This window comes from Celeribacter sp. PS-C1, assembly GCF_019429625.1.
In the GTDB taxonomy this organism is placed as follows: Bacteria; Pseudomonadota; Alphaproteobacteria; order Rhodobacterales; family Rhodobacteraceae; genus Celeribacter.
In genome coordinates this window covers 1-55972 of the sequence record NZ_JAHXRW010000002.1, presented here as the reverse complement: position 1 = coordinate 55972, position 55972 = coordinate 1, and the positions used below count along the sequence as shown (strand labels likewise).

Genomic DNA, 55972 nt, shown 5'->3' with positions numbered 1-55972 from the left:
TGGCATTGCTCCCGGTGGGGCTTGCCGTGCCGCTTCTGTTGCCAGTCGCGCGGTGGGCTCTTACCCCACCGTTTCACCATGACCTCCGTATAGAAGGCCGTCTCTTCTCTGTGGCGCTATCCCTGGGGTTGCCCCCGCCGGGCGTTACCCGGCACCGTTGCTCAAGGGAGTCCGGACTTTCCTCCCCTCCCCCCAAAGCGAACCTCGAGAGAAGCGGCGGTTATCCGGCCATCCGCGTCGGAGTGCGACTTAGGCGGTCAGCTTGCCGCGGTCAATGGGAAAGCGGCTGGAGAGATCGCGTGCCAGTGCCATATCCCGCCCATCGAGCGGCCCATGATGATGTGGGTGAAAACGGCTTCGGAAGGCGGGCAAAAGCGCCTCAAGCGGCACCTCAGGATAGCCAAAGGCCTGTAGGTCTTGCACAAATCGAACCTCATCGGGCTCGATGTCATCCAATTCTTTCGGAAATACGGACAAACCCTGCAAAGCCAGTCTTTTCCAGTCAAACCGGGGGCCGGGGTCGATTTTGCGCAACGGCGCCATGTCGGAATGCCCGATCACGCGTTCAGGCGGGAGAGCGTAGCGGGAGCGAATATCTGCGAGAAGACTTTCGAGAGCGTCCATCTGTGCAGCGGCAAAAGGCGCGGTGCCGGGATTAGCCAATTCGATGCCGATAGAGCGCGAATTCACATCCGTCACCTCGCCCCACTGCCCCGCACCGGCGTGCCAAGCGCGCATTTCTTCGTCCACGAGGCGAAACACCTGCCCCTGCTCACAGATCAGGTAATGCGCGGACACCTCATACTCAGTTGAACAAAGCCGCTCCAACGCCGCCTCAGCACTCGCCATAGCCGTATAGTGGATCACCACCAAGTCAGGCCGCGCGCCGTCGCGCCGTTCGCCGAAATTCGGCGACGGGTGCTCTTGGATCACAAGATCAGAGGGCATCTTAGCGTCTGGCAGCCAGACGGAAGGGCGCCGGGTCCCAGCTACAAGCGAAACCATCGCCATCGGGATCAAGGCCCTGCGGGTTCTTTTCAGGCCCGCCGTTTTTCAAGAAGTATTCCTGCGCAAGATCGGGAGACGGATATTTTGCACAATTGCGTGCTGCGCGCGATTCGGCGCCGGGGATCAAACGAGAATAAAGCGCCTGACCAACGGTGTTCGTCGTCGAGAGCGCGAATTCCACGATAGTGCCCGCATCAGAGGTCGGACGCGACGGCAGGGCCGTCGGCTGGATCGTCACATAGGCCTCTTTGTTTGCCGCGACGAGGGCGGCGTCCTCTTCGATCGAGCGTTCCGAGGACACGGCGGAAAAGTCATTTTCCGCAGAGATGCCGACCGCATTGCTGACCGCCGCAGGCGCCGGACCCGAAGCAGTGGTGCTAGGGGCAGCAGCAGCGTTCTCGGCGGCATTGATGGCAGCAGTGGCCTCGGCGGAGATCGCCTGGGTGTCGAGGCCGGAGGTTGCCCCCCCTGCCCCACGGCCTTCGCCGCTGGCAATCAGCTGTGCCTCGCGCTCCGCCTGATACTCGGCATAGGAGCCGAAACCGACCCCAGCGCCGCTATTGGGCACAGGGGTTTCACAAGCAGCGAGCGCGGCCAAAGAAATCAGGGCAACAGAGAGGCGCATGGGGGCAAAAGCTCCAAAAGAGGCGAATTTACGCGCCTCTTACCACCATTTTTCCGGCTTGGAAACAAAGCCTGCGGCACCCTCAAGCGAATGCGCGATATTCAGCAGATCGCCCTCTTCCCAAGGTTTGCCGATGAGCTGAAGCCCGAGCGGCAGCCCCGTGGCCGACACACCGGTCGGCACGGAAATGCCCGGCAGACCCGCGAGGTTCACGGTCACAGTGAAGACGTCGTTCAGATACATCTGAATCGGATCGCTATCGGACACTTCGCCCAGACCAAAGGCCGGAGACGGCGTCGCGGGCGTCAGGATCGCGTCGACACCAGCGGCGAAAGCATCCTCGAAGTCCTTCTTGATCAGCGTACGGACCTTGCGCGCCTTGTTGTAATAGGCGTCGTAGAAGCCAGCCGAGAGCACATAGGTGCCGACCATGACGCGACGCTGAACCTCTTTGCCGAAGCCTTCGGCGCGGGTTTTCTCGTACATGTCGTTGATGCCCTCGCCCGCCGCAAGCGTCGCACGGTGGCCATAGCGCACCCCGTCATAACGAGCGAGGTTCGAAGAGGCCTCAGCCGGCGCGATGACGTAATAGGTCGGCAGCGCGTATTTGGTGTGCGGCAGCGAAATATCGACGATCTCGGCACCGGCGTCCTTGAGCATCGCGGCGCCATCGTCCCAAAGTTTGACGATCTCGTCCGGCGTGCCGTCGAGGCGGTATTCTTTCGGGATACCGATTTTCTTGCCGCGAATATCGCCGGTCAAAAGCGCCTCGAAATTCGGCACCGGCAGATCGGCGGAGGTCGAGTCCTTCATGTCGTGACCACACATGGCCTCCAACATGATCGCCGCGTCTCGCACGGATTTGGTCATCGGGCCAGCTTGGTCCAGCGAGGAGGCAAAGGCCACCACACCCCAGCGCGAGCAGCGCCCGTAGGTCGGCTTGATGCCCACGATGCCGGTGAAGGCGGCAGGCTGGCGGATCGAGCCGCCTGTGTCGGTGCCGGTCGCAGCCAAGCAAAGATCGGCGGAAACGGCCGCAGAGGAGCCACCCGAGGAGCCGCCCGGCGTCAGCGGGGTCTCTTCATTGCCTCGGCGCCACGGGTTGACCGCGTTGCCATAGGTCGATGTTTCGTTCGAGGAGCCCATGGCAAACTCGTCCATGTTGAGCTTGCCCAGCATGACCGCGCCAGCGTCAAACAGCTTCGAGGTGATGGTCGACTCGTATTCGGGTTTAAACCCTTCGAGGATCGCGGAGGCCGCTTGGGTCGGCACGCCTTTGGTCGCAAACAGATCCTTGATCCCGATCGGCAGACCGCACATCGCGGGCGCATCGCCTGCGGCCAGACGCGCGTCGGCGGCTTTGGCCTGTTCGCGGGCGATCTCGGGCGTGTTGTGCACGAAAGCATTGAGCGCACCCGCGCCTTCGATCTCGGTGAGGCAAGCCTCTGTCAGATCGGCGGAGGTAAATTCTTTTGCGCGCAGACCGTCACGGGCGGCGGAAAGCGTGAGTTTATTGAGATCAGACATTATTCCACCACCTTCGGCACTGCAAAGAAGCCCTCGCGCGCGTCGGGCGCATTCTTCAGGATTTTCTCCTGCATATTGCCATCCGTCACACCGTCCTTGCGGCGTTTGAGACGCTGCGGCGTCACCGAGGTCATCGGCTCGACGCCCTCGACATCCACTTCGGAGAGTTGCTCGATAAAGCCGAGCACAGCGTTGAATTCCGAGGCCAGCGCAGGAAGCGCGTCTTCCTCGACGCGGATGCGGGCGAGCTTGGCCACCCGGCGGGCGGTATCAATGTCGATGGACATGGGGCAATGCTCCGTAATCTTGGTCACATGAGGCTTTAGCGCCCCTGCGCGCGGCCTTCAAGCATATGCGTGAGATAAACATGGATCATCCAGCCCAACATCATCGCGTTGAGGATGTGCCAGAGGAAATGCGTGCCCAAGGGGAGGCCAGCGCAGATCGGCTCATCGAGCCAGCGCATCGCAATGGAAAGGCAAAGGATCAGCGCGCCAACTGCGAGACCGCGTGCGGTCAGGGGCGCGCGGCGCCTCAGGAGGATGGCATAGATGAAAATGAGCATTGGCACAGGCGCATAGGCCGCGGAACTGCCGAGACCCAAATTCGAGAAAAGCGGCACGGTGGCGGCGGCGTAGGGGAAGAACAGCATGGTCACGAGCACGGATTTCCAAGTCTCAAGCCCGAAATAATCCCGTGTCGCCGCGAAGATATAGAGCAAGATGAACAGGAGGATCGGCAAAGTGTCCACCATCGCACCCCAGCGTGTCGCCGTGGTGTGAAAGGCGAAGGAGCCAAGGCCGATCACGAAAAGCACGACGACCAAAGCCCGCGCCATGGGATAGGCCCTCGCCCGCGGCCAGATCACCAGCGCGGCGATCAAAAACGCCGCATTTGTCAGTGCATTGACCGGCTCCGACCAAAAGGTGAAATCCGTGCGTTCGCAATAGGCATCAATTTGCGCATTCCAAGTCTCTGGCCACATCGCCCTGTCACCCTAGTATATTGATCTTAGGCTACAACATAGCGCTGAGAGTCGTTTTCTGAACCAGGGAGTTTGTACAAATGAAAATCACATGGCTGGGCCACTCCGGTTTTCGCATCGAAATTGCAGATCAGGTTCTCCTGATCGACCCGTGGCTGGCGGGCAATCCGGCCTTCCCCGAGGGCCGCGAGGCGGAGGCGACCGAGGGCGCGACGGCGATTTTCCTCACCCATGGTCATGGCGACCATGCCTCGACCACCCTGCCCGTCGCGCAAGAGACCGACGCGATGATCTATTGCATCCATGAGCTGTCGATCATCCTCGGCAGAGAGGGCGCGCAGGTCACGGGATTTGGCAAAGGCGGCACGATCACTTTGGGCGAAGGCGACGATGCGGTCACCGTCACCATGGTAAACGCCGTGCATAGCTCATCCATCGACTTCAAAGACGGCGCGCCACAATATGCGGGCGATCCGGCGGGCTTTATGATCTCTGGCGAGGGCCACACGATCTATGTCTCCGGCGACACCGACATCATGGCCGATATGGAATGGTTTGCAGATCTACACCAACCCGACATCGGGCTATTGTGCGCGGGCGGGCATTACACGATGGACATGAAACGCGCCGCCTACGTCTGTCAAAAGTTCTTTGATTTCAAAACGGTGATCCCGTGTCACTGGGGCACCTTCCCGCTTCTGGCGCAGAGCTGCGATGAGTTGGTCTATGCGCTGGAGGACGGCGTGGTGAAGGTGCCCGAGGTGCTGGTGCCGCTTGAGATCTAAACTTTAGCCTTCGGACGCGCGCGCCTCGAGAACTTCGAGTACGAGGCCTTGCGCCTCGCTTACAGCCTCGTCCAGCGCGCGTCGGAACTCCTCCATCGCCGTCTCCGTCGCCGCCTTGTCAAACGGCGTAGTGGTTCCGGTGTCGACCACGGCGCGACGGGCGTCGATCACAGCGCGCACCTTCGGCGACAGGCTATTCTGATTGTCCTGAAAATGCGCGCGAAGGTCTCGGCGGACATCGGCGGGGAAAGCGGGCGGTGGCCCGGCCTCGTCCCCCATCAAGGTGACTCGCACCTGCTGGAACCGCCAGGTAGCGCCCAAAGCGATAGCATTGCCCAAAAGCGAGAGCGCCAGAACGCCGATCAAAACGATGCGACCTTTTGAAACGCGATGCGGTCGTTGTGCTGCAGACATCAGAAGCCCCCCATCAAGGTCAAAAGGTCACCGAAGGCAAACCAGGCGAGAAACCCATCGCCCAGCGCAGTGGAAGACAGGACGTAGCCCAGCGCCACGCCGAGCGCCATCAACCCGCCAAAGCCCAAAGCCCAAGGCAAAGGTTCGGAGAGCACGTCGCCGTGGATCTCGGTGCGCGTTCGGTTGACGGTGACGGTCTGGCTGAGGACCGCGCGGGACAGTTCCGCGACATCCTCGTCCTCGGGGTGGGCGAAAAGTGCGGCCAGCTCGCGGTCAAATTCCGCGTCTGTCTTCGCATGTGCCGCCTTCGTCGTGTTGTCATGATCCGACATCTTGAATCACTCCTCCAGTTCCAGCCGGGCCCTGAGCGTCGCTCGAGCGCGCACCAGCAATTGTTCCACCGCCCCTTCGCTCGTGCCGAGCGCCATCGCGATCTCCGCCCCCGAAAGCTCCCCTGCGGCCTTGAGCAGGATCGCCTGTTTCTGCCGGGTCGGCAATGTGCGGATCACGGCCTGGGTCTGCGCCAATCTCTGGCGCGCACCATATTCCGTTTCCGCCCCCGGCATGTCGTCTTCCGGCTCCGGCATGCTGTCGATCCCGACAAACCGCCGAAAGCCCCCCCGCCTGTTGTGATCAATGCACAGATTGACCGCGATCCTGTAGAGCCATGAGGACACGGCGCCCTTGGAGGGATCGTAGCGTTCCGCATGGCGCCAGGCCCGCAAGAACACCTCCTGTGCGACATCTTCCGCCTCCGAGGACACGGTCAGCGATTGCGCGGCATAGCGCCGGATGCCCGGGCCATACATCGCGATCAATCGCGCCAAGGCCGCGCGCTCGCCTCGGGCCAGCGCTGCCATTACGGCTTTTGCATCTGCCTGCGTGGGAGGCTGATGAGCAGTCATAACTGCGGCTCCGGCTGAGAGGGGCGAGAAGATGTCAACAGAGGTACCATGAAACACAGAGGTTACGCGTCAAAATGTTGACCCGGGTCACCGTGACGTAGAGGGGGGGATGGACATGGTGACCCGGGCCGTATCCCGCGTTAGCGGGTGACGATCAGGCCACGATTGCGGGTGGTGGTGCCACCGTCCGGGCCCGAGAGGGTGGTTTCGACAGCCGTGCTTCCGCCAGTGTTGGTACGCACGACATCGCGCGACACGCTTTGACCTTCGGCATTTGTTCCGGTGGTCACGGTTTCACAGGTCACCATCTGATTGCCCTGAATACAGGTGTGTTCTTTGGCGATTTCACCGCCATTGTTGGTGGTCACAGTCAGGCCGCGGGCAAAACCCGGCGTGGCGGCCAAAAGCGGCACGATCAGGGAGAGGGCGCAGAGGGATTTGGTCACGGTTTTCATCGTTAAAGTCCTTTGAATTAGGCCATTTGGCCATTTCTTTTGGTCCGCTGTCGCGGGGGTGAAACAACAAGATCCGGCTTTCAGGTGTGATCTTGAGGGACGTTTGAGGTAGTCAGTATTCGGCGGTCAGTACCCAGCCTGCGCGAGGAACTTTGACACGCGGGTGATTTCCTTGCGAGCCAGAACGCCATCATTGTTGACGTCCGCCTTCTGGAACCCGGGAGCGACGGCGAGATATTCGGCCTGCGTCACCGCCCCGTCCCCATCGGTGTCACGCACCATGACACGCTTGCCGGAGACGTTGACGTCCTTGGAGGCGGCAAGGCTGTCGATTTCGGCCAAGGTGACAGACCCGTCGCCATTGGCATCGAGCACCTTGAAGCTGTCGATTTACAGCCCTTGAAACTCGGCGCGGGTCAGCACGCTGTCGCCGTTGGTGTCATAGGCCATGACAGTCGTCGCAGCCAGCGCCGGGGCCGCCAGCCCGAAAGCACAAAATGTTACCCCGATCAGGGCGCGGTATCGGATGCGCATTTGGTTACTCCTTTGCGGCGTCGATACTCATAATACGGGCGCTAGAGGGGCTCCCTACGCGGGCGGGGGCATTTTTTGTGATTTTCTTTGGGATCGCGCGCTCAGCGTTTTGAGGCAAAGAACGCCTTGAGCATCGTCTCGGCCTCGTCGCCCGCAATGCCGTCATAAATCTCCGGCGCGTGATGGCACTGGGCATGGCTATAGATTTTCGCGCCATGAGCGACACCACCGGATTTCGGATCGGAGGCGCCATAATAGAGCCTGCGAATGCGCGCGTTGGAAATCGCCGCCGCGCACATCGGACAGGGTTCCAGAGTGACATAAACATCGAACCCCGGCAGCCGCTCCTGCCCCAAGGCAGCACAAGCCGCCCGAAGTGCCACGATCTCCGCATGGGCCGTCGGATCATTGTCCTCACGGGTGCGATTGCCGCCCCGCGCGACGATCTCGCCGTCGGGCGACACCACGACGGCGCCCACGGGCACCTCGCCACGGGCCTCGGCCAACCGGGCCTCTTTCAAGGCCTCATCCATATAAGAGCGAAACGACATGCCCTTTCCTGCCGTGCGAGGCGTCCAAAGGCAAGCCATCGCATCATCCCCCCGCATCGACCATGTCTCGCCACACCCCGCCTGCCATTACACTTTTGCGTCGGAATGAGGACAGATTGACGCGGCTTCGTCGAATTGACTCACATCAAAGCCACATCCCGCGAGCAGAGCGATGGATGGCGCACGCGCGAAATTAAATACCTAAGGGACACTGACAATGAAGAAATCCTCCGTTCTGGCTGCTGCCGCCGTTCTCGGCCTCACCTGCGCCATCTCCTCCGCCGCTTTCGCGCAAGAGGCCGGCACGATGACCTTGGGCCTTGGCCTTGGCAGCGTCATGCCGAACTCGGACAACGGCAGCATTTTGGGCACCACCGATCTGGATGTCGGCGACAACCTACGCCCGACCGTCACCTTTGAATATTTCATCAAAGACAACCTCGGCATCGAAGTCCTGGGCGCCTGGCCGTTCAAACATAACATCAGCGCGTCTGGCATGGGTGAGATCGGCTCGACCCAACACCTGCCGCCGGTGGTCTCCTTGCAATATCACTTCGACACCGGTTCAACCTTTACCCCCTTCGTCGGCGTCGGCGTCAACTACACCGCTTTCTTCGATGAAACCGCCAAAGGCGCCATCGCGGGCAGCGATCTTGATCTCTCCGACTCCTGGGGCGTCGCGCTTCACGCCGGTTTCGATTACCAGATTAGCGAACGCGGGGCCTTACGGACCGACGTGCGGTGGATCGACATCGACAGCGATGTGAAACTCGACGGCGCCAAAATCGGCAAGGCCGAGATTGATCCGTGGGTCTTCGGCGTTTCCTACGTCATGAGCTTCTAAGGTTCAGAACCAGAGCACCTGAGATTGGCGGTCCACAGCCCTGTGGGCCGCCTTTTCTCTTCCCATAAGGCCCCGTGCGGAGTATGAGCGCGCCAACGAAAGGCCATTCCCATGACTGACACGCCCAAGACCCCGAAAAAGACCCCTCCCGGCGAGCGCATTGCCAAGGTGCTCTCCCGCGCTGGCATTTCCTCGCGCCGCGAAGCCGAGGCTTTGATCGAAGAGGGCCGCGTCACGGTGAACGGGCGCGTGGTCGCCTCGCCGGCGCTCAATGTGCTGCCGAAGGACAAGATTTTCGTCGACGGCAAAGAGGTTGGCGAACCGGAACCGCCGCGGCTCTGGCTCTATCACAAGCCTCTGGGTCTGGTGACCTCGGCCAAGGACGAAAAAGGCCGCGACACGGTGTTCGACCAGCTGCCGAAAGAGCTGCCGCGGGTGATGTCCGTCGGGCGCCTCGATTTGAACTCCGAGGGGCTTTTGCTTTTGACCAATGATGGCGAGCTGAAGCGCAAACTCGAATTGCCCGATACCGGCTGGCTGCGCAAATATCGCGTGCGGGTCAAAGGCACCGCGACCGAGGCCATGTTGGAACCGCTGCGCAAGGGCGTCACCATTGATGGCGAGAATTTCCAACCGATGGAAGTGGCCTTTGACCGTCAGCAAGGGGCAAATGCCTGGCTCACCGTCGGTCTGCGCGAGGGCAAGAACCGCGAAATCCGCCGCGCGATGGAGCACATCGGTCTGACCGTGAACCGTCTGATCCGCCTGTCTTATGGGCCGTTCCGTTTGGGCACCTTGCAGCCAGGTCAGGTCGAGGAAGTCCGCGGCCGCGTGCTGCGCGATCAGCTTGGCATGGACCTTGAGATCGGCGAAGGCGGCAAGGCGAAACGCACCGTCGAACGTGGCGGCAAGCCGGGCGGTCCGCGCAAGGAAGTGCGTGGACGCGATGATGCACGTGGTGGAAAACCGGCCGGAAAACCAGGTGGCAAGCCTTTTGGCAAACCGGGCGGCAAACCCTCCTTCGGGGATCGGGACCGCAGTGAACGTGACGGCCCGCGCGTCGGCAAACCCGGTGGCAAACCGCCGTTCAAAGGGAAACGTGACGGCGACGAAGGGTTCAAACCGCGCAGCCAGGGCTTCAAACGCCGCGATGACAATGATGCAAAACCCGGTGGGTTCAAGCCCCGTGGCGAGGGCTACCAAGGCAAACGCGGCGCCGGTGGCAATCGTGATCGTGACGGCGGTCGTGATGGGGCACGCGATGGCGATTTCAAATCGCGTGGCGAAGGCTTTAAGGGCAAGCCGCGCGACGGGAAACCGGGCGGCAAACCCTTTGGCGGCAAACCGGGCGGCAAGCGGGACGATCGGGGCGAGGAGCGCGGCGGCAAGCCCGGCAGCTTCAAATCCCAGGGTTTCAAATCCCATGGCGGCGGGCGTGACGGCAAACCGCGCTCGGCCGGTTTCAAGTCCCACGGTGGCGGCACGGGCGGCTCCGGAAAACCCGGCGGCTTCTCGGGCAAGCCGGGCGGTGGCAGAGGCGGCAAACCGCCGAAATCAGGCCGTTGAGCCAAAACTGAGGGGGAAAGCGCGGCAAGCGCTCCCCTTCACCCTTTTACCGAACGCGATTCCTTTCTATATCTTGAGACAAGAACCGCTTTGGAAAGGGTGCCCATGAGCGACAGCGTGTTTTCAAAACTCGCCTATTATCTGTTGGTTGCGCTGACGTTTTACGTGACGATCAAGGCGCAGGGCATGTGATGGCAAAGCGCTACGGGTCCACCCACTCCCCGAAAGGCAATCTGTCCGAGACAGGTCAATCTTCTGCCGCACCGGTTGCGCGGCCATTTGATGGCAAGAAACCGAGCCGTGTCGGCGCACGTTCTAACCTTCTGTTCTTTGCGGCGATCCCCTTGGCTTGGAAAGCCTTCACGGCTGAGCCCGTCACCATGGCGGGCTATTTGGCGGCCCTTGGCTGCCTCGTGGGCGCGGCATTTCTCACCCGCGAGGGGTTGAAGGCCGAAGAAGCCTATGAGGCCCGCAAGGTTGCCCGCCGCCCCGCCATTCCACGCAAAATTTTTGGCTCCGTTTTGACTGGCCTTGGGCTTGGTCTGGTCGGTTGGTTCGGCTGGGGTCCGTTTGAAACGGTGATCTTCGCCGTGCTGGGCGTCATTCTTCACAGCCTCGCCTTTGGCTTTGACCCCCTGAAAAACAAGGGGTTCGACGAGATCGACCTATTCCAACAGGACCGCGTCGCCAAGGCAGTGGACGAGGCCGAAGCGCATCTCAAATCCATGCGCGAGGCGCTGGAGCGCACCGGGGATCGGCAGGCTCAGGATCGTCTTGAGCGCTTTATAACGACCGCACGGGCCATGTTCCGCACGGTCGAAGATGACCCGCGCGATCTGACGGCGGCGCGCAAATATCTTGGCGTCTATCTCTTGGGCGCCCGCGATGCGACGGCGAAATATGCCGACCTCTGGAGCAAGAGCCGCAACGTGCAAGCGCGCGACGATTGGTTCGCGCTTTTGGACGATTTGGAAGCGAATTTCGACGCCCGCCACAAAAAGTTTCTTTTGGACGATAAGACCGACCTCGACATCGAAATTGAGGTGCTGCGCGACCGTTTGGCGCGCGAAGGCGTCACAGAAAATATCACGTCATGAGTTTGAATTAGGGGAACCGAACATGTCCGACACCATCCGCCAACAGGCCGAAGCCGCTTTGAAAGACGTCGAAGAGGTGACCGCCGTCATCCTCCCCGAACCGAAGGGCGACTTGATCGACCCCGCCGCTCTTGAGGCCCCTGTCGCCGCAGAAGTCGCGCAGGCGAAGGCCGAGATTGACATGCATGACACGAATTCCATCGTGCGTTTCGGCTCCGCCGCGCAGGCCGAGTTGCAGGTGATTTCCCAGGCGATGTTGCAGGACGTCAAAAACAAGGATGTGGGGCCTGCGGGTGACAGCCTGCGCTCCATCGTGACGACCATTCGCGGGTTCTCGGTGTCTGAGCTGGATGTTCGCCGTGAGCGCAGCTGGTGGGAGAAACTATTGGGCCGTGCGGCGCCGATGGCGAAATTCGTCGCCCGCTTTGAAGATGTGCAAAGCCAGATCGACAAGATCACCGACAACCTGCTGACCCACGAGCATAAATTGCTCAAGGACATCAAGTCCTTGGACATGCTTTATGAGAAAACCCTGACCTTCTATGACCAGCTCGCGATCTACATTGCGGCGGGCGAGATGAAGCTCAAGGAGCTGGACGAGACCGACATTCCGGCACTGGCCGCCGCGGTCGATGCAGCACCCGAGGCAGATCAGGTGATCAAGGCGCAGGAATTGCGCGATCTGCGCGCTGCGCGGGACGACCTTGAACGTCGCGTGCACGATCTGAAACTGACCCGTCAGGTGACGATGCAATCCCTGCCCTCGATCCGCCTGGTGCAGGAAAACGACAAGTCTCTGGTGACGAAAATCAACTCGACGCTGGTCAACACCGTGCCGCTTTGGGAAACCCAACTGGCGCAGGCCGTGACCATTCAGCGCTCGTCGGAGGCGGCGAAATCCGTGCGTGCGGCGACCGATCTGACCAACGAATTGCTGACCGCCAACGCCAAGAACCTGCGCGAGGCCAACAAGGTCGTGCGCGAGGAAATGGAGCGCGGTGTCTTCGATATCGAGGCTGTGAAAACCGCCAACGAGGAACTCGTCGCCACCATCGAAGAGAGCCTGCAGATCGCAGACGAAGGCAAGCGCAAGCGGGCCGAAGCCGAGGTCGAGCTTAAGGCGATGGAAACGAAGCTGCGCGACACGCTGGCCTCCGCCAAGGCGACCGGCAACGCCTCCGGCCCCTCTGTGCCGGCGTAAATGCGCGCGCGGGTGGGACATATGATCGGCAAAGGCGTGCGCGGGCTGGCCCCGCTCGCGCCCTTGCTTGTTTTGTCCGCCTGTATGCAAGCGCCTAACATCAAACCCCTGCCGCGCCCTGCGGCCTCAGTGCGACCGATCGTCCAGACCCCGCCCGAGCGCAGCAGTGAAAGCCTTGCACTCGAAAGCTATTACGCGCGGGTGCAGAATGATCTTCTGGGCAATGAATTGCTCCGCACCGATGGCGGCGGGCCGGACACGCCATTCAACGCCCGACAATTGGCCGCGAATTTCGAAGCCATTGCTTTGAATGACGAATACACCTCGGTGAACGGGCAATTCGTGGCGCAAAAAACGCCCTCTAACCTGCATCGCTGGCAAGTGCCGGTGCGCGTAGGTCTTGAGTTCGGCGCCACCGTGTCGCCCGAAATCCGGGCCAAGGATGAGGCCACCGTCAATCACTTCGTCGCACAACTCGCGCGGGCGACCGGGCATTCGATCACCCGCTCGTCTCAGCCGAATTTCCACGTTCTCGTGCTCAATGAGAACGAACGCCGCGCCATCGGGCCGCAACTCTCCGAGATGATCCCCGGCATCGGCCAAGACGCCATTCGCTCGGTCGTGAACATGCCACGCTCCTCCTATTGTCTGGTGGTCGCGTCTGATCCCGACGATGATGGCGCCTATCAATCCGCTGTGGCGATCATTCGCGCCGAACACCCTGATCTGCTGCGCAAATCCTGTTTCCACGAGGAAATCGCGCAGGGCCTCGGACTGGCGAACGATAGCCCCTACGCGCGGCCCTCAATCTTCAACGACGACGAAGAATTTGCGCTTTTGACGCGGCACGACGAGCTGCTGTTGCGCATTCTCTACGACCGGCGCCTTGCCCCCGGTATGCGCCCGGACACCGCCCGCCCGATTGCGACCGAGATCGCATATGAGCTGATGGGCGAGGATATTTAACGAATAGGAGGCCCCATGGGTATTTTCGATTTTCTTTCTGGCGAATTCATCGACGTCATCCATTGGACGGACGACACGCGCGACACGATGGTGTGGCGGTTCGAACGTGAGGGCCATGAGATCAAATACGGCGCCAAACTGACGGTGCGCGAAGGACAGGCGGCGGTGTTCGTGCACGAGGGGCAATTGGCGGATGTCTTCACGCCGGGTCTCTATATGCTCGAGACCAACAACATGCCGATCCTGACGACGCTTCAGCACTGGGATCACGGGTTTAAATCGCCGTTTAAATCCGAGGTCTATTTCGTCAACACCACGCGGTTTGCCAACCTGAAATGGGGCACCAAAAACCCGATCATGTGCCGCGATCCGGAGTTCGGTCCGGTGCGTCTGCGGGCCTATGGCACCTATACGGTCAAGGTTTCTGACCCGGCGCTGTTCCTGACCGAGATCGTCGGCACCGACGGCGAGTTCACCATGGACGAAATTTCCTATCAGATCCGCAACATCATCGTGCAGGCGTTTTCGCGCATCGTTGCGGGCTCCGGCATTCCGGTTCTCGACATGGCGGCGAACACGGCTGATCTGGGCAAACTCGTCGCAGCCGAGATTTCCAAAGTGGTCGCGGAATACGGCCTGACCATCCCGGAATTCTACATTGAAAACATCAGCTTGCCCGAAGCGGTCGAGACCGCAATGGACAAACGCACCTCGATGGGCATCGTCGGCAATCTCGACAATTACATGAAGTTCAACGCCGCCGAAGCCATGAGCGCGGAAAACTCCGCCATGGCGGCTTCGATGGGCGCCGGTATGGGGGCTGGGCTTGGCATGTCCATGGCGCAACAAACGCAAGCCGGCCCGTGGGGCGCACGTCCTGCGGCGGCCCCTGCCGTGCAAACCCCGCCGCCGCCCCCAGTCGAACATGTCTGGCACATTGCCGAACAGGGCGAGACCAAAGGCCCCTATTCCAAGGCAGAGATGGGTCAGATGGCCGCCAAAGGTGCGCTCAAACGCGAAACTTTTGTTTGGACGCCCGGTCAAGACGGCTGGCTCAAGGCCGAAGAGGTCAGGGAGCTTGCACAACTGTTCACGATCGCGCCGCCGCCGCCGCCGCCCGGCGTCTAATCCGCAATCGGACCAATAAGGTCCTCATCCACGCGGTTTGATCGCCCTGCGCAGCGATGTGCGGGGCAAAATCTGCGACATGTTTTAAAGATGGTGTCATGCCACACACGCACACTCCGAGCACGCGGACGGCCCCGAGGGTCAGTTATACCTGTGACCCAAGCCCTTCGGAACAGGCGCTTGCGGAGTTGGCGCTTGCGATGAGCGGCCTTGGCAGCCTGGCGCCCAAGGCGCTGTCCGATATGGCCAGTTGGGAAAGATCGAACCACCCAAGCGTGGTCGGTCGCGGCAAAATCTTGGACGCTCTCTCCCAGATCACGCCCCCCATCAGCCTCTCGGTCACACAAATCACATTAGAGGGCAAAGCCGCCACCGTCACAGGGCGTTTGACCCGCGAAGGTCAGGGGCTTTTTCTGTTTTGCCAGATTCTGCGTTTCACAACGCCAGAGCGGACAGAGATCGCGCAGATCATCAGCGTCGAGCAAAAGGAGAGATGATGCAGACGTTCAGCACCTCCCTGCCGCTACAGCATTTTTCTGAAATCCTCTCGCCAATCATTGAGGTTGAGGATCAAGGAGTTGGTCATTCGCCGAAACTGAGGCGCCTCAAAGAGTGCTTTCGCCGCCTCTCGATTGCCCTTTTCTACTTCAAGGGCGATTTTTCCTGCCGCTTGGTGAAACCTTGTGTGCAGATTCTCGATCATCTCGAATTTTTGCGTTGTCTGATCGCTGGGCTTTGGCGTCAACCCGCCAAGCCATTTGCCAAAGGCGCATTGGTCATTGCACGAAATCTCTTCGGCGCTCTTTTCAAGCTGCCCCCTCTCGATGCCATTCAAAAGCGTGCGCTTCCACGCTGCATGAGCGCAAATCGCGTCTCGGATTTGCGCGTCACCTGTGATTTCACTGGAGTTCATATTGTCTGTTTCCCAAAGCCTTGTCATGTTGCCCACGAACATGGCACGGCGCGCTTAATCTAAGGTAAACTCTCATGAATTCGGATACATACCCCGCCTCAGGCATGACCGAACATCGGTTTCCCTGCACCACCTGCGGCGCCGATATGCGGTTCGACCCTGCGCAAGGGCTTTTGTCCTGTGATCACTGCGGCGCAACCCAGGCGCTGGACACAAGTGACGCGCGCGCGCCCCGTGAGATGGATTTTCAATCCGCGCTCTCTGCGCAAATCCCTCAGCAGGAAATGGAGGAGACGCGCGTCGCGAAATGCCCGAATTGCGGCGCGGAAGTGGAATTCGACGAAGATTTACACGCAACAGAATGCCCGTTTTGTGCCACGCCCGTTGTCACCGACACAGGTGCAAATCGTCATATCAAGCCTCACGGATTGCTGCCCTTTGCCCTCACCGAAGAGGCAGCGCATGATGCCATGTCCGCGTGGCTTGGCAGCCTGTGGTTTGCGCCAAACGGGTTGAAATCCTATGCCCGTAAAGGGCGGCGGATGTCCGGCGTCTATTTGCCCTATTGGACGTTCGATGCCCAAACCGCCACCCAGTATCGCGGCGAACGCGGCGACGATTATTACACCTCTCATAGCGTCACGCGAAACGGCAAACGCCAGACCGTGCGCAAGCGTCATACGCGCTGGCGGGCCGCTGCAGGGCGCGTGGCACGGTTCTTTGACGATGTGCTCGTGCTTGCGTCCGACGCCTTGCCGGGACAGTTCTCGGATGGTCTGGCGCCTTGGGATTTGTCGGAACTTGAACCCTATATCCCGGATTATCTCGCGGGGTTTCGCGCAACCGCCTATTCCGTGCCCTTGGAACACGGCTATAGAGACGCGCGCGAGTACATGGACCGGGTGATCCTGCGCGATGTCAAATTCGACATCGGCGGGGATCGCCAGCGCGTGCACGATATGAACACCGCCGTCTCGGCAGTCACGTTCAAGCACATCCTCCTGCCGATTTGGATGGCGGCTTACAAATATCGCGGCAAAACCTATCGGTTCGTCGTCAACGGCCGCACCGGTCGGGTTCAAGGCGAACGCCCCTATTCCGCATGGAAGATCGCCTTTGCCGTGTTTGCAGGGCTGATTGTCGCAGGAATCGTTGGATATATCGTGGCGATGAACCAATAAATGTGGTGGTCTTTTAAGCCGCGCATTTACTCGAACAGGCTTTGCGTGGTAGCGCTATCAAAGATTATTGATGGAGGAAGCGATGATCCTTTGTGCCGGTGAAGCCCTAATCGACATGTTGCCCCGCACCACGACGCAAGGCGAAGACGCCTATGCGCCCTACGCGGGCGGCGCCGTGTTCAACACCGCCATCGCCCTTGGACGGCTCAGTGCGGATGTGGGGTTTTTCTCCGGGTTCTCTCAGGATTTCTTTGGCGATCTGTTGAAGTCGAAGCTCGCCGAGAGCCATGTGGACACCACCTTGGCTGTCACCGCGGACCGCCCCTGCACCGTCGCTTTCGTCAAACTGGTCGATGGTCATGCCACCTACGCCTTCTACGATGAAAACACCGCCGGGCGGATGTTGACGGAGACCGACCTGCCCACCCTGCCCGGCTCGGTCGAGGCGGTATTCTGCGGCGGCATTTCCCTGCCGGTGGAGCCCTGTGGCACGGCCTATGAGGCGCTGTTTGTTCAGGCTTCTCCCTCCTGCGTCACCATGATGGACCCGAACATTCGCCCCGGTTTTATCCGCGATGAGGCGCGATATCGTGCAAGATTGGAACATATGCTGACGCATGCCGATATTGTGAAACTCTCCGACGAGGACCTCATTTGGCTGATGGGCGAGGGCGACATCGACGCCCATATCGCGACCCTTTTGGACAAGGGCGTCAAACTCGTCTGCCTGACCATGGGCGCCGATGGCGTCAAGGGCGTCACAGCGCGCGGCATCACCCATGTGGCGAGCACCCGTGTCGAGGTGGTCGACACGGTCGGCGCCGGAGACACCTTCAACGCAGGGCTTCTGGCGGGGTTGCAACGGGCGGGAAAATTGACCAAAGACGCGATTGCCGCGCTGGACGATGACGCGCTGCGCGCAGCACTCGCTCTCGGCGCGCAGGCCGCCGCTGTCACCGTGTCCCGTGCTGGCGCCAACCCGCCCTGGAGCCATGAATTGGAGACCCCATCGTGAGAGCCCTCATCCAACGCATTTCAGAAGCCGCCGTGCGTGTCGACGGCGATATTGTCGGACAAAGTGGCCCCGGTCTCTTGGTGCTGGTCTGCGCCATGCGCGGAGACACCGAGGCGCAGGCGGACAAGCTGGCCGCCAAAATCGCCAAGCTACGAATTTTTAAGGATGAGGCAGACAAAATGAACCTCTCCGTGCGTGATATCGGCGGCACGGCTCTGGTCGTGAGCCAGTTCACGCTGGCCGCCGAGACCAAGGGTAACCGCCCTGGTTTTTCCACCGCCGCCGCCCCGGATGAGGGCAAGGCGCTCTACGAATATTTTACCGACCGTCTTGTGTCCGAGGGCGTCCCGTCTGAAAAGGGCATCTTTGGCGCAGATATGAAAGTCTCGCTGATCAATGACGGGCCGATCACGATCTGGCTCGACACGGAAGCCTGATCGCCCCTGCCCGTCTCCCCCATGGACCTTTGCCACACTTTGTCCTAAATCGCCTGCAAAGAGAGGGCTCATCCGTGGCGCAGACACTCGTCAAACAGATCGCATCCGAAGAGGACATGGCGCAGATCGCCTCTGCGCTGGCGACGCATTTGCGGCCCGGCGATGTGGTGCTTTTGGATGGCGCTTTGGCGGCGGGCAAGACATTTTTCACCCGCGCCTTGGTGCGCACGCTCGGCTCGGATGAAGCCGTGACCAGCCCGACCTACACGATTGCAAACATCTACGAGACGCCCAAAGGGCCGGTTCTTCATGTCGACGCCTATCGCCTGAAGGGTGCGCAAGAGTTCTATCACCTTGGTCTCGAAGAATATTTCGACTCCGGAATTTCCGTCATTGAATGGGGCGAGCGGATTGCCGACTACTTCGATACGCCGCTGTCGATCCGCATCGGCTTTGGCGACAGCGAGACAGAGCGACAGGTGACGCTCACCGCCGAGGCACCGCGCTGGACGCCGGTTTTGGAGGCTCTTACATGACGATGACATTGCTCATACAAGCCTCGAACGGCGTACCAGCGCTGGCCTTGGGACGCGGCGACACGATCGTCTTTGACTCTTCAAAAGATGAGACACTGAGCGGATCGCGTGATTACCGCATGCTGTTGGAAACCGGGCTTGCGGCCTGTGGCGGCGCCTTGTCAGACCTGAGCCTCATCGCCTGTGACATCGGCCCCGGCGGCTTGGGCGTCACGCGCACGGCGGCGGCTTTCGCCAATGCTTTGGGCTTTGCGCGCAGCATTCCGGTTCTGTCCCTCCCGGCCTTTGAGCTTTTGGGCGCAGAGGTAAGCACCGGAAAACCGGTCGCGATCCTGCGTCGCGCGGCGCGTCCGCATGTGCATTTCGGAATTTTTCGCGAAGGCAAACTTGCACATTACGAACATTGCCTTGAGAAATCTGCCTTAACGCAGCTTTCAAAATTGGACGATTACGATTTGGCCGGGAATATCGAAGTGGAAGGCCATGACGCGCCTGTCACCAATATGGCCAGCATGGCCACCATGCTCCAACTGGCTTTGGGCACCGCAACACCCGGCCCAGAGGCCCGCGCCTATCCCATCGTGGAGGTGCTCGAATGATGCCTTCTTCTGATCAGATCGCCGAGGTTCTCGGTGCCGGTGGCGTGGTGCTTTTACCCACGGACACCGTGCTGGGCCTCGCCGCCTCGCCCGCGCACACGCAGGCCATTGAAAAGATTTACGCACTCAAGCAACGCCCGCGCGACAAGAACCTGCCGATCATGGTGGCGGGTGCCGACCAGATCGCAGGGCTTGGCGCAGTGCTCTCCGAGAGTGCCTTGAAGCTTCTCGCCAGTCCCTATGTGCCCGGCGCTTTGACGCTGGTTCTGGCACTCGATCCGATTCTGGTGCCCGCGTGGCTGATCGAGCGCACCGAGATTGCCGTTCGCATTCCGAACAATGCGCTATTGCTGGAAGCGCTTGAAAAATCAGGGCCTTTGATGGTGACCTCGGCCAATCGTTCCGGCGCCGAGCCGCCCGCAACGACAGAAGAGGCCGCAGACCAACTCTTTGGCGCGCCCGACCTCATCGTACCCGGAAAAGGCGCGGCCCCGGCCCCCTCGACCATCGTCGATTGTACCCAAGACCCGGTCGTCATCCTGCGTCATGGGGTGGTGTCCGAGGCAGATATTCATGAGGTGCTGGCATGAGCGGTTTGATCCTTGGCATCGAGACCTCTTGCGACGACACCTCTGTCGCTCTGGTGGACCGCGCCGGCCATGTCGCCGCGATCCAGACCGTGTCGCAATTCGAAATTCACGAGGCCTTTGGCGGGGTCTACCCGGAACTGGCCTCTCGCGCGCATCTTGAAGCCATTTTGCCGACGATCCAGTCAGTTATGAACGAGGCTTCAGTGACGCCGCAGGACCTGACCGCAATCGGCGTGACCCGTGGCCCCGGTCTGATCGGATCGCTTTTGGTCGGGCTTTCGACGGCAGAGGCGCTGTCGCTGGGTTGGGGCGTTCCGGCTTACGGTGTGAACCATTTGCGCGGGCATATACGGTCTGTGGAGTTGGAAAGCGGCAAGACGGAGTTTCCTGCCGTGATCATGCTGGTCTCCGGCGGACATACGTTGATTGCCGAGCTGAAAGACGCCTGGTCCTATCGCCTGCTCGGCACGACGCGCGATGACTCGGTGGGTGAAAGCTATGACAAAGTGGCGCGGATGCTGGGCCTCGGCATGCCCGGCGGTCCGGCAATCGACAAGGCGGCAAAGGCGGGAGCGCCCGTGTTGCGCCTGCCGCGTCCGATGAAGAATGACGCCTATGAGTTTTCGTTTTCCGGGCTGAAATCCTCGGTCGCACGGCATATCGAAAAGCACCCGGAAGTGTCAGTCGAAGATATGTCGGCGTCCTTCGTGGCGGCCTGTATGGATGTTTTGACAGCCAAGGCGGATCGGGCGCTGGCGGAATGCAAACCGAAGTCTCTGGTCATTGTCGGGGGCGTCGCCGCGTCGCCTCAATTGCGCGAAGCTATGGGCAAAGTCGCGGAGAGACATGGCGTCGAGCTGTGCCTTCCGCCGATGAAATGGGCAACGGACAATGCAGCGATGATCGCCATGGCGACATGGGATTATGTCGAGCGTGGATTGCAGCCGGGGTTGATGCCGAAGCCGAACCTGAGTTTGGAAACGCCTTAGAAGCTAAAGCCTGTTAAAAGCTAAACCCGGGCAGACCGTCCAAAGTCGCTTTCAAAGCCTCGCCCCATCCCGTTGAAATCTCATGATAATAGGGATCGTCCGCCGTGATGCGGCGCTGATAGGCGACTTTGTAGGTGTCTTTTTCGATCACCTGAAGGTCGAAGGGCAAGCCCACAGACAGATTGGCTTTGACCGTGCTGTCGAAAGAGACGAGCATCAGTTTGACAGCCTCTTCAAAGGACATCTGCGGATCATAGGCGCGGACCAGAATCGGTTTGCCGTATTTGGTCTCGCCAATCTGGAAAAACGGCGTCTCGGAGCCGGCCTCAATGAAATTGCCCTCGGGGTAGATCAGGAAAAGGCGTGGCTCGGAGCCTTTGATCTGACCACCCAAAAGCACGGTGGCGTTAAACGCGCTATCTGCGCGCTGGCCTTCGTCGGCATGGGTGGCGATCACGTCTTTGAGCGTCTTGGCAACAAGGCGCGCGACCTGAAACATCGAGGGCGCCGAAAGGATTGAGGGTTCACGATCCTCAGGGGCCTTCGTGCGTTCGTCCAGCAAAGACACAAGCGCCTGCGTGGTGGCGAGGTTGCCCGCCGTCATGACGGTCAGAATACGTTCACCGGGGGTCTCCCAAGTGAACATCTTCTTAAACGTCGAAATATTGTCGACACCGGCGTTGGTCCGGGTGTCGGACATCATGACGAGGCCCCGATCGAGCATCATACCCACGCAATAGGTCATGTGCCGTCCTTATTGTTGCTCTTGTTGCTGTACGACTTCGATCTCGACAGAGAGGGATTCGCCCTCGCCGCCAAATCGTGTGCCAGTTACAGGGGCAGCATCGCGGTAGTCCAGTCCTGTTGCGACGCGAACGTAGCGTTGATCGGGACAAATCTCGTTAGAAACGTCGAATCCGACCCATCCGAGGCCGCGCACATGGGCTTCGGCCCAAGCGTGAGTGGCCTCTTGTTCGGTGCGGTCATTCATCATCAGGTAGCCGGACACATACCGTGCCGGGAAGCCCATCTCGCGCGCGGCAGAGATAAAGACATGGGCGTGGTCTTGGCAGACGCCCTTGCCCTCGGTGAGCGCATCCTCGGCGCTGCCGTCGGCATTGGAGCTCCCGACCTCATATTTCACGGCCTCGCCCACCAGCTTGGAGAGTGTGTGGAGACGTTCGAGATCCGTCTCACCCTCGACTTGTTTGACCAAAGCCCGCACACCTGCGCCGGGCTTCGTCAGAGGCGTCACCTTGTCGAACAGCCAAAGAGGCGACGGACCGCGATGCTGGCCGACAACACCATGGTTGTCCGCGATCTCGACCTCGCCCTCGCAGGTGATCACCAACTCCTGAGCGTCTTTCTCAAAAGAAATCAGTTCGACCAGATTGTTCATATGGTCGTGATACGACAGTTCCTTTTGCCCGCCGGTCACGGTCGTCGACCAGGTGAGCACCTCCTGTCCGTGGCCGGATTTCGGCGTCTTGCGCAACTGTTGCAGCCCGTAAGCGACGGGATGATCAAAGGCGTAGCGGGTGGTGTGGCGAATGGTCAGGCGCATCTGGATTTACTCATAGAACCGATAGTCTTTCTCGATCTGCTGGCCGAGTTTACTCAGCATGCTCAGGACTGTCTGGATGTATTCATGAAGACCATAGTCGAAAACTGCCTCGATGTCGTGGTTCATGAAACGATCCACCAGAGCTTTGGACATCAGAGAGGATTGCGGCGGCGTATCGTAATCGGCACCCAGATAGCTCAGGTTGTTGTGGATTTTCGTTGCACAGAAGTTGAGCGAGCGCGGCATGCGTTTGTCGAGGATCAGGAATTGCGCGATGTCACGGGCGTTGACTTGAGACCCGTAAGCCATGCGAAAGCCGCCACGCGCCGAGACGGAACGCAGGATAGTTTCCCAGTGCACATTGTCGATCGACGAGCCCACCGCAAAGGCCGAGGGCAAGAGCACGTAGTATTTGACGTCCAATATCCGCGCGGTCGCATCAGCGCGCTCAAGAAAGGTGCCCGTACGGGTGAAATCATAGATTTCATTTCTGAGCATCGTGCCATGCGTGGCCCCCCGCACCAAGGCGGTGCGTTGCCGAATGAGGCCCAACACAGCCGGCAAGTCCCGCTCAGACACCTTACGCGCCAGAGCATCCTTCACCGCCATGTAACAGCCGTTGATCGCCTCCCAAACCTCATGGGTCAGCGCCGTGCGCACCATCCGCGCGTTTTGGCGCGCTTCCGAAATGGTGGAGAGCACGGAGGCCGGATTGGCCTTTTCCCGCAGCATCCAGTTGATCGCAGCGTCTTTCGTCACCTCGTCGTGGTGTTCTTCATAGCCCGCCAGAACCGAAGCCGATCGCATTACCGAGGCCCATTCGTCGTCGTCGTGCCCCAGCCGCGTCAGGCCGATCCGCTGACCGGTTTCCACGAGGCGCGAAGTATTCTCCGCACGCTCCAGATAGCGTGACATCCAGTAGAGGCCATTTGCCGTTTTCCCAAGCATCTCTGTCCTCCCCTCAGTCTTCCAGAACCCAAGTGTCCTTGGTCCCGCCACCTTGTGACGAGTTCACCACGAGCGAGCCTTTTTCCAAGGCGACACGGGTCAAACCGCCGGGGGTGATGTCGATCCCCTCAGGCGAGCAGAGCACAAAGGGCCGCAGATCCACATGGCGTGGCGCCAGCCCCGTCTTGGTAAAGATCGGCACAGTAGAAAGCGCGAGCGTCGGCTGGGCGATGTAATTGCCGGGACGCGCAGTGAGTTTCTTGCGGAATTCTTCGATCTCTTTCTTGGACGACGTCGGTCCGATCAACATGCCGTAGCCACCGGAGCCATGCACCTCTTTGACCACCAGCTCAGCAAGGTTATCGAGCACATAGGCAAGGCTGTCGGGTTCCGAACAGCGCCAGGTTGGCACGTTTTCGAGGATCGCCTTTTCGCCGGTGTAAAACTCAACAATGTCCGGCATGTAGCTATAGATCGCCTTGTCGTCGGCGATGCCTGTGCCGGGTGCGTTGGCGATGGTGATCCCGCCTGCGCGATACACATCCATGATGCCGGGCACGCCCAAGGCACTTTCAGGATTGAAATTCAGCGGATCGAGGAAATCATCGTCGATGCGACGGTAAAGCACGTCGATCGGTTTATAGCCATGGGTGGTGCGCATCGCGACACGGCCGTTGACCACGCGCAAATCATGCCCCTCGACCAGCTCCACACCCATCTGATCAGCGAGGAACGCGTGCTCATAATAGGCGGAATTGTAAATCCCCGGCGTCAGAACCGCGACCGTCGGCGTGCCTTCGCAAGCGGGCGGCGCGCAGGCGGCCAGAGAGCGACGCAGGTTGGTCGGGTAGTTCTGAACCGGCTGCACACGATTGCGCGAGAACAGTTCCGGGAACATCTGAAGCATCGTCTCGCGGTTCTCCAGCATGTAGGAGACGCCAGAGGGCGTGCGCGCGTTGTCTTCGAGCACGTAGAACTGATCCGGCCCGGTGCGCACCAAATCGATGCCGACGATGTGGGTATAAACCCCGCCCGGCGGCGTCATTCCGATCATCTGCGGCAAGAAGGCTTCGTTCTTGGCGATCATCTCCTGCGGCACGCGGCCCGCTTTGATGATTTCCTGACGGTTGTAAATGTCATGAAGAAAGGCGTTGATCGCCCGCACGCGCTGCTCGATGCCTTTACAGAGCTTTTGCCACTCCCGCCCCGCTATGATGCGCGGAATGATGTCGAAAGGGATCAGACGCTCTTCGGCCTCGGCGCGACCGTAAACGTTGAAGGTAATGCCCGCCAGGCGAAACACCTCTTCCGCCTCGCGTTGTTTTGCACGGAGCCGCTTCAGGTCTTCGCCCTGAAACCAGCTCTGAAATTCGCTGTAGGGGTCGCGCAGAACGTCGTCGTTGCCCCACATTTCATCAAAGATGTTTTTATCGCTCATAGTATGAATTTAGAGCTTCCCGAATTCGCTTCACAATCGGATTCTCGAGTCTTGCGGGACACAAGCGGTGAATTGCTGCGCAGTCGCCTTAAATTTGAGCAAATGCGTGCATTGCTTTCTGTCTCGCCCCCGCCCGCGCCTTTCGTTCACTCGTAAATCCCGCAGGCCGCCTTGAATGACCGTCGCAAACATCGCCCCAGATGGTCGCAGTATACAGTTGCACACATTGACTTGTGGCCCCGAACTCGCTACCCGAATTGCCAAGCGCAGCGGGGGGTCATTTGCCCGCTGTATATTCGTGACAGTGGAGGATCATTATGACCGACAAGACACCCGACATCATCTATACCATCGTGGACGAAGCCCCCGAGCTTGCCCGTGGCTCGCTTCTGCCGATCATCTCCTCCTTCTCCGAGGCTGCAGGCGTCAGCGTCGCGACCAAGGACATCTCTCTGGCCGGTCGTATCCTCGCCCTCTTCCCGGACCTCCTGTCCGACGAACAGCGCGTCTCCGATGACCTTGCCGAGCTTGGCGAACTGGTGAAAACCCCGGACGCCAACGTCATCAAGCTGCCGAACATCTCCGCCTCCGTGCCGCAGCTCGAAGCCGCGATCAAGGAACTGCAAGCCCAAGGCTATCCGATCCCCGCCTACCCGGCTGATCCGCAGACCGACGAAGAGAAAGCCGTCCGCGCCAAATACGACACCGTCAAAGGGTCCGCCGTGAACCCGGTGCTGCGCGAGGGCAACTCTGACCGTCGCTCCGCCAAGGCCGTGAAAGAATACGCGAAAGCCAACCCGCACCGCATGGGCGAGTGGAAATCAACCTCGAAAACCACCGTCGCCGCGATGCCGGGCGATGATTTCTTTGCCAATGAGAAATCCGCAACGATCACCGCCGCTCAGGCCGGTGGCGCGAAAATCGTCTTCACCGCAAAAGACGGCTCCGAGACGGTTCTGAAATCCGGCCTCAAATATCTCGAAGGCGAGATCGTCGATGCGACCTTCATGTCCGCCAAGGCGCTGCGCGCCTACATCGAGGCCGAAGTCGCGAGCATGGAGCCGGGCGTGCTGTTCTCCGTGCACCTGAAAGCGACGATGATGAAGGTCTCCGATCCGATCATCTTCGGCCATTTCGTATCGGTCTATCTCGAAGACTTCCTTGCCAAACACGGCGACAAGCTCGATTTCAACCCGAACTCCGGCATCGGCGCGCTCGAAAAGCTCATCGCTGGCAATGCCGAGATGGAAGCCGATCTGAAAGCTGCACTGGCCGCCAAACCGGCTATGTACATGGTCGATTCCGACAAAGGCATCACCAACCTGCACGTGCCGTCTGACGTGATCATCGACGCCTCCATGCCCGCAGTGATCAAGGCCGGTGGCATCGGCTGGGGCCCGGATGGCAAAGCGGCTGACACCAAATGCTGCATCCCGGACAACTCCTACGCCTGCGTCTATGACGAGACGGTCGAGTACTTCAAAGAGACCGGCACGCTGGATGTCACCAACTGTGGCGCCGTGTCCAACGTCGGCCTGATGGCGCAAAAGGCCGAGGAATACGGCTCTCACCCCACCACCTTCGAGATGGACGCGGACGGCAAGGTCGAGATCATTCTCGACAATGGCGACGTGCTGCATTCGCATGAGGTCGAAGCGGGCGACATCTGGCGCTCCTGCACCGCGAAAAAGGCCCCGATCCTCGACTGGATCAAAACCGGCATCGAACGTGTGGACGTCGAAGGCTGTGGCGCGTTCTGGCTGGATGCCAACCGTGCGCATGACGCCGAGCTGATCAAATATGTCGAACCGGCTCTGAAAGAAGCTGGCAAAGACATCCCGATCATGGACCCGCGCAAAGCTACCCGCTTTACCTGGGAAGAGATGCGCGAGGGCAAGAACGTCGTGACCATCACCGGCAACGTGCTGCGTGACTACCTCACCGACCTGTTCCCGATCCTCGAGCTTGGCACCTCTGCCAAGATGCTTTCGATCGTGAAGCTGATGAACGGTGGCGGTTTGTTCGAGACCGGCGCCGGTGGCTCCGCACCGAAGCACGTGCAGCAGGTTCAGGAAGAGAACCACCTGCGTTGGGACTCCTTGGGCGAATTCTGTGCGCTGGGCGAAAGCTACAACTTCCTCGCCTCCTCGAAATCCATGCCGAAAGCCGCTGTGCTGGGTGCCGCTGTCGAGGTCGCGACGCAGAAACTGCTTCTCGAGAACAAATCGCCGGAGCGCAAAGTCGGCCAGAACGACAACCGCTCCTCGCATTACTGGTTCGCCCGCTATTGGGCCGAGGCTCTGGCTGCACAGGACGACGATGCCGAATTGAAAGCGCATTTCGCGCCGATCGCCGCGGCTTTGGCTGACAAAGAATCGGTGATCCTTGACGAACTTAAGGCGGAGGAAGGCAAACCGGCCGACATGGGTGGCTACTACCACGCCGACCCGGCCAAAGTTGCGTCCGTCATGCGCCCGTCAGCCACGCTGAACGCGATCATCGGCTAATTTTCTCATTCTAAAACAAAAATTTAAGGGCGCCTTCTGGCGCCCTTTTTCTTTTCAAGACGCTTTAAACCAATCAGTAATAAGCGCTTCGTAAGATGGTCCCAAATCGCCAGTTTCCCTGCGCGCATCATGCTCATCATACGAGGTCACAACGGATGTTCTTCAAATCGAAAGCAAACCGCGGGTCGGAGCCTTACAGCCTTCCCACCACCGCTCTGGAACATGTCCTGAATGACACGCATGTCATCGTCAGTTGCGCGCCGGACGGCACAATTCGCCATATCAACGACATGTTCCTAGAAACCACCGGCTACGCGCGAGAAGAGGTCCTTGGCAAAGACTACACGCTCTTTGTCCGCGATAAAGACAAGGCCGAGGCCAAAGCTTTCTGGGCTCGAATTCGCGGCGGCGAAACGCAGAAGGTGATCGTGCCACGTCTGAATAAAGCGGGGGAAGAGATCTGGTTCAGCGCCACCTACAGCGCACACCGGGATAAAAAGGGCGAGATCGATGCGATCTATGTGATCGGACGCGAGATCTCGACGATGCATCTGAAACGTCGCGACAACCGATCCAAAGAGGATGCCATCCGTCGCTCCATGGCCTTCATCGAATTCGATCTGAAGGGCAATATCCTGCACACCAATGATCTTTTCCTCCAGACCACGGGCTACACACTCGACGAGGTCAAGGGCAACCATCACCGTATGTTCATGCCCGATGGCGCGTCAGAGACGCAGGCGTATCGCGAGTTTTGGGACCGCCTCGCCAAAGGCTCCTCTGAAAAAGGTCAGGTGAAACGTCGGGCGAAGAATGGCGACATTCTCTGGCTCGAATCGACATATGAGACCTTGATCGATCCCGAGGGCCGCCCCTTCAAAGTGGTCAAATATGCCTTCGACATCACTCAGGCGAAGAACATGGAGGCCGACGCCCGCGGCCAAATCGACGCCATCCAAAAAGTTCAGGCGGTGATCGAATTCAAACCCGACGGCACGATCCTGCGCGCCAACCAGAATTTCTGCGATGCCATGGGCTACTCCGAGGCGGAAATCATCGGCAAACACCACAGTATGTTCGTTGATCCCAAAATCGTACAAAGCCAAAGCTATACAAATTTCTGGACCGACCTGCGCTCAGGAAAGGCTCTGAGCGACGATTACGAACGAATCGGCAAAGGCGGCAAACGGATTTCTATTCGTGCCAGCTACAACCCCATTTGCAACGCTGCGGGTCAGGTTGTCAAAATCGTCAAATTTGCCGTCGACACAACGATTTACAGCGTCACCGTGGACACATTAATGGACGGCCTTGATCGTCTGGCCAAAGGGGATTTGTCCGTACAGCTGGAAACAAACCTCGGAGAATTCGACACGCTCAGGCAGAACTTCAACAAAACCGCATCTCAGCTACAGCATATCGTCGGCGGCATTGCCGATGGGGCACAGATTCTCAAATCGGAGGCCGAATCCATCGGTCAGGCGACGGATGATCTGGCCCGCCGCACCGAACATCAAGCCGCAACCTTGGAAGAAAGCGCCGCCGCTCTGGATCAGCTCGTTGCCTCCGTCAAAGGCGTCGCAGATACAGCGAATACCGTTCAATCCCGTTCGGGAGAGGCCCGAAACCACACCGTTCAAGCCGAAGAGGTGGTGGATCGCGCCATTTCCGCAATGGATGAAATCGAAATTTCCTCCAAACAAGTCGCGTCGATCACTTCCGTCATCGACGACATTGCGTTCCAGACCAATCTCTTGGCTCTGAACGCGGGGGTCGAGGCCGCGCGTGCGGGCGAAGCTGGGCGCGGGTTTGCCGTCGTGGCCTCCGAAGTACGCGCCTTGGCACAGCGGTCCTCGGAAGCGGCGCGCGAAATCGCAACCTTGATCTCGACCTCCAACCAACAAGTCTCGGGGGGCGTAGAACTGGTTCGCGAAGCCGGCTTGGCTCTATCGCGCATTCGCGAAGTCGCGGAGAAAATCCATGCCGGGATCGAACATGTCGCCACTTCGACGACGGAACAGGCCACCGGCTTGGGCGAGTTGAGCTCAGCTATCAATCAGCTGGATCAGACGACTCAGCAGAACGCCGCCATGTCAGAGGAAACCAATGCAGCCACAATGAGCCTGCGCAGCAACATCGACACTATGGAAAGGGACCTGTCTTTCTTCTCTGTCTCGGTAGACACCATCGCGACGGGAACCCGCGCGGTGCCATTTGCGCGATCCGCGTAGTCGCGCAATCAATCAATAAAGGGGAGCGCAACTCGCTCCCCCGTTTAAGGCACCTTCAAGTCACATCTTGAAGATACGATAGATCGCCGGGATCACCAGCACCGTAAGTGCGGTCGAAGACAACAAGCCGAAGAACAGCGACAAAGCCAGCCCCTGAAAGATCGGGTCAGCCAAGATCACCGCCGCACCGATCATCGCCGCCACAGCCGTGAGCAAGATCGGTTTGAACCGGGTGGCACCAGCTTCCAGTAGGATCTCTGTCGTCACCTTGCCATCGTCATCGGCATTACGGATGAAGTCGACCAAGAGGATCGAGTTCCGCACGATGATCCCCGCGAGAGCAATGAAGCCGATCATCGAGGGTGCAGAGAAAGGCGCGTTGAACAGCCAGTGGCCGATCATGATGCCAAGGAAGGTGAGCGGCACTGGCGTCAGGATCACCAGAGGCAAACGGAACGAACCGAACTGTGCCACGACGAGAATATAGATCCCCAAGAGCGCCACACCAAAGGCGGCCCCCATGTCGCGGAACGTGACCCAAGTCACTTCCCATTCCCCATCCCAAAGCAGCACCGGCTTCGACGTGTCCGTCGGCTGCCCATGCAAGGAAATCTCAGGCTTCAGCCCCTCGGGCCACTCCATTTCATCGAGTTTTTCGGCCACCGCCAGCATGCCATAAAGCGGCGCTTCATAGGCGCCCGCAAGTTCCGCCTGCACCATCACGGCATCATATCCATTATGCCGGAAGATCGGGAATGAGGTCTCCTCTTCGGTGATGGCAACCACATCCCCCAGCTCGACCACACCGCGCCCACCGGGCAAAGCATTGGCAGGAACCGGCGTCGAGAGAGCCGTCGCATCCAAAACGCGGTCGGATTTGTCGCGCCCAATTACGATCGGAATCGGACGCCGCCCCTCGCCACGATGTGAATAACCAACCGTGGTGTAGCCGTTGAGAAGCTGCAGCGTCTGTGCGGCATCGGCTTCGGCCACCTGATAGAAATTCAGGTCAGAGGGTTTCATCTCTGCCCGGATGCGCCGAGCCTGGACACCGTAATTGTCATCGGTATCGACAATGAAATCCACGTTTTCAAAGGCCTCGCGCACTTTGCCAGCCACCTCGCGACGGGTCGCGCCATCGGGTCCATATATCTCCGCCAGAAGCGTCGAGATCACCGGCGGACCCGGCGGGGGCTCGACCACTTTCATGGCCGTTCCAGGCGGGACGGAAATGCCCTCAAGCAGCATCTCACGCAACTCCAGCGCGATATCATGCGAGGTTCGATCACGATCACCCTTCGGCAGGAGCTTGAGTTGCACTTCGCCCATTTCCGGATTTTCACGCAGATAGTAGTGCCGCACCAAACCGTTGAAGTTAAAGGCGCCCGCAGTCCCAGCATGAGTCTGCGCCGACATCACCTCCGGCAGGGTCATGGCCAGCCTGGCCGCCTCCTGCGCAATCGCATCGGTCGCCTCGACCGACGCCCCCTCTGGCAGATCGATCATCACCGACAACTCGGATTTATTGTCGAAAGGCAGAAGCTTGACCGTGACATCTTTGGTGTAAAGCGCACCCAGAGAGCCAAAGGACAGCACAATCACGACGATTAGGAAAACCCAGGCGTGACCTTTCGAGTGCAGGATCGGACTGGCAATCCGCGTGTAGAGCTTGCCCAGTTTGCCGCCCGGAACTCCGCCTTCAGCATGATCGCCATCATGATGCAACTCGGCCCCGCCGGCAATTTTCAGCATGAGCCAAGGCGTGATCATCACGGCCACGAAGAAGGAAAAGATCATCGCAGCTGAGGCATTGGCCGGGATCGGCGACATGTAGGGGCCCATCATGCCGGAGACGAAAAGCATCGGCAAAAGTGCCACCACCACGGTGAGCGTCGCGACGATGGTCGGGTTGCCGACCTCGGCCACGGCGGCGATGGCCGCGCCAAAGCGGTTCTGCCCCGGACGCTTCAGCCCCCAGTGGCGCGCGATATTTTCGATCACCACGATGGCATCATCGACGAGGATGCCGATAGAGAAAATCAGCGCAAACAAAGACACGCGGTTGAGCGTGTAGCCCATGATATAGGAGGCAAAGAGCGTCAAAAGGATGGTCACCGGGATCACGATTGCGACCACGATGGCCTCACGCCAGCCGATGGCGATCAACACAAGTCCGACGATGGAAAGCGTCGCAAGCGCCAAGTGGAACAGCAGCTCGTTGGCTTTTTCATTGGCGGTTTCGCCATAGTCTCGGGTGACTTCGACATCGATGCTGTCGGGGATGAGCTCGCCCCTCATTGTCTCGACACGATGCAGGATTTCCTCGGCCACGACGACAGCATTGGCGCCCGCCCGTTTGGCAATTGCCAGCGTTACCGCAGGACGACGAATGATCGGGGCGTCCATGTCCATCTCGACATGGCCCTCTTCCGCGGCCTCTTCGCCCTGCGCGCCTGCGCGCGTCAGCGTTGCGACATAGTGCTCATCAAGATCGGAGACAAAAGCGACATCGGCCACATCACGCACGTAGACCGTACGCCCATCGCGGGCGGTCAATTCAAGGTTGCCGATCTCCTCGGGCGTCGTCAGCGTTTTGCCGACGATCAGGCCGATCTGTTCGCCACCATCGCGCAAAAGCCCGGCGGGGCTGGCGGAATTGGCGCCAGCCACCTTGTTCGAGAGCTGTTGCAGCGTAACACCGTAAAGCGCCAATTTTTCCGGGTCCGGCGCGACACGCAGCGCCTCTTCGGTAGCGCCGATCACATAGGTCAGACCAACGTTTTCGATCCGCGCGAGCTGAACCTCGACCTCCTTGACGACCCGCGTCAAATCAGCCGCTGTCATGGCCTCGTTGTCCTCTGACGGACTAAAGGTCAGCGCCACGATGGCGACATCGTTGATGCCTCGGCCCACCACGAGCGGTTCGTTGATCCCGACCGGAAGGCGGTCGAGATTGGCCATGATCTTGTCCCGAACCCGCACGATGGCAGTCTCGGAGGGCACGCCCACGTCAAAGCGCGCGGTGACCATAATGTGGTCGTCGCGACTGTCGGAGTAGACATGTTCGACCTGATCGATGCCCTTGACGATGGTCTCCAGCGGCTCGGTAACAAGCTTGAGCCCGTCTTGTGCCTTTAGCCCCGGGGTTTCGACATGGATGTCCACGAGGGGCACGGAGATTTGCGGCTCCTCTTCGCGCGGCAGGGAGATCAACGCGATCATCCCGACGGCCAGCGCGGCCAGCAGGAACAGCGGGGTCAGAGGAGAAAGAATGAAGCTGCGGGTCAGATGGCCGGCGATGCCGAGCGCGCCCGACGGTCCGTGTGGATTATTCATGGTCGATCACCACCACATCGCCAGCGGACAGGCCGCTCAGAATTTCAACATAGGTGGCTCCGTCCAGCGTCACCTCATTGCCTGGCACAACGACACGGGCGCTGGAATGTCCGTCCGCTTCGACCGAAACGAAATCGAGACCACCGGATTGGCTCAACGCGGTTAACGGCACCAAAAGCGCGTCATGGCTGCCGACAGGGAGCTGCACTTGCACGCGACGTCCGACAAAACGCGCATCCAAGTCATCTACCTCAACATCGGCCTCAACACGACCGCCTTGGATCAGCGGATAGATCTTCGCGAGCGTGCCAGTCTGGGGCTCGCCTGCCCCCAAAATCTGAATGGTGTCGCCTTCAGTGAGACGATCCGCGTAGCGTTCGGACACACCGAGACGCAGGAAGGTGCCGCCCGCGCCAATGAGCGCAACCTGTTCGCCGCCCATGATGACGGCGCCTTTCGACACCGGCACATCGAGCACCACACCCGCCTCAGGGGCCAGCACTTCACCCTCTTCGATCTGGCGAGACACGACTTGGCGCTCCGCCTGAAGTGAGGTGATCTGGCCTTCGAGCACGGTAACGTTGGTTTGCAACGCCTGCAGGCTTGCGGTGGAAATCACGCCGCGTTCCGACAACGACTCGCCCCGAGTTAGATCGTCCTGCGCTTTCACAAGCTGGGAGTTATAGGCGTCAAGCTGAGCGTCGATGCCTTCGATCTGGAACAAAAGCTTGGTGTCTTCGATCAGCGCCACACGTTGCCCCGCCTCGACCAGATCGCCCTCGGTCACATCCAGCGTGGTGATCGTGCCGCCGATGCGCGCACGGGCGGGCACCTGATCGCGGGGCTCGACCTCGGCATAGACCGGCTTCCATTCGGTTATCGGCTGCGGCGTGAGCGAGAGGGTTTCTGAGACGGCGGGATGCCCAACCAGGATGGACCCTGGCAGAAGCATCATCGTGAGCAAAAGGGTGCGGCGCATTTTGACCTCGATTCTGGCGTCAGGCAGCGGCCTAACATTCAATTTATTGCATATGTAAGCAAAATCCTTACCCTAGGCAAGCATAGCCTGCGGCAGAGAGATAGAAAAATGTCGTTTTAAGACCGGTTTTTCTCAGTCAAACGCATTGCACCCAGATTAGGCGAGATTGTCCTGCGCGATCGAGGCAGTCTTCACCACGGCGTGACAGGGTGCACCCACGCGCAGCCCCAAGGCCGCAACCGAACGCGTCGTCACCCGCGCCAAGACGCGACCTGCCCCAGTTTGCACAGCAACCAAAACGGCGGAGCCTTGCGCCTCGGAGATCTCGGCAATGGTGCCACTCAAAATATTGAGCGCAGACAGTCCGACCGGACGCTCTGGAGACAGGATCACCTCGTGCGCCGCAATACGCAGACGCACGGGATGCCCCGCATCGGCGTTGAGATGTGGCAGGAACAGGGCCTCGCCCCCAGCGTCCAGCTCAGTCAACCCATCCTCGTGATGCCCCCGCACCGTGGCCCGGATCAGCGCCCCGGCCCCGCCCGCACCCACTGGCAGAACCGCGGGATCACCCAACACCGCCTCGGCGCTGCCCTGCCCGATCACTTGGCCGGCCTCCAAAGCAATCACGGTGGTGGCAAGGCGCGCGACCTCAGCAGGGCTATGGCTCACGTAGAGAACGGGAATACCGATCTCGTCGCGAAGCCTCTCGAAATAAGGCAAAATCTCCGCCTTACGCGCCTCATCCAAGGCAGCCAAAGGCTCATCGGCGAGGATCATCTCCGCACCGGACAAAAGCGCCCGGCCAATCGCGACCCGCTGTTGTTCTCCGCCAGACAATCCATCAGGGCGCCGGTCCAGCAAGGCGCCGATGCCCAACATGTCGACCATCTGCGTGACTTCACGTTGCGGCACGTTGCGCTCGGAAAAGCGCCGCCCGAAATCGAGATTTTGCGACACTGTAAGATGCGGGAACAGCCGGGCATCTTGGAAAATCATGCCGATGCGACGTTTGTGCGGCGGAAGACAAAGGCCCGCATCGCTGTCGCAGAGCACGCGATCCGTGAGCATAATCCGGGCCTGATCCGGTTTAAAAATCCCCGCGATGGCACGCAGGACGGTCGACTTTCCAGAACCCGAGCGACCGAAGAGAACCGTGATGCCGTCGGGGACATCAAAGCCGAGATCGAGGGAGAATTTCGAAAAGCGATGTTTGAGATCGACACGCAAGCTCATGTGCGTTCTCCCCCAGACAGGCGTTTTGAGACACGGCGCGCCAAAACTTCGGACAATACGAGCGCGCCCATCGCCAAAACGATGGAGATCACAACCAGACGCAGCGCTGCGCTTTCGCCTCCCGGCACTTGCAAAAAGGCATAAATCGCAGAGGGCAAGGTCCGGGTCTGGCCCGGAATGTTGGAGACGAAAGTGATCGTGGCCCCGAATTCACCCAAGGCCTTGGCATAGGCCAGAACGGCCCCCGCAAGGATGCCCGGCCAAGACAACGGCAGGGTCACGCCAAAGAACACGCGGAGCGGCGAGGCCCCCAATGTGGAAGCGGCCTCTTCGAGACGGGTGTCCACGGCTTCAATCGACAGGCGGATGGCGCGCACCATCAGCGGGAAACCCATGATCGCGGCGGCCAGTGCGGCGCCGGTCCAGCGAAAGGAAAAGACGATGCCGAGGTCTTGCAAGAATGCGCCAATAGGCGCGCGGGTACCAAAGGTCATCAAGAGAAGATAGCCCGTGACCACGGGCGGCATGACCAGGGGCAAATGCACCAGACCGTTGAGCCATTGTCGTCCGGGAAACTGCCAGCGCGCCAAAGCATAAGCGATAAAAATGCCAAAGGGCAGGCTCGCGAGAGAGGCCCAGAAGGCCACTTTTAGAGACAGGAGAATGGCCTGCCACTCCTCTGGCCCCAAACCAGCCGAACTCAGCACGGAACACCTGTCCCGAAAATGCATCGCACCTCAAGAAAGCGGATGACATCCGTGCCTCTCTTTCGCAATAGCGAGATGGCGCCCTGCGTTGCGAGCCCTCTATCCGCCCGTCTGTCCATGATGCCGAACTGCACTGTCATCTCTGCCTCATTCCGATGCGCGCCACTTCAATGCCCAATTGTATACATGCCGCTGGACTGTCTGTCTGTGCAAGAGACCACAAAACTCATACGGTCAAAAATACACGCTATGCGATAGCGGCAGCGCGGCGCTCGAATCGCAAACTCTGACGAAAGACTGCGCTATGTCACCGCGCTCCGGACCAGTCGCGTTAACCATGATTTTTCATTTCAAATTTTCTTATGAATGATTTTTGCGCCAATTTCGCCTTTAAAACAGCCAAAAACTTATCGACGTTAATAAAATTAGCCAAAAATCATCTTGCCATAGAGCAGGAAACATCGCCCTTATGGTATAAAGATATTCATGTGCAGCATTCGCGCCAAATTCTCCTTAAGGTTGCATGGATATTTTTTGACCTAGCATGTCGCAAGACGAGTTTCCGGAGGAAATTATGGTATACCCATCCAAATCCGAGAGAACGTTCAATACGCCTGCAAATTCGGTGGCCCTCCCCCGCCTCCACCTTTCGCCCTATGAGGCTTTTGGAAAACGTCTCTTCGACGTCATGTTTTTCCTCTTCGTGTCACCTCTCGTCATTCCCCTGATCTTGATCTTAGCCGTTCTTGTCAGAATTGATGGAGGGCCCGCCTTTTACGCACAGAGGCGGATTGGCCGAGACGGCAGAGTGTTCCAGTTCTACAAACTGCGTTCCATGCGGGTGAATGCCGACCAGCTTTTGGTGAAGCTGTGTAAAGAAGACCCGGAAATCGCGCGGGAATGGAACACTTACCAGAAATTGCGCCACGACCCTCGGATCACCAAGATCGGTCGGCTTATTCGCAAAACCTCGCTCGATGAATTGCCTCAGGTACTCAATGTGCTGAAGGGCGACATGAGCTTTGTCGGCCCGCGCCCCTTTATGCCGAGCCAGCAGATGCTCTACGAAGAGGCAAAGGGCCGCGCCTATTTCGAGATGCGTCCAGGCATCACTGGCATGTGGCAAGTCTCGGGTCGCGGTGAGACGAGCTTTGTGGCCCGCGTGAAGTTCGACAATCTCTACCACCGCAAACAGAGCTTTTTGACGGATGTGAGCCTCATCCTACGAACGGTCAGCGTGGTCTTCAAAACGACCGGTCACTGAGGCGCCCTTATCATTGAGACACCTGAAAGCCGTTCAGTCGCTGGGCGGTTTTTTTGTTGTCCGGCTCTTTTGTTTAGTCGCGACCTAATGACCGAAGACAGTCAGACGACACGCGCCACGCCGCGAGAGAGGCACCCTCATAAAGCCCTTCAAGCACCAACCCCTCCACCTTTTCCGCCTCACAGCGCGGCGTTCTGGCCCCCAGGACAAGGACATCGCCGGCAACCGTCTCAGGCAGCGCGAAGTTTTGGGCATAGTAGCTGGAGGCCCGACCTGTTTCCGGCATCGCATAGAGCGCCACATCGCGGTCACGACCGATGTAGAAAAGATCGGCCAAGATATCGCGATTGCCGCTGACGACAGGCAGCCCCTCTTGGTCCGCGAGCGCCAGAATGCTCTCAGACAGTGCATGACGCCCGAGATAGCGTTCGAGCAACGGATCACCCGCCCCGCTTAGGGGCCAAGGCGCCAGAACGATCAGGATCGGCAAGAGGAGCGAGAGGATCACATTGATGCCCAAAGCGATCCAGCGCCCGAGGCGCGGCAACACCATGGCCGCCAAGATCACCCCGGCAAAATAGGTGGCGATGGCCCAATTTGCATAGGCCTGCTCCAAAAGCGCCTGAACGGTGACGGTCACCAGCGCCGGGATAGAAAACAGCACGAGTGCGATGTGCGCCCCGCGTTTGGGCCGCAGATAGGCGATCACGAGCGCCCCCATGGTCACAGGACCAAAAACGCCAAACTGGCTGAAAAAGAACTCCGCCATTGATCCGAAATCAAAGGCCGCACCATCCCGGACCCAGCCCGCGTTGTCCATCGTATGGGATACGGTGGTCAGGTCATGCGACAGGTTCCACAACACATTTGGCAGAATGGTAACGATAAAGCCCGCGATCATCACCATGAGATTGCGCGCGCCCGGACGCAGACCTGGCTGCGTGAGGATCACCAGCCCGGAGCCGATGAGGAAATAGATCGCGGCGTATTTCGCCATAAAGGCAAGGCCTGCAAAAATTCCGACGGCCAGCGCATCGCTCAGGCGGCGCGTGTCAGCCGTGCGGAAAAAGAACAGAAGAGCGGCAGCATAAAACGGCGCCATCACCGTGTCGGTCGAGATCATCACCGAGCCCAAAGCCACGAAGGGCAGGCTCAGATAGAGCGCCACGGTCCAGATCGCAGCCTCACGTCCGAAGAGCCGCGAAGCCAGAGCGCCCAGCAGATAGGCCGTGCCCCCATGCAGCACCGCCCCCGGCATCCGCACCCAAAAAGCGGCATCCGAGCCCGCCAGATCCGTGACAAAACGGATCAGCCAGCCGATCAGAGGCGGTTTGGAGTAATAGCCGAAATCGAGGTTCTGGCCCCAGAACCAATACTGCACCTCATCGACGAAGAGATCGGTGCGATCAAACCCCAAGGCCAAAAGCCGCAGCGTGACGGCCACGGCAATGAAGATCAGCGCCAGAGGACGCCAGCTTTGCGGTTCAGTCCGAGACGGCATTGTTGGCGCGGCGATTTGCATAGATCAGCCAGAGATTGCGGACGTAGATCACGACGCCGAGGGCTTGGCCCAAAACGAAGACCGGGTCTTTGCGGTAGAGCGCATAGATCAAAAGCATCACCCCGCCCGCCAGCGAGAAATACCAGAACGCCACCGGCATCACCGAATTTTTGGCGCGTTCAGAGGCGATCCATTGCAACAAGAACCGCGCGGTGAACATGAGCTGCGCAGAGAGGCCAAAAAGCACCCACCAAAGCTCCGCCACCGAGTCGACATGCAGGATGGTCATCAGCCATTGCATCGACTCAGCCCTCCGCGCGGGCCGTATTGGCGGCCGGGGTCACTTCGGTCGGACGCGATTTCTTGCCGCGCTTCAAAAGCCAGGCCACGCCGATCAGATCGACGATGCCGACAAGCCCGCGTTGCAGGTTCGAATAATGAGACCGACCGCCCCCGCGCGCACGGTGGGACACATCGACATGGGCGATTTCCCAGCCATCGCGGGCAAAAAGCGCCGGCAGATAGCGGTGCATGTGATCGAAATAAGGCAGATTCAGGAAGTCGTCGCGGCGGAACGCCTTGAGCCCGCAGCCGGTGTCGCGCGTGCCGTCTTTCAGGATTTTCGCGCGCAGAGCATTGGCGAATTTCGAGGCATAGCGTTTCGAGAACGTGTCCTGACGCCCAACGCGTTGACCGGCGACGAGACCGATGTTTGCGGCATTCGGGCCGCTGAACGGCGCGATCATATTGGGGATTTCGGTGCCCGGGTTCTGGCCGTCGCCATCAAGCGTACAGCAAACCGTGCCGCGCGCAGCGCGCACACCAGAGTGGACGCCCGCGGATTGCCCGCCGGAGCGGTCGTGGCGGATCACCCGCAGATGCGGCATCACGGCCATTCTCTGGGCCAGAATATCGGCCATGCCGTCATCGGAATTATCGTCGATCACGATGATTTCGAACGGACCGATCACGGCACAGGCCTCAGTGATCTCGTCGAGCAAAGCGCCGATGTTTTCCGCCTCATTGCGGCAGGGAATGATGATGGACGTGTCGCACATAAGCCGGTCGTACCCTTTATTTTTCGTCCCCGCGATTACCGGAGCCGCCCCTTGATGTAAAGTAAAACGCCAAGGACTGCGCGGGATTGGGTCATGCCTGATACAAAGAGACGCCCCCGATCCGCACACCGGAGGCGCCCACCCTTTGGCGCATTCGGAACGAAACGCGCTTCAGGATTCGCTGTTTGTTTTTGGCGGTTTGATAAGGGACTCAAGCGTGTAGACGAGGATCGCCATACCGATCGCACCCATGACGGCCACGCCGAGGAACACGATGAGGTCCACCGCGCCCCCGATGTCGGAGGGCGCAGAATGGGTCATCGCCATGACGAACCAGACGGCCAGAACGGCGCCCACCGGCATGGACAGCTGTGCCCAGAGGAATTTGCGCCAGCTCACCGCCCGATCCCGGATCAGCACATAGAGATAGGCCAGTGTCACCACGACAGCGGCCACCACCATGGTCCAGAACAGCCCCCGCCCGAAAATCTCCTCGAACACGGCAATGAGGGTTTGAAACGTCAGATCTTTCATAGTCGCTCTCCCTTAAGCCTTGCCACGCAGCATGGCGTTGTAGGTGGCTTTCAACGCCACCTCTTTCATCAGCCAGGAAATCCACAGCTCTTCGAGCGGCGGGATGATGCCTTCGAAGGACGGCAAAAGGTTGTTGTTGTAATCGAACTCCACGAGCATCGCGCGGCCGATCTTGGTGATCATCGGACAGGAGGTGTAGCCACCGTAGGTCTCGGTCGGCTCTGTGCCTGCGATGGCGGAGACGATCTGGTCCTCGACCACAGGCACCTGCCATTTGACGGAGGCGGCGGTTTTGCCCTTTGGCACACCGGCGACATCGCCCAGCGCCCAGATCTCCGGGTAGCGCAGATGCTGGAGCGTCGCCATATCGCATTCGACCCAGCCCTGATCGGTCCACTTATCGGCCCAGGATAGGCCGGATTGACGGATCACCTCGGGCGCGCGTTGCGGCGGGATCAGGTGGATGTAATCATAGTCCATCTCCTGATCGCCTTCAGCGGTGTTAAAGGTCACACGCTTCGCGCCCGCGTCGATGGATTTCACCGTGTGCTGATAGACCGGCGCGATGTCGCGGTCGAGAAACAGCATGCGGACTTTCTCAGACACAATAGGCACCCCAAAAAGCGCACCATCATGGGCGCCATAGGTGATCTCAGCCTTGCCACGATTGCCCGCACGCCGCAGACGATCATCAATCAGGAAGGTGTGTTTCAAAGGCGCACCGGCGCATTTCATCTCGGTGCCCGGACGGGTGAAGATGCCGTGACCGCCCTCCTCAATGAATTGCGACGCGGCTTTCCAAGTGGCAGCGGCATATTGCGGCCCAGCATAGAGTGCGCCGATGCCGTTTTCGCCGACCATATCGAGGGAGAACCCTTCGATGGCGTCATGATCGAGGATCAGGCCGGGGGCCACGACGAGGAAATCGTAGGAGAGCGTTTGGCCACCCTCGGTCGAAACGGTTTTCGCGACGGGGTCAATAGCGGCGGCTTTTTCGGGAATGAGCGTGACACCTTTCGGCAGCCAATCGGTGGTCTCGGACACAACATAATTGGCGGGCTTGAGACCGGCGGCGACGAGGGTCAGGCCGGGTTGGTAGAGGTGCTCTTTGCGCGGGTCGATCAAGGTGATCTGGGCGCCTTCAAGGCGCTCAACGAGGCGGTTCGCCAGCGCGGTGCCGCCTGCGCCTGCGCCGATGATGACGATCTTGGCCTTGGTCGGAATGCTGGCGGCGCGGACCTCGCCTGAGGTGGCGGCGAGTGCCGTGGCCCCTGCGGCCAGGCCGAGGAAACCCCGGCGACCGATCTGTGGGGAATTGGGTGAGTTCATGTCTCTCTCCATTTCTTCGCAAATCAAACATTATTATGCATATGTTTGAATGCATTTGGTGCGGAAAATTCCGCCAACGGGCGGAAAAGTTGGATGTAAGGCGCTCCGGGGACGGTGGAACATCCTCCCCGGAGCAGGCCACCTGAAGGGACGAAAGCGGGTTCGGCAAGGTCAGGTCGAATGACCTTGCCAACCTTTTGTCAGGCGGTGTCTCAGGGTTGGTTGTCGTGCTCGTCCGCGAGACGCGCATCTTCGCGCATTTCAAGCCACATCGCATTGAGAACAGCGAACATGGCGGCCAGCGGGAGACCAAGGATCCAAGCGAAATACCACATAATCGGTCCTTTCTCAGTAGCTTTGAGCGTTGTTGTCGAGTTCATCCTCGGTGACCTTGCCCCAGAGCACTTTGTAGACCCAGGAGGTATAAGCGAGGATGATCGGCATGAAGATGATCGCACAGATCAGCATCACAAAGAGCGTCAGGTGCGAGCTGGAGCTGTCCCAGACGGTGAGTGAGCTGTTGGGATCGACGGTGGAGGGCAAGATGAAGGGGAACATCGTCAAGCCGACCGAAGAAATGATCCCGGTGATGCCCAGCTTCGACCACAGAAGCGTCGAGACCTCTTTGCCCTTGCGCAAACCCATCACGGCCATGGCGATACCAACAAAGGCCATCACCGGCGCGATCGCGATCCATGGACGGTCGGAATAGGCCGCCATCCAGGAGCCACCATGGGCCACTTCTGAGTAAAGCGGGTTCGACGGACCGTCTTTCACTACCTCACCGACGATCTGGTAGCCGTCGATGCCCATCGCGAGCCACAGCCCAGCCAAAGCGTAGGAGACAGCGGCCACGAGACCCGCAACGGTGCCGATCTTTTGCGCCCGCTGTTGAACGGCGCCTTCCGTTTTGAGGCCGAGCCAAGCTGCACCATGCATCAAGAGCATGGAGAGCGACACAACGCCGGCCAGCAGCGCGAAGGGGTTCAATAGGCCCAAGAGTTTCATGATCGCGTTGCCATCATAACGCGGCATCAAGAGATCAGGGGTCAGGTGAAACGGCACGCCTTGCAACACATTGCCCACGGCGACACCAAAGATCAGCGCCGGAACCGCACCGCCCACGAAGAGCGCCCAGTCCCAGTTGCTCCGCCACCGCGCGCTTTCGCGTTTGGAGCGGTATTTAAAGCCCACGGGACGCAGGATGAGCGCGGCCAGCACAAGGAACATCGCAAGATAGAACCCCGAGAAAGACACCGCATAAAGCGGCGGCCAGGCGGCGAAAATCGCCCCCCCACCGAGGATGAACCACACCTGATTGCCTTCCCAAACGGGGCCAATGGTGTTGATCACGATGCGGCGTTCTTTGTCGGTCTTGCCCACGAACGGGAGCAATGCGCCCACGCCCATATCGAACCCGTCGGTTAGTGCAAACCCGATCAAAAGGACGCCCAGAAGCAACCACCAGATCACGCGGAGGACTTCGAAAGTCATGAATTCATGCAGGATCATCGTAGGTTACTCCGCAGGTTTGAGGGCCGGATCATTGGAGCTCAGGCGGTCAGCGTGGCGTTCCATCCACACATCCGTTTCCTCGACATCCATATACGGACCTTTTTTGATGTATTTGATCATCAGGCTCATCTCGATCACGAAGAGCACCGAATAGAAGATCACAAAGCCAGCAAGCGTGATCAGCAGATCGGTGATCGACAGATGCGAGGCCGAGAGCGCGGTCGGCAAGACGCCGTCCACCGTCCAGGGCTGCCGCCCGAACTCGGCCACGAACCATCCAAGCTCCGCGGCAATCCACGGTGCCGGAATGATGATCACCGCAGCACGCAGCGCCCAGCGCGGGTATTGCATGCCTTTAAACGAGGTGCGGTAGAAGAAGTAGAGCATCACCGCGATGAAGCTAAAGCCCAGCCCCACCATGATGCGGAAGGCCCAAAACAGCGGCCCGACGCCCGGAACCGTGTCATCCGCCGCCATGGCAATCTGTTCGTCCGTCGCCTCACGCGGATCTTCGACATAGCGCTTCAAGAGCATGGCAAAGCCGAGATCGGCGGAATGCTCTTCAAAAGTGGCGCGCACTTCGGCGGGCGTCGCATCACGTTCGGAACGGATCGTCATCAGCGCATCATAAGCAATGATACCAGACCGGATTTTCTCATTGGCTTCCGCCACAAGTTGATCCACGCCGGGAATTTCATCTGTCAGAGACCGCGTGCCGATCAGACCCATCGCGAAAGGAATGTGAATGGCGTAATGCGTCTCACGCGCTTCGCGATCCGGGATACCGACGAGGGTAAAAGAGGCCGGGGCTTCTTGGGTTTCCCACATGCCTTCGATGGCTGCGAGTTTCATTTTCTGAGTATGCGTGGCGTTGTAGCCCGACTCATCGCCCAGAATGACAACTGAGAAGGCCGAAGCCAGACCAAACGCGGCCGCAATCGCGATGGAGCGACGGGCCAGCTCGGTGTGGCGACCTTTAAGCAGATACCAGGCAGAGACACCCAGCACGAAAACCGAGGCCGTCACATAACCGGCGGACACGGTGTGCACGAATTTGGCCTGTGCCACTTCGTTAAAGACCACTTCGAAGAAGTTGGTCATCTCCATCCGCATGGTGTCCGGGTTGAACTCGGCCCCCACCGGGTTCTGCATCCAGCCGTTCGCGATAAGAATCCAGAGCGCGGAAAAGTTCGACCCAATGGCCACCAGCCAGGTGACAATCATATGTGCCACTTTCGACAGTTTATCCCAGCCAAAGAACATGAGACCCACAAAGGTCGCTTCCATGAAGAAGGCCATGAGCCCCTCGATGGCCAGCGGTGCGCCGAAAATATCACCGACGTAGTGGCTGTAGTAGGACCAGTTCATGCCGAACTGGAACTCCATCGTGATGCCCGTCGCGACGCCTAACACAAAGTTGATCCCGAACAGCGTGGCCCAGAATTTCGTCATTTGCCGCCAAATCGGTCGGCCGGTCATGACATAGACCGTCTCCATGATCGCCACGATGATCGATAGACCAAGCGTCAGCGGCACGAAGAGAAAGTGGTACATGGCTGTCATCGCGAATTGCAGGCGCGACAGCTCAACTAGTCCGAACTCCATGTTCCCTTGCTCCTTCTGCGCGAGAAAAGATGTCTCGCAGATGCATGTTTGTGGCCTCGACTTAAAACGCCACAGGCTTGGGTGCTTTGACCCATGTCAATAAATGCAATATTCCAGATGTATCTTAATGTGACCGCGACATGGCGGCGCGCCCCCGCGTTTTGGGCGCGTTTTCAGGGGCTTCGCGATCACTTACGCGTGAGAGTTTGTCTGAGACGTGTCTGGACGACCGCCTTGCCGACTCAGAGCGACAGAATCCGGTCTGCCGCCCCCTGCTCTTCCGCCCGATGCGCAGCGACCAACACCGCAGCTTGAGGAAGGGCCGCACGAATTCCCGCCAGCACCCGATCCGAGGTTTCTGCGTCGAGCCCCTCGGTCGGCTCATCCAAGAGCAACACAGAGGGTTGCCGCAAGATCGCCCGCGCCAAAACCAGACGCCGGGTTTCGCCACCCGAAAGCCCCGCGCCACGTGGCCCCAAACGCGCATCCAATCCGCCCTTGCCCGCCACAACATCCTGCAAAGCCGTCGCCTCAAGCGCCGCCCACAGCGCCTCATCCGTCGCCTCTGGTGCGGCAAGACGCAAGTTCTCCGCAATCGTCCCCTGAATCAGCGCCGCCCGCTGCCCCACCAATGTTGTGGCACCGGGTGAAAATTCCATAACGGCGTGATCATTCAGGCTGACTGTTCCCTTCACAGGACGCAAAGCTCCGGCAGCGAGCAACAAAACCGTGCTTTTCCCCACACCCGACGGCCCTTTAAGCGCGACCCATTCACCGGGCGCGACGGTGAGGTTGAAATCGGACAAAACTGGCCGCGCTGTGCCGCGCGCGAAGGTCACAGAAGAAAATGTCAGACTCTGTGGCCCTTGCGGCCAAGGCAAAGCGTCAGGCAAATCTGACATCTCGGTCTGCGCCGTCACACGACGGGCGGCCCCAACCATCCGCCCCATCTCCGCCACCGCGCGCCGCAGAGGCGCCACAGTTTCCATCAATGCCAGCGCCGTGAAAAACCCTATGGCTGCCCGCGCCGGCGTAATCTCGCCGGCCGCCGCCAGCGTGCCACCGATCCAAAGCGCAGAGGCCGCCGCCAGAGCAGAGACCACCATGAGCGCAGCGCCTGCCTGACGCTCACGCAGATCGGTCATGGTGGCCGCCGTTTGACGCCGAGTCTCGGCGTCGCGGCAGGCCGCAACCTGATCCGGCAATTGGCCATAAAGCGCGAGGTCTTCGCGGGTGGTCACGAGATCGATAAAGCGGGCCCGAAAGGCCTGCGCAGCACTTTCCGCACGACGCGAAGGCACCCGCGCCCGCAACACGCCCCATAGCACCACGCCGATGCCGCCGAGGGTGAAAATCCCGAAAATCGCCACGGCCACCCGCCAATCGACCAACCAGGACAGGACCACCAAGGCCAATACCTGCGTCGCGCCACCGGCGATCAGCGGCAGGAACAGCCGCAAGGGCACACCGTCCAGCGCATCGACATCGGCCACAATCCGGTTCAGCGCCTGCGCACCTCTTAGCCGGATCAAACGGTCATGCGACCGGGTCGAGAGCGCCGCCAAAAGCGTGACTCGCAGCTTGGCCAAGGCTCTCAGCGTCGCATCATGGGTGAGCACACGCTCTCCGTAGCGGGTTGCCGTGCGGGTGATCGCCAGAAAGCGCACCATAGCGGAGGGGCGGAAGACGTCGAAGACGGCGCCTGTGCCAACGAGCCCCGCCGCAGAGGCCGCGACAATGAACCAGCCCGAGAGGCCCAACAAGGACGCGCCCATGATCAGGACCAGCGCGGAAAGGGCCAGCCCGCGCAGCAAAGATTTGCGCTCGCCCTGCATCATGAGGCGGAAGATATGCCAGAGCTTAGCCATGGGCGCGTTCCCCTTCTGGCGCAATCTCGATCACCTGATCCATTCGGGCGATGAGCCGCGCATCATGGGTGGCAACGATCAGGGTCGCGCCGCGATCCGCCAGCGCCAAAAGCGCCTCGGTCACCCGGTCAGCGGTCTCATGATCAAGGTCTGCGGTCGGCTCGTCAGCGAGCACCACATCGGGGTGAGCGGCCAAAGCACGGGCGAGCATCACGCGGCGCGCTTCGCCGCCCGACAGCCCGCCACCTGTCTCACCCAAAATGGTCAGATCGCCCTTTGGCAGGGCCGCGAGCACCTGCTTCAGCGCAGCGTCGGAGATCAACTCGGCGCTCAAAGGCGCGCCGAAAGCGATGTTGTGGCGTAGTGAGCGACCCAAGAACATCGGCGCCTGCGGCATCCAGCCAAGGCGCGCGCGCCAAGCGTCGGCGGTGTCGTCGGAAAGCTGCCGCCCGGCAACGTCAACCATACCGGAGTTGGGCCGTTCCAGCCCCGCCAACAACCGCAAAAGCGTGGTTTTGCCCACCCCTGACGGACCGGAAAGGGCCACCCGCGCGCCGGGGAGGATTTCGGCATCGGGATAGGCAATCACCCGGCTGCCCCGCGTCACCGAAAGACCCGAGGTGCGGATATGGGCGGGCCCCGCGAGCGGCGCGACCTTGTCGCCGGTGCCCAAAAGCGTCTCGGCCTCATGGGCTTGCCATTGGTCCAATTCGCCCGCCACGGCCAGCGCTGCGGCTTTGTCATGCCAAGCGGCGGAGAGATCGCGCAGTGGCTGGAAATAATCGGGCGCCAGCAGCAAAAGGAAAATCCCGCCCCAAGGTGTGATGCCGCCGCCCCAAGCGCCCCAGTTCAACTCTCCCAAAAGCGAAAACCCGACCCAGACGGCGACCATCGCGACGCCCAAGGCGGCGAACAGTTCCAATACAGTCGAGGACAGGAACGCAATACGCAAAACGGCCATAGTACGGTCGCGCAGATCGTCTGCGGCCAACTCAAACCGCTCGATTAGACGCGGCGCCGCGCCCAGGAGACGGATGTCCGCAAGGGCGGCGAGCCGGTCCACCAAAAGATCGCCCAGAGAGCCGATCTCCTGCATCTGGTGCTCAGAGGCTTCCTTGGCGGCATAGCCCACCAGCGCCATAAACAATGGGATCAGAGGGCCAGCAATGACAAACACCAGCCCCACGGCCCAGCTTTGCCAAAAGGCAAGCGCAAGGATCGCGAAGGGCACCGTCATCACGCGGGTCTGCGCGGGGGCATAGCGGGTGATATAGGGCAACAACGCGTCGAGTTTTTCGCCCGCCAAGGCGGCCAACGCGCCGGGTCCGCCCAGGAGCGAGGTGCCAAGGCTGTTCGCTTCGCGCGCCAAAATTTCCTGCCGTGTCCGGGTGACAATGTTCTGACCCGCGCGAAACAACAGGCCTTCGGCGAGATAATTGAGCATCAGACGCAGCGCCGCAAATCCCAGAAAGGCGATGACGCCCATCAGAACCGAGACACCGCCATCACCCGTCAAAAGCCGCGCGAATACCCCCGCCACGAACGCCGCCTGCGGCAACCACAAGAGCGCCGAGACAGCGGTCATATAAGACGCCAGTTTGATCGCGCGACCTTCCCCGGCCAAGAGCATCTTGAGCCTCTGCCGATCCGGCGCGACCGGGCGGCTTTTCTTTGGTCGTGTCATGCGCGTGTGATCCCGGTTTGGTTTTATTGGGGCGGGCCTGTTTTTGGTCTGACCTTTGCTGGCACGTTGCGACACGGGATGCAATCGCAGGCCCTTGGTTTGCGCCGCCTCTGCGGCGGGGTGTCTCACCTTGTCGGCGTGCCAGAGCGAGAGATTTGGCCCTGTCATGAAAATTTCACGCGGATGTTGCGGGTTTTGGTTTGGCGACAGCTATTATTTCAATTATTCATGAAATATCGAATTATAAGCGAGTCGCCTATGCCTTTTGATCTCGACACCGCGCCTCAGGCCTTCGCCGCGCTCGGCCACGCCGGGCGTCTCTCAGTGTTTCGGCTATTGATGCGCTTTGCTCCGCGTCCGGTGCGTCCAACAGAAATCGCCGAAGCGCTCAACATGAAGCCTAACACACTGTCGGGCTACCTTTCCGATCTGTTGCAAACCGGACTGATCACCGCGACACGCGAGGGCCGGTCGCTGTTTTACGGCGTAGACATGACAAAGTGCGACGGACTGGTCAGCTATCTGGTCAACGATTGTTGTCGTGGGCGCCCCGAGATGTGTCTGAATGCCCTGCCCGAGAGCTATTCGCGGCCACATCGCGTACTTTTCCTGTGTTCCGGCAACTCCGCACGCTCGATCATGGCCGAGGCGCTTTTGAACAAGCTGGGCGCCGGTCGGTTCGAAGCCTTTTCCGCTGGCACCCGCCCCGGCAAGGAGATCAACCCGCAGACGCGCGCACTTTTGGAGCGTCATGGCCATGTGATCACCGGACTGCACCCGAAGGATGTCACCGAATTTCAGGGCGAAGGCGCCCCTGCCTTCGATTTCACCTTCACCGTCTGCGATCTGGCCGCGAGCGAAGACTGCGCGCCCTGGATCGGCCAGCCTTTGAGCGCACATTGGGGCCTGCCGGACCCTGTGAAAGCGGTCGGCTCGGAGGCCGAGCGCGCCCTGGCTTTCGCGCAAACCTACGAGGCACTGCGCCGGAGGATCGAAGCTTTCGCTGCGCTCCCTATTGAAAAACTCGACCGTCTGTCGCTGCAAAAACAGATAGACGATCTCTCTGATATCTAAGGATTTATCATGGTTAAAATTGCTCTGAACGGTCTTGGCCGCATCGGGAAACTCGCGCTGCGTGACCTGTTTGATCGCGGACTTTGGGAACATATCGTGCTGATCAACGATCTGGCGGGCGACCCGGAGCAGCATGCGCTGTTGCTGGAGTTCGATTCCGTGCATGGGCGTTGGGGGGCTGAGATTTTCCATGACGCCGACAGTTTGACGGTGAACGGCACGCAGATGAGGCTGACACGGGAGGCGCGAATCGAAGACTTGCCGCTCGCGGAAATGGGCGTCGATTTGGTGATTGACTGCACCGGCTATTTCAAAACGGCCGAACGCATCTCTCCGTATTACGATGCAGGCGTCAAAAAGGTGGTGGTCTCTGCGCCGGTGAAGGACGGTGGCGCGCTGAACCTCGTCTACGGGGTCAACCATGATCTCTACGATCCGGCGGCGCATGATCTGGTGACAGCAGCGTCCTGCACCACGAATTGCCTCGCACCTGTGGTCAAGGTGATCCACGAAAACCTCGGCATAAAGCACGGGTCGATCACGACGATCCATGATGTGACCAACACCCAGACCATCGTAGACCGCCCCGCCAAAGACATGCGCCGCGCCCGCGCCGCCTCAATGAACCTGATCCCAACCACAACGGGCTCAGCGACAGCGATCACACTGATCTATCCGGAACTGAAAGGCCGTCTCAATGGCCATGCAGTGAGGGTGCCCTTGCTCAACGCGTCGATCACCGATTGCGTTTTCGAAGTCGAACGGGAGACCACGGCGGAAGAGGTCAACGCGCTGTTCAAAGCGGCCTCCGAAGGGGAGTTGAAGGGCATCCTTGGCTATGAAACCCGCCCCTTGGTGTCGACCGATTACGTCAACGACCCGCGTAGCTCCATCATCGACGCGCAGTCGACCATGGTGATCAACGGCACGCAGGTGAAAATCTACGCCTGGTATGACAATGAATGGGGCTATTCCTGCCGCCTCGCGGATATTGCCCGCATGGTTGCGAGTGCAATGTGATGACAGTTGCGACGGCGGAGAACCCCTTACGCGCCTATACGGCCGTCACGGCGGCCTATTGGGCTTTCATGCTTTCAGACGGCGCGCTCAGGATGCTCGTTCTATTGCATTTCAATGGGCTGGGGTTTTCGCCGATCCAGCTTGCCTATCTCTTTCTCTTCTACGAGATCGCGGGCATTGTGACGAACCTCTCCGCAGGCTGGTTGGCGGCACGTTTTGGTTTGACCTCAACGCTTTACGCGGGATTGGTGATCCAAATCGCAGCCCTTGCCGCCTTGGCCGGGCTTGATCCCGCTTGGTCCGTATCGGCCTCGGTGATCTACGTCATGGCGGTGCAAGGCGCCTCGGGCGTCGCCAAGGATCTGGCCAAAATGTCGTCAAAATCGGCGGTGAAAATCCTCGCCCCGAAAGGCGATGGCAGCCTCTTCAAATGGGTTGCCGTGCTGACGGGATCGAAGAACGCGGTCAAGGGCTTTGGCTTTTTCCTCGGTGCGGCTTTGCTGGCGCTCGCGGGGTTCAAAGCGGCGGTCTGGGGCATGGCTTTGGTCCTCGCCGTGATCCTCGCGGCGGTGGCGATCTTCATGCCCAAGGGCCTTCCGACCGGCAAGAAAGGCACCAAAATCTCGGCGATCTGGTCGAAGGACCGCCGCATCAACCAATTGTCCCTCGCCCGCATGTTCCTCTTCGGCGCCCGCGATGTCTGGTTCGTCGTCGGCATTCCGATCTATTTCAAAGCGATCTTCTCCGACGGCACCCCCGACGGGGCGCGTCAGGCATTTTTCATCGTCGGTGCATTCATGGCGCTCTGGATCATCGGCTATGGCTTTGTCCAAGGCATCGCACCCAGGTTCCTCAAAGGCGCGGCCGGAGACGACGCAGCCGGTGCGCGGATGGCGGTCAAATGGGTCGGGCTTCTGACGCCCATCCCCTTTATCCTCGCGGCCCTCGCCCTGATCGCAGGCGCGCCGACGCTTTGGCTGACGCTCGCGCTTGTGGCAGGTCTCCTACTCTTCGGCTTTGTCTTTGCCGTGAACTCTTCGGTGCATTCCTATCTCATCCTCGCCTTCTCCGGCGAGGACCGCGTAACGATGGATGTGGGTTTCTACTATATGGCCAATGCGGCGGGGCGGCTTTTGGGCACTCTGTTGTCCGGACTATCTTATCAGCTGGGCGGGCTACGGCTCTGCCTCGCAACTGCTGGCGTGATGGCCGGGCTCAGCTTTCTCTCCGCGCGCGGTTTGGATCGACATTCGTCTCATTGACAGTTAAAAACTTGACCGAAAGGTCTGAAAATATGGGAAAATTCCTGAATAACTTTGCAGCCACGCACGTTCAAAGCAGGTTTTGCAGAGTTTTTCCGCAATTTTGCAAAGCAAACTGAAACCTGTCGAAAAAGGGGGTTTACCAAAAGTCAAAGAGCCGCTTATCACTCGGCCCCAATGAGATCAGGCCGAACCAAACCGGCCACTGTTTTGGAGGAGACCCCATGACCACGCGCGACATCACCCTGATTGCTTTGTTTGCGGCCCTGACCGCCGTAATGGCGGTCTTCCCACCGATTGCCCTGCCGATTTTGCCAGTGCCGATCACGGCCCAGTCTCTCGGCGTAATGCTCGCTGGCGGCATCCTCGGCGCAAAACGTGGCGGCTTAGCCATCCTTCTTCTTCTGGTGCTTGTCGCCATCGGCCTGCCGCTTTTGTCCGGTGGTCGCGGCGGTCTCTCCGTCTTCTTTGGCCCCACCGCTGGCTTCCTTCTGGGCTGGCTCGTCGCAGCTTTCGTGATCGGCTGGTTGACTGAGAAATACTGGGACGGGCTGTCTTTCGTCTCCGCAACGCTGATCTGTGTGGTTGGCGGCATCGGCGTCCTTTACGCTATCGGCATTCCGGGCATCACCCTTATGGCGGGTGTCCCGATCTCCAAGGCTTTCATGGGCTCCGTGACCTTCATCCCCGGCGACATCGTCAAGGCCCTGATCGCCGCCGCCGTCATGGTCACGGTCAAGAAATCCTACCCGATCATCGGACAAGCCGCCTGATGTCCATGCATTTCGACAGGGTCTCCGTGACCAAAGGAACACGCGAAATCCTGTCGGAGATCACTCTGGAGCTGACCGAAAAGCGCATCGGCGTGATCGGCAACAACGGCTCCGGCAAAAGCACGTTTCTCCGGCTTTTCAACGGGTTGGAGAAGCCCACTTCCGGCACTGTCCGGTTTTCTGAGACCGAAGACGACCTGCGCCGCCATGTCGGCTTCATGTTCCAGAACCCCGACAATCAGATCGTTTATCCACTGGTCGAGGAAGATCTGGCCTTTGGCCTCAAATCCCGCAAATTGCCGAAAGCCGAGGTTGCCGCGCGTATCGAGGGCGTGCTGTCCGATCTGTCGCTCACCCATCTCAAGGGCCGTCTGACGCACCAGCTGTCTGGTGGTGAGAAACAAATGGTGGCGCTGGCAGGGGTGCTGGTGACCGAGCCCGAAATGATCGTCTTCGACGAACCGACCACGCTTTTGGACCTGCGCAACAAGATGCAATTCATGCGCGTGCTGGCCACCCTGCCCCAACCCGCTGTGGTGGTCTCGCATGACCTCGATCTGCTCGCGAGGTTCGACCGGGTTTTGCATATCGCAGAGGGCAGTATCTACGCCGATGGCACACCCGAAGAAGTCATTCCCGCCTACAAAAAACTCTGCGAAGATTTGGGCGGATGCTGACGGACCTCTATATCCCCGGCGACAGCCTGCTGCACCGCGCGCGTCCGGCGTGGAAACTGGCGATCCTGTTTCTCTACTGCACTGCGCTTTTTGTCGTGACGCATCCTGCCGTACTGACGGTCGGAATTTTGCTCGTCGCGCTTGGCTATGGCGCGGCCGGTCTCAGCCCCCGCGACGCCTTTACCGCGATCCGTCCGGCACTCTTTGTCCTCGTCATCATCTTCGCCGCCCAGCTCTGGCTCGCCGATCTCACTATGGCAATCTATGTCACGCTGCGGCTCATCGCCTTGCTGATGGCCGCCGCACTGGTGACCTACACGACCCGCGCCAGCGAATTTACCGAGGGCATTCTGGCGCTTTTGTCCCGTGCCCCTGCTTGGGTGCCGAAGGACAAGATCGCGCTCGCCATGTCTCTGGTCTGGCGGTTCATCCCGCTGATCCGCGCGCAATTCGACGAGGTCCGCGAGGCGCAGCGCGCGCGTGGGCTGGAGCGCAACATGTTGGCGCTCGTGGTGCCTCTTGTCGTGCGCACGCTCAAAACAGCCGATGAGGTCGCCGAGGCGATCACCGCGCGATCTCTGGACTAAAGCAAGCTTTAAAGAACGCGCCGCAATCCCGACTGCACCATCAAGAGCTTCGGAAGATAGATTGGCACCAACGCCTGCGCTTTGTCCTGCGTCGCGGCCATGCCGGTGTTGAGCGCAGCGACGATTTTACCATGCCCGTCGACCAGCGGCACCGCGATAGAGCGCAGTCCGATCTCCACCTCTTGATCAATGATCGCATAGCCTTGGCCATGCGCCTCCTCAATGCGTTTCATAACTTCGTCGGGATCGGTGACGCTGAATTTGGTGCGGGGCGAGAGGTCCGAAGCCTCTACGATCGCACGCGCTTCCTCGGCGGGCAAAGCGCCCAACAGAATACGCCCCATCGAGGTGCAATGCGCCGGCAAACGCGAGCCGGGCATGAGACCGATGGACATCACCCGCTTCTGCGCCGCGCGGGCGAGATAGACAATTTCCGTACCATCCAGGATCGACACGGAACAGCTCTGCCCGATCTGTTCGGTGAGCTGATCGAGCCAAGGCTGGACAATCTGCGGCAGCGGCAGCGAGGAGATCGCCCCCATCCCCAAACGCAAGGCGCGCGGGGTGAGCGTGAAGAACTTACCATCGTAATCGGCGTAGCCTTCTGCGTGTAGCGTCAAAAGACAGCGCCGCGAGGTGGCCCGGTCAAGCCCGGTCATTTTGGACACATCGGTGATCGACAGCTTCGGTGCCTCGGCCCCAAAACATTCGAGAACCCGCAGCCCCTTCGCCAAAGATGAAATGATATCAGAAGATTTGTTCGCCATGCGCACGACATTTCTCGACATCCGAACAAATGTCAATATGCGCACAAAATGACTCGTCGTCGTCACAGCAGAGGTCTACATCCGAGCACATATTCTGGAGGATCTCATGGACAAAACCATCTCTACCCCGGCCGAGGCGGTCGCGGATATCCCCGATGGCGCACAGGTGATGATCGGCGGTTTCGGCGGCTCCGGCGCGCCGATCGAGCTCATTCACGCGCTGATCGACCGTTTCCGCGCCACCGGCAGCCCGAAAAACATCACCGTGATCAACAACAACGCGGGCAACGGCTACATCGGCATCGCCGCGATGATCAAAGCGGGCATGGTCAAGAAGATGATCTGCTCCTTCCCGCGCTCGTCCAACGCAGAGGCCTTCAACGAGAAATTCCTCGCGGGCGAGATCGAGCTGGAACTCGTGCCGCAGGGCACGCTCGCGGAACGCATCCGCGCAGCGGGCGCAGGCATCCCGGCCTTTTACACGCCGACGTCCTTCGGCACCGAACTGGCCGAGGGCAAGCCGACCGAAGAGTTCGACGGCAAAATGTATGTCCGCGAAGGCTGGCTGAAGGCCGATTTCGCACTGATCAAAGGACAGATGGGCGACACGGTCGGCAACATGACCTACCGCATGGCGGGCCGTAACTTTAACCCGCTGATGGCGATGGCCGCCGCGAAAACCATCGCGCAGGTCTCCGAGCTTGGTGAGCCGGGGTCGATTGATCCGCAACAGGTCATTACCCCCGGCATCTTCGTCGACGCCATCGTAGAAGTTGCACAACCTCAACAAGAAGAAGTGCTCGTGCGCACGGGAGTGGTCTATTGATGTCCGATTTCAACATTATGGAAGACAAGCTCTCCAACGCTCAAATCGCCTGGCGCGCCGCGCAAGACATCGAAGACGGCTCCTATGTGAACCTCGGCATCGGCTTCCCGGAGATGATCGCCAAGTTCCAGCCCGAGGGTCGCGATGTCACCTATCACACCGAAAACGGCGTGTTGGGCTTTGGCAAAGCGCCCGCCGAGGGCGAGGAAGACTGGGACCTGATCAACGCTGGAAAAAAAGCGATCACGCTCAATCCGGGCGCGTCGTTTTTCCACCATGCCGACAGTTTCTCGATGGTCCGTGGCGGTCACTTGGACCTCGCCGTGCTGGGCGCCTATCAGGTCGCGCAGAACGGTGATCTCGCCAATTGGCGCGTCGGCTCCAAAGGCGTGCCGGCCGTGGGCGGCGCGATGGATTTGGTGCATGGCGCGAAACGTGTGGCCGTGGTCACCGATCACGTCACCAAAGATGGCGGCCCGAAGCTGGTCGAGTCCTGCACCTTCCCGCTCACCGGCGTCGGCTGTGTGACCCGTGTCTATACCTCTTTGGCGGTGATCGACATCGAAGGTGGCAAATTCATCCTGCGCGAAAAACTGCCCGGCCTCTCGATGGAGGCGCTGCAAGCCGTCACCGGCGCGACGCTCCACACCGAGGGCGACGTGCTTGACCTGATTGTCCCGCAAGATTTGTAAGGAGGACCTGTGATGACCGACGTCTACATCTGCGACTATATCCGCACCCCCGTGGGCCGTTACGGCGGCGCGCTGTCTTCCGTGCGGGCCGATGATTTGGGCGCTATCCCTTTGAAAGCCTTGGCGGAACGCAACCCAT

58 protein-coding genes, 1 other RNA gene and 1 pseudogene (1 of these 60 cut by a window edge) are annotated in these 55972 nt (G+C 59.8%); 27 read left to right on the top strand and 33 right to left on the bottom strand.

The features are described 5' to 3' along the window. The 6 genes from rnpB to J5Y17_RS02795 all read right to left on the bottom strand — a co-directional run. An RNA gene (rnpB, locus tag J5Y17_RS02820) (RNase P RNA component class A) lies at positions 1 to 236 on the bottom strand; it reaches 175 nt to the left of the window's first position. 13 nt (positions 237 to 249) lie between these two features. Next, complete coding sequence (locus J5Y17_RS02815; protein ID WP_255571827.1) at positions 250 to 948, bottom strand: N-acetylmuramoyl-L-alanine amidase; 699 nt, start codon at positions 946 to 948, stop codon at positions 250 to 252. Position 949: 1 nt separating this feature from the next. Beyond that, on the bottom strand, positions 950 to 1633 hold the full coding sequence (locus tag J5Y17_RS02810; RefSeq protein ID WP_219783706.1) for a hypothetical protein: 684 nt from the start codon (positions 1631 to 1633) through the stop codon (positions 950 to 952). A gap of 39 nt (positions 1634 to 1672) precedes the next feature. Continuing rightward, a complete protein-coding gene (gene gatA, locus J5Y17_RS02805) occupies positions 1673 to 3160 on the bottom strand; it encodes an Asp-tRNA(Asn)/Glu-tRNA(Gln) amidotransferase subunit GatA (RefSeq protein ID WP_219783705.1) in 1488 nt (495 codons plus the stop codon). Further along, entirely contained in the window at positions 3160 to 3447 is a 288-nt protein-coding gene (gatC, locus tag J5Y17_RS02800; RefSeq protein WP_167599910.1) for an Asp-tRNA(Asn)/Glu-tRNA(Gln) amidotransferase subunit GatC, read from the bottom strand. The genes gatA and gatC overlap by 1 nt, the downstream gene beginning before the upstream one ends. Positions 3448 to 3482: 35 nt before the next feature. Further along, positions 3483 to 4145 (bottom strand): ceramidase domain-containing protein, encoded by a 663-nt coding sequence (locus J5Y17_RS02795; RefSeq protein WP_219783704.1) that lies wholly within the window; start codon positions 4143 to 4145, stop codon positions 3483 to 3485. A gap of 80 nt (positions 4146 to 4225) precedes the next feature. Here J5Y17_RS02795 and J5Y17_RS02790 point away from each other — a divergent pair, with 80 nt between their 5' ends. Continuing rightward, the gene (locus tag J5Y17_RS02790; RefSeq protein ID WP_219783703.1) at positions 4226 to 4930 is read left to right on the top strand and encodes a metal-dependent hydrolase; all 705 of its coding nucleotides are present in this window, start codon (positions 4226 to 4228) and stop codon (positions 4928 to 4930) included. 3 nt (positions 4931 to 4933) lie between these two features. Here the strand turns inward: J5Y17_RS02790 and J5Y17_RS02785 are convergent, their stop codons facing one another. The 7 genes from J5Y17_RS02785 to J5Y17_RS02755 form a co-directional block, all read right to left on the bottom strand. Continuing rightward, positions 4934 to 5344 carry a hypothetical protein gene (locus J5Y17_RS02785; RefSeq protein WP_219783702.1) on the bottom strand — a complete coding sequence of 137 codons (411 nt, stop codon included), beginning with the start codon at positions 5342 to 5344 and terminating at the stop codon, positions 4934 to 4936. Further along, complete coding sequence (locus J5Y17_RS02780) at positions 5344 to 5676, bottom strand: hypothetical protein (RefSeq protein WP_219783701.1); 333 nt, start codon at positions 5674 to 5676, stop codon at positions 5344 to 5346. Before J5Y17_RS02780 ends, J5Y17_RS02785 begins: the two co-directional genes overlap by 1 nt. A 6-nt stretch (positions 5677 to 5682) precedes the next feature. Beyond that, on the bottom strand, positions 5683 to 6249 hold the full coding sequence (locus tag J5Y17_RS02775) for an RNA polymerase sigma factor (protein WP_219783700.1): 567 nt from the start codon (positions 6247 to 6249) through the stop codon (positions 5683 to 5685). A gap of 140 nt (positions 6250 to 6389) precedes the next feature. After that, the gene (locus J5Y17_RS02770; protein WP_219783699.1) at positions 6390 to 6704 is read right to left on the bottom strand and encodes a hypothetical protein; all 315 of its coding nucleotides are present in this window, start codon (positions 6702 to 6704) and stop codon (positions 6390 to 6392) included. Positions 6705 to 6830: 126 nt separating this feature from the next. Beyond that, positions 6831 to 7094 carry a hypothetical protein gene (locus J5Y17_RS02765; protein ID WP_370628857.1) on the bottom strand — a complete coding sequence of 88 codons (264 nt, stop codon included), beginning with the start codon at positions 7092 to 7094 and terminating at the stop codon, positions 6831 to 6833. Next, positions 7095 to 7238 (bottom strand): hypothetical protein, encoded by a 144-nt coding sequence (locus tag J5Y17_RS02760; RefSeq protein ID WP_219783697.1) that lies wholly within the window; start codon positions 7236 to 7238, stop codon positions 7095 to 7097. A gap of 101 nt (positions 7239 to 7339) precedes the next feature. Then, entirely contained in the window at positions 7340 to 7789 is a 450-nt protein-coding gene (locus J5Y17_RS02755) for a nucleoside deaminase (RefSeq protein ID WP_219783696.1), read from the bottom strand. Between the two features lie 217 nt (positions 7790 to 8006). Here J5Y17_RS02755 and J5Y17_RS02750 point away from each other — a divergent pair, with 217 nt between their 5' ends. The 7 genes from J5Y17_RS02750 (at position 8007) to J5Y17_RS02720 (ending at position 15088) form a co-directional block, all read left to right on the top strand. Next, entirely contained in the window at positions 8007 to 8633 is a 627-nt protein-coding gene (locus tag J5Y17_RS02750; RefSeq protein WP_219783695.1) for an OmpW family protein, read from the top strand. 111 nt (positions 8634 to 8744) lie between these two features. After that, positions 8745 to 10199 (top strand): pseudouridine synthase, encoded by a 1455-nt coding sequence (locus J5Y17_RS02745; protein WP_219783694.1) that lies wholly within the window; start codon positions 8745 to 8747, stop codon positions 10197 to 10199. A gap of 191 nt (positions 10200 to 10390) precedes the next feature. Next, a complete protein-coding gene (locus J5Y17_RS02740) occupies positions 10391 to 11296 on the top strand; it encodes a 5-bromo-4-chloroindolyl phosphate hydrolysis family protein (RefSeq protein ID WP_219783693.1) in 906 nt (301 codons plus the stop codon). Positions 11297 to 11318: 22 nt separating this feature from the next. After that, positions 11319 to 12497, top strand: a complete 1179-nt coding sequence (locus J5Y17_RS02735) for a toxic anion resistance protein (RefSeq protein WP_219783692.1) — start codon at positions 11319 to 11321, stop codon at positions 12495 to 12497. 21 nt (positions 12498 to 12518) lie between these two features. Next, positions 12519 to 13463 (top strand): DUF2927 domain-containing protein, encoded by a 945-nt coding sequence (locus J5Y17_RS02730; protein ID WP_219783691.1) that lies wholly within the window; start codon positions 12519 to 12521, stop codon positions 13461 to 13463. A 15-nt stretch (positions 13464 to 13478) separates the two neighbouring features. Continuing rightward, complete coding sequence (locus tag J5Y17_RS02725; protein WP_219783690.1) at positions 13479 to 14591, top strand: SPFH domain-containing protein; 1113 nt, start codon at positions 13479 to 13481, stop codon at positions 14589 to 14591. 98 nt (positions 14592 to 14689) lie between these two features. Then, a complete protein-coding gene (locus tag J5Y17_RS02720) occupies positions 14690 to 15088 on the top strand; it encodes a hypothetical protein (RefSeq protein WP_219783689.1) in 399 nt (132 codons plus the stop codon). A 26-nt stretch (positions 15089 to 15114) separates the two neighbouring features. Here J5Y17_RS02720 and J5Y17_RS19290 read toward each other — a convergent pair whose 3' ends face one another. Then, the gene (locus tag J5Y17_RS19290) at positions 15115 to 15504 is read right to left on the bottom strand and encodes a CZB domain-containing protein (protein ID WP_370628834.1); all 390 of its coding nucleotides are present in this window, start codon (positions 15502 to 15504) and stop codon (positions 15115 to 15117) included. Between the two features lie 74 nt (positions 15505 to 15578). On the opposite strand from J5Y17_RS19290, the gene J5Y17_RS02710 reads away from it, so the two are divergent. The 7 genes from J5Y17_RS02710 (at position 15579) to tsaD (ending at position 20851) form a co-directional block, all read left to right on the top strand. Continuing rightward, positions 15579 to 16685, top strand: a complete 1107-nt coding sequence (locus J5Y17_RS02710; protein ID WP_219783687.1) for a primosomal protein N' (replication factor Y) - superfamily II helicase — start codon at positions 15579 to 15581, stop codon at positions 16683 to 16685. 82 nt (positions 16686 to 16767) lie between these two features. Further along, positions 16768 to 17700: a carbohydrate kinase gene (locus tag J5Y17_RS02705; RefSeq protein ID WP_219783686.1), complete on the top strand. Its 933-nt coding sequence runs from the start codon at positions 16768 to 16770 to the stop codon at positions 17698 to 17700. Next, positions 17697 to 18137, top strand: coding sequence for a D-aminoacyl-tRNA deacylase (gene dtd, locus J5Y17_RS02700; protein WP_219783685.1), 441 nt, complete (start codon positions 17697 to 17699; stop codon positions 18135 to 18137). The genes J5Y17_RS02705 and dtd overlap by 4 nt, the downstream gene beginning before the upstream one ends. Before the next feature lie 74 nt (positions 18138 to 18211). Continuing rightward, entirely contained in the window at positions 18212 to 18673 is a 462-nt protein-coding gene (gene tsaE / locus J5Y17_RS02695) for a tRNA (adenosine(37)-N6)-threonylcarbamoyltransferase complex ATPase subunit type 1 TsaE (RefSeq protein ID WP_219783684.1), read from the top strand. Continuing rightward, the gene (locus J5Y17_RS02690; protein ID WP_219783683.1) at positions 18670 to 19272 is read left to right on the top strand and encodes a hypothetical protein; all 603 of its coding nucleotides are present in this window, start codon (positions 18670 to 18672) and stop codon (positions 19270 to 19272) included. Before tsaE ends, J5Y17_RS02690 begins: the two co-directional genes overlap by 4 nt. Continuing rightward, on the top strand, positions 19269 to 19862 hold the full coding sequence (locus J5Y17_RS02685; protein ID WP_219783682.1) for an L-threonylcarbamoyladenylate synthase: 594 nt from the start codon (positions 19269 to 19271) through the stop codon (positions 19860 to 19862). The genes J5Y17_RS02690 and J5Y17_RS02685 overlap by 4 nt, the downstream gene beginning before the upstream one ends. Continuing rightward, on the top strand, positions 19859 to 20851 hold the full coding sequence (tsaD, locus tag J5Y17_RS02680) for a tRNA (adenosine(37)-N6)-threonylcarbamoyltransferase complex transferase subunit TsaD (protein WP_219783681.1): 993 nt from the start codon (positions 19859 to 19861) through the stop codon (positions 20849 to 20851). Before J5Y17_RS02685 ends, tsaD begins: the two co-directional genes overlap by 4 nt. Before the next feature lie 13 nt (positions 20852 to 20864). On the opposite strand, the gene J5Y17_RS02675 is transcribed toward tsaD, so the two are convergent. Genes J5Y17_RS02675 through J5Y17_RS02660 form a run of 4 tightly spaced genes read right to left on the bottom strand, consistent with a single transcriptional unit; the run spans position 20865 to position 24801 of the window. After that, complete coding sequence (locus J5Y17_RS02675; RefSeq protein WP_219783680.1) at positions 20865 to 21596, bottom strand: proteasome-type protease; 732 nt, start codon at positions 21594 to 21596, stop codon at positions 20865 to 20867. 9 nt (positions 21597 to 21605) lie between these two features. Further along, positions 21606 to 22415: a transglutaminase family protein gene (locus J5Y17_RS02670; RefSeq protein WP_219783679.1), complete on the bottom strand. Its 810-nt coding sequence runs from the start codon at positions 22413 to 22415 to the stop codon at positions 21606 to 21608. 6 nt (positions 22416 to 22421) lie between these two features. Beyond that, complete coding sequence (locus tag J5Y17_RS02665) at positions 22422 to 23363, bottom strand: alpha-E domain-containing protein (protein ID WP_219783678.1); 942 nt, start codon at positions 23361 to 23363, stop codon at positions 22422 to 22424. Positions 23364 to 23376: 13 nt separating this feature from the next. Next, complete coding sequence (locus tag J5Y17_RS02660) at positions 23377 to 24801, bottom strand: circularly permuted type 2 ATP-grasp protein (RefSeq protein WP_219783677.1); 1425 nt, start codon at positions 24799 to 24801, stop codon at positions 23377 to 23379. 317 nt (positions 24802 to 25118) lie between these two features. Here J5Y17_RS02660 and J5Y17_RS02655 point away from each other — a divergent pair, with 317 nt between their 5' ends. Continuing rightward, the gene (locus J5Y17_RS02655) at positions 25119 to 27308 is read left to right on the top strand and encodes an NADP-dependent isocitrate dehydrogenase (RefSeq protein ID WP_219783676.1); all 2190 of its coding nucleotides are present in this window, start codon (positions 25119 to 25121) and stop codon (positions 27306 to 27308) included. Positions 27309 to 27463: 155 nt separating this feature from the next. Further along, positions 27464 to 29539, top strand: a complete 2076-nt coding sequence (locus J5Y17_RS02650; protein WP_219783675.1) for a PAS domain-containing methyl-accepting chemotaxis protein — start codon at positions 27464 to 27466, stop codon at positions 29537 to 29539. Positions 29540 to 29599: 60 nt separating this feature from the next. Here J5Y17_RS02650 and J5Y17_RS02645 read toward each other — a convergent pair whose 3' ends face one another. The 4 genes from J5Y17_RS02645 to modB all read right to left on the bottom strand — a co-directional run bounded on the left by J5Y17_RS02645 (position 29600) and on the right by modB (position 35797). Beyond that, a complete protein-coding gene (locus J5Y17_RS02645) occupies positions 29600 to 32875 on the bottom strand; it encodes an efflux RND transporter permease subunit (RefSeq protein ID WP_219783674.1) in 3276 nt (1091 codons plus the stop codon). After that, entirely contained in the window at positions 32868 to 33854 is a 987-nt protein-coding gene (locus tag J5Y17_RS02640; protein WP_219783673.1) for an efflux RND transporter periplasmic adaptor subunit, read from the bottom strand. Before J5Y17_RS02640 ends, J5Y17_RS02645 begins: the two co-directional genes overlap by 8 nt. A gap of 156 nt (positions 33855 to 34010) precedes the next feature. After that, entirely contained in the window at positions 34011 to 35090 is a 1080-nt protein-coding gene (gene modC / locus J5Y17_RS02635) for a molybdenum ABC transporter ATP-binding protein (RefSeq protein WP_219783672.1), read from the bottom strand. Continuing rightward, the gene (modB, locus tag J5Y17_RS02630; RefSeq protein WP_370628833.1) at positions 35087 to 35797 is read right to left on the bottom strand and encodes a molybdate ABC transporter permease subunit; all 711 of its coding nucleotides are present in this window, start codon (positions 35795 to 35797) and stop codon (positions 35087 to 35089) included. Before modB ends, modC begins: the two co-directional genes overlap by 4 nt. A 544-nt stretch (positions 35798 to 36341) precedes the next feature. On the opposite strand from modB, the gene J5Y17_RS02625 reads away from it, so the two are divergent. Continuing rightward, positions 36342 to 37061 (top strand): sugar transferase, encoded by a 720-nt coding sequence (locus J5Y17_RS02625; RefSeq protein ID WP_370628832.1) that lies wholly within the window; start codon positions 36342 to 36344, stop codon positions 37059 to 37061. Between the two features lie 73 nt (positions 37062 to 37134). On the opposite strand, the gene J5Y17_RS02620 is transcribed toward J5Y17_RS02625, so the two are convergent. The 10 genes from J5Y17_RS02620 to cydD form a co-directional block, all read right to left on the bottom strand. Next, positions 37135 to 38562, bottom strand: coding sequence for a glycosyltransferase family 39 protein (locus tag J5Y17_RS02620; protein WP_219783669.1), 1428 nt, complete (start codon positions 38560 to 38562; stop codon positions 37135 to 37137). Continuing rightward, positions 38546 to 38863 carry a lipid-A-disaccharide synthase N-terminal domain-containing protein gene (locus J5Y17_RS02615; RefSeq protein ID WP_219783668.1) on the bottom strand — a complete coding sequence of 106 codons (318 nt, stop codon included), beginning with the start codon at positions 38861 to 38863 and terminating at the stop codon, positions 38546 to 38548. Before J5Y17_RS02615 ends, J5Y17_RS02620 begins: the two co-directional genes overlap by 17 nt. 4 nt (positions 38864 to 38867) lie before the next feature. After that, complete coding sequence (locus tag J5Y17_RS02610; RefSeq protein WP_219783667.1) at positions 38868 to 39620, bottom strand: glycosyltransferase family 2 protein; 753 nt, start codon at positions 39618 to 39620, stop codon at positions 38868 to 38870. A 171-nt stretch (positions 39621 to 39791) separates the two neighbouring features. Then, complete coding sequence (locus J5Y17_RS02605) at positions 39792 to 40154, bottom strand: DUF5368 domain-containing protein (RefSeq protein WP_219783666.1); 363 nt, start codon at positions 40152 to 40154, stop codon at positions 39792 to 39794. Positions 40155 to 40166: 12 nt separating this feature from the next. Next, a complete protein-coding gene (locus J5Y17_RS02600; protein WP_219783665.1) occupies positions 40167 to 41483 on the bottom strand; it encodes an NAD(P)/FAD-dependent oxidoreductase in 1317 nt (438 codons plus the stop codon). Positions 41484 to 41695: 212 nt separating this feature from the next. After that, complete coding sequence (gene cydX / locus J5Y17_RS02595; protein WP_219783664.1) at positions 41696 to 41818, bottom strand: cytochrome bd-I oxidase subunit CydX; 123 nt, start codon at positions 41816 to 41818, stop codon at positions 41696 to 41698. A gap of 13 nt (positions 41819 to 41831) precedes the next feature. Next, positions 41832 to 42995, bottom strand: a complete 1164-nt coding sequence (gene cydB / locus J5Y17_RS02590; RefSeq protein ID WP_219783663.1) for a cytochrome d ubiquinol oxidase subunit II — start codon at positions 42993 to 42995, stop codon at positions 41832 to 41834. Between the two features lie 6 nt (positions 42996 to 43001). Beyond that, positions 43002 to 44603 (bottom strand): cytochrome ubiquinol oxidase subunit I, encoded by a 1602-nt coding sequence (locus J5Y17_RS02585; protein ID WP_219783662.1) that lies wholly within the window; start codon positions 44601 to 44603, stop codon positions 43002 to 43004. 242 nt (positions 44604 to 44845) lie between these two features. Continuing rightward, positions 44846 to 46471, bottom strand: a complete 1626-nt coding sequence (cydC, locus tag J5Y17_RS02580) for a thiol reductant ABC exporter subunit CydC (RefSeq protein ID WP_219783661.1) — start codon at positions 46469 to 46471, stop codon at positions 44846 to 44848. After that, positions 46464 to 48155, bottom strand: a complete 1692-nt coding sequence (gene cydD / locus J5Y17_RS02575) for a thiol reductant ABC exporter subunit CydD (RefSeq protein WP_219783660.1) — start codon at positions 48153 to 48155, stop codon at positions 46464 to 46466. The genes cydC and cydD overlap by 8 nt, the downstream gene beginning before the upstream one ends. A gap of 258 nt (positions 48156 to 48413) precedes the next feature. Between cydD and J5Y17_RS02570 the strand changes: the two genes are divergently transcribed. From J5Y17_RS02570 to J5Y17_RS02545, 6 genes are all read left to right on the top strand, one after another. After that, complete coding sequence (locus tag J5Y17_RS02570; RefSeq protein ID WP_219783659.1) at positions 48414 to 49229, top strand: ArsR family transcriptional regulator; 816 nt, start codon at positions 48414 to 48416, stop codon at positions 49227 to 49229. Positions 49230 to 49238: 9 nt separating this feature from the next. Beyond that, positions 49239 to 50249: an ArsJ-associated glyceraldehyde-3-phosphate dehydrogenase gene (locus J5Y17_RS02565; RefSeq protein ID WP_219783658.1), complete on the top strand. Its 1011-nt coding sequence runs from the start codon at positions 49239 to 49241 to the stop codon at positions 50247 to 50249. After that, on the top strand, positions 50249 to 51511 hold the full coding sequence (arsJ, locus tag J5Y17_RS02560) for an organoarsenical effux MFS transporter ArsJ (protein ID WP_219783657.1): 1263 nt from the start codon (positions 50249 to 50251) through the stop codon (positions 51509 to 51511). Before J5Y17_RS02565 ends, arsJ begins: the two co-directional genes overlap by 1 nt. A gap of 224 nt (positions 51512 to 51735) precedes the next feature. Then, on the top strand, positions 51736 to 52284 hold the full coding sequence (locus tag J5Y17_RS02555; protein WP_219783656.1) for a biotin transporter BioY: 549 nt from the start codon (positions 51736 to 51738) through the stop codon (positions 52282 to 52284). Between the two features lie 26 nt (positions 52285 to 52310). After that, the gene (locus J5Y17_RS02550; protein WP_370628830.1) at positions 52311 to 52961 is read left to right on the top strand and encodes an energy-coupling factor ABC transporter ATP-binding protein; all 651 of its coding nucleotides are present in this window, start codon (positions 52311 to 52313) and stop codon (positions 52959 to 52961) included. After that, positions 52955 to 53548: an energy-coupling factor transporter transmembrane protein EcfT gene (locus J5Y17_RS02545; protein WP_219783655.1), complete on the top strand. Its 594-nt coding sequence runs from the start codon at positions 52955 to 52957 to the stop codon at positions 53546 to 53548. Before J5Y17_RS02550 ends, J5Y17_RS02545 begins: the two co-directional genes overlap by 7 nt. An 8-nt stretch (positions 53549 to 53556) precedes the next feature. Here the strand turns inward: J5Y17_RS02545 and J5Y17_RS02540 are convergent, their stop codons facing one another. Continuing rightward, positions 53557 to 54315: an IclR family transcriptional regulator C-terminal domain-containing protein gene (locus J5Y17_RS02540; protein WP_219783654.1), complete on the bottom strand. Its 759-nt coding sequence runs from the start codon at positions 54313 to 54315 to the stop codon at positions 53557 to 53559. Between the two features lie 106 nt (positions 54316 to 54421). Here J5Y17_RS02540 and J5Y17_RS02535 point away from each other — a divergent pair, with 106 nt between their 5' ends. The 3 genes and pseudogenes from J5Y17_RS02535 to J5Y17_RS02525 form a co-directional block, all read left to right on the top strand. Next, entirely contained in the window at positions 54422 to 55141 is a 720-nt protein-coding gene (locus tag J5Y17_RS02535; protein WP_219783653.1) for a 3-oxoacid CoA-transferase subunit A, read from the top strand. Further along, entirely contained in the window at positions 55141 to 55833 is a 693-nt protein-coding gene (locus tag J5Y17_RS02530; RefSeq protein WP_255571822.1) for a 3-oxoacid CoA-transferase subunit B, read from the top strand. The genes J5Y17_RS02535 and J5Y17_RS02530 overlap by 1 nt, the downstream gene beginning before the upstream one ends. A gap of 12 nt (positions 55834 to 55845) precedes the next feature. Then, positions 55846 to 55972: pseudogene (locus J5Y17_RS02525) on the top strand (3-oxoadipyl-CoA thiolase); the annotation flags it as partial.

Coding starts and splice junctions, on each gene's coding strand:
- J5Y17_RS02720 (WP_219783689.1), top strand. CDS start 14,690: ATGCCACACACGCACACTCCGAGCACGCGGACGGCCCCGAGGGTCAGT.
- cydX (WP_219783664.1), bottom strand. CDS start 41,818: ATGTGGTATTTCGCTTGGATCCTTGGTCTCCCGCTGGCCGCCATGTTC.
- J5Y17_RS02750 (WP_219783695.1), top strand. CDS start 8,007: ATGAAGAAATCCTCCGTTCTGGCTGCTGCCGCCGTTCTCGGCCTCACC.
- J5Y17_RS02725 (WP_219783690.1), top strand. CDS start 13,479: ATGGGTATTTTCGATTTTCTTTCTGGCGAATTCATCGACGTCATCCAT.
- J5Y17_RS02605 (WP_219783666.1), bottom strand. CDS start 40,154: ATGAAAGATCTGACGTTTCAAACCCTCATTGCCGTGTTCGAGGAGATT.
- J5Y17_RS02665 (WP_219783678.1), bottom strand. CDS start 23,363: ATGCTTGGGAAAACGGCAAATGGCCTCTACTGGATGTCACGCTATCTG.
- J5Y17_RS02540 (WP_219783654.1), bottom strand. CDS start 54,315: ATGGCGAACAAATCTTCTGATATCATTTCATCTTTGGCGAAGGGGCTG.
- J5Y17_RS02645 (WP_219783674.1), bottom strand. CDS start 32,875: ATGAATAATCCACACGGACCGTCGGGCGCGCTCGGCATCGCCGGCCAT.
- J5Y17_RS02780 (WP_219783701.1), bottom strand. CDS start 5,676: ATGTCGGATCATGACAACACGACGAAGGCGGCACATGCGAAGACAGAC.
- J5Y17_RS02710 (WP_219783687.1), top strand. CDS start 15,579: ATGAATTCGGATACATACCCCGCCTCAGGCATGACCGAACATCGGTTT.
- J5Y17_RS02565 (WP_219783658.1), top strand. CDS start 49,239: ATGGTTAAAATTGCTCTGAACGGTCTTGGCCGCATCGGGAAACTCGCG.
- arsJ (WP_219783657.1), top strand. CDS start 50,249: ATGACAGTTGCGACGGCGGAGAACCCCTTACGCGCCTATACGGCCGTC.
- J5Y17_RS02790 (WP_219783703.1), top strand. CDS start 4,226: ATGAAAATCACATGGCTGGGCCACTCCGGTTTTCGCATCGAAATTGCA.
- J5Y17_RS02670 (WP_219783679.1), bottom strand. CDS start 22,415: ATGCGCCTGACCATTCGCCACACCACCCGCTACGCCTTTGATCATCCC.
- J5Y17_RS02690 (WP_219783683.1), top strand. CDS start 18,670: ATGACGATGACATTGCTCATACAAGCCTCGAACGGCGTACCAGCGCTG.
- cydC (WP_219783661.1), bottom strand. CDS start 46,471: ATGGCTAAGCTCTGGCATATCTTCCGCCTCATGATGCAGGGCGAGCGC.
- J5Y17_RS02570 (WP_219783659.1), top strand. CDS start 48,414: ATGCCTTTTGATCTCGACACCGCGCCTCAGGCCTTCGCCGCGCTCGGC.
- J5Y17_RS02615 (WP_219783668.1), bottom strand. CDS start 38,863: ATGCAATGGCTGATGACCATCCTGCATGTCGACTCGGTGGCGGAGCTT.
- J5Y17_RS02655 (WP_219783676.1), top strand. CDS start 25,119: ATGACCGACAAGACACCCGACATCATCTATACCATCGTGGACGAAGCC.
- J5Y17_RS19290 (WP_370628834.1), bottom strand. CDS start 15,504: ATGAACTCCAGTGAAATCACAGGTGACGCGCAAATCCGAGACGCGATT.
- J5Y17_RS02640 (WP_219783673.1), bottom strand. CDS start 33,854: ATGCGCCGCACCCTTTTGCTCACGATGATGCTTCTGCCAGGGTCCATC.
- J5Y17_RS02620 (WP_219783669.1), bottom strand. CDS start 38,562: ATGCCGTCTCGGACTGAACCGCAAAGCTGGCGTCCTCTGGCGCTGATC.
- J5Y17_RS02810 (WP_219783706.1), bottom strand. CDS start 1,633: ATGCGCCTCTCTGTTGCCCTGATTTCTTTGGCCGCGCTCGCTGCTTGT.
- J5Y17_RS02685 (WP_219783682.1), top strand. CDS start 19,269: ATGATGCCTTCTTCTGATCAGATCGCCGAGGTTCTCGGTGCCGGTGGC.
- J5Y17_RS02705 (WP_219783686.1), top strand. CDS start 16,768: ATGATCCTTTGTGCCGGTGAAGCCCTAATCGACATGTTGCCCCGCACC.
- J5Y17_RS02650 (WP_219783675.1), top strand. CDS start 27,464: ATGTTCTTCAAATCGAAAGCAAACCGCGGGTCGGAGCCTTACAGCCTT.
- J5Y17_RS02785 (WP_219783702.1), bottom strand. CDS start 5,344: ATGTCTGCAGCACAACGACCGCATCGCGTTTCAAAAGGTCGCATCGTT.
- cydD (WP_219783660.1), bottom strand. CDS start 48,155: ATGACACGACCAAAGAAAAGCCGCCCGGTCGCGCCGGATCGGCAGAGG.
- gatC (WP_167599910.1), bottom strand. CDS start 3,447: ATGTCCATCGACATTGATACCGCCCGCCGGGTGGCCAAGCTCGCCCGC.
- J5Y17_RS02775 (WP_219783700.1), bottom strand. CDS start 6,249: ATGACTGCTCATCAGCCTCCCACGCAGGCAGATGCAAAAGCCGTAATG.
- J5Y17_RS02530 (WP_255571822.1), top strand. CDS start 55,141: ATGTCCGATTTCAACATTATGGAAGACAAGCTCTCCAACGCTCAAATC.
- J5Y17_RS02735 (WP_219783692.1), top strand. CDS start 11,319: ATGTCCGACACCATCCGCCAACAGGCCGAAGCCGCTTTGAAAGACGTC.
- J5Y17_RS02600 (WP_219783665.1), bottom strand. CDS start 41,483: ATGAACTCACCCAATTCCCCACAGATCGGTCGCCGGGGTTTCCTCGGC.
- gatA (WP_219783705.1), bottom strand. CDS start 3,160: ATGTCTGATCTCAATAAACTCACGCTTTCCGCCGCCCGTGACGGTCTG.
- J5Y17_RS02545 (WP_219783655.1), top strand. CDS start 52,955: ATGCTGACGGACCTCTATATCCCCGGCGACAGCCTGCTGCACCGCGCG.
- modC (WP_219783672.1), bottom strand. CDS start 35,090: ATGAGCTTGCGTGTCGATCTCAAACATCGCTTTTCGAAATTCTCCCTC.
- J5Y17_RS02675 (WP_219783680.1), bottom strand. CDS start 21,596: ATGACCTATTGCGTGGGTATGATGCTCGATCGGGGCCTCGTCATGATG.
- J5Y17_RS02815 (WP_255571827.1), bottom strand. CDS start 948: ATGCCCTCTGATCTTGTGATCCAAGAGCACCCGTCGCCGAATTTCGGC.
- J5Y17_RS02770 (WP_219783699.1), bottom strand. CDS start 6,704: ATGAAAACCGTGACCAAATCCCTCTGCGCCCTCTCCCTGATCGTGCCG.
- J5Y17_RS02760 (WP_219783697.1), bottom strand. CDS start 7,238: ATGCGCATCCGATACCGCGCCCTGATCGGGGTAACATTTTGTGCTTTC.
- J5Y17_RS02585 (WP_219783662.1), bottom strand. CDS start 44,603: ATGGAGTTCGGACTAGTTGAGCTGTCGCGCCTGCAATTCGCGATGACA.
- J5Y17_RS02755 (WP_219783696.1), bottom strand. CDS start 7,789: ATGTCGTTTCGCTCTTATATGGATGAGGCCTTGAAAGAGGCCCGGTTG.
- J5Y17_RS02535 (WP_219783653.1), top strand. CDS start 54,422: ATGGACAAAACCATCTCTACCCCGGCCGAGGCGGTCGCGGATATCCCC.
- tsaD (WP_219783681.1), top strand. CDS start 19,859: ATGAGCGGTTTGATCCTTGGCATCGAGACCTCTTGCGACGACACCTCT.
- J5Y17_RS02730 (WP_219783691.1), top strand. CDS start 12,519: ATGATCGGCAAAGGCGTGCGCGGGCTGGCCCCGCTCGCGCCCTTGCTT.
- J5Y17_RS02625 (WP_370628832.1), top strand. CDS start 36,342: ATGTCGCAAGACGAGTTTCCGGAGGAAATTATGGTATACCCATCCAAA.
- J5Y17_RS02745 (WP_219783694.1), top strand. CDS start 8,745: ATGACTGACACGCCCAAGACCCCGAAAAAGACCCCTCCCGGCGAGCGC.
- cydB (WP_219783663.1), bottom strand. CDS start 42,995: ATGATCCTGCATGAATTCATGACTTTCGAAGTCCTCCGCGTGATCTGG.
- J5Y17_RS02795 (WP_219783704.1), bottom strand. CDS start 4,145: ATGTGGCCAGAGACTTGGAATGCGCAAATTGATGCCTATTGCGAACGC.
- J5Y17_RS02740 (WP_219783693.1), top strand. CDS start 10,391: ATGGCAAAGCGCTACGGGTCCACCCACTCCCCGAAAGGCAATCTGTCC.
- J5Y17_RS02660 (WP_219783677.1), bottom strand. CDS start 24,801: ATGAGCGATAAAAACATCTTTGATGAAATGTGGGGCAACGACGACGTT.
- J5Y17_RS02610 (WP_219783667.1), bottom strand. CDS start 39,620: ATGTGCGACACGTCCATCATCATTCCCTGCCGCAATGAGGCGGAAAAC.
- J5Y17_RS02555 (WP_219783656.1), top strand. CDS start 51,736: ATGACCACGCGCGACATCACCCTGATTGCTTTGTTTGCGGCCCTGACC.